The organism is Xanthomonas arboricola, assembly GCF_002940665.1.
GTDB lineage: Bacteria > Pseudomonadota > Gammaproteobacteria > Xanthomonadales > Xanthomonadaceae > Xanthomonas > Xanthomonas arboricola_B.
Map to the genome: position 1 here is coordinate 1087264 of NZ_MIGY01000001.1, position 55363 is coordinate 1142626.

At 66.0% G+C, this 55363-nt stretch carries 52 protein-coding genes (2 of these 52 running past the window's edge); 26 read left to right on the plus strand and 26 right to left on the minus strand.

The genetic code is table 11. The annotated features are described in order from the left end of the window. The 5 genes from msrB to XarjCFBP7645_RS04685 form a co-directional block, all read left to right on the plus strand. Positions 1-97: the end of a peptide-methionine (R)-S-oxide reductase MsrB gene (gene msrB / locus XarjCFBP7645_RS04665; RefSeq protein WP_104536393.1), read on the plus strand. The gene continues 368 nt to the left of window position 1, outside the view; only the last 97 of its 465 coding nucleotides appear in the window; its start codon lies beyond the left edge, outside the window; the stop codon is at positions 95-97. A 409-nt stretch (positions 98-506) separates the two neighbouring features. Next, the gene (motA, locus tag XarjCFBP7645_RS04670; RefSeq protein ID WP_104536394.1) at positions 507-1361 is read left to right on the plus strand and encodes a flagellar motor stator protein MotA; all 855 of its coding nucleotides are present in this window, start codon (positions 507-509) and stop codon (positions 1359-1361) included. A gap of 10 nt (positions 1362-1371) precedes the next feature. Next, positions 1372-2574, plus strand: coding sequence for a flagellar motor protein MotB (motB, locus tag XarjCFBP7645_RS04675; RefSeq protein WP_104536395.1), 1203 nt, complete (start codon positions 1372-1374; stop codon positions 2572-2574). A gap of 333 nt (positions 2575-2907) precedes the next feature. Further along, the gene (locus XarjCFBP7645_RS04680) at positions 2908-3600 is read left to right on the plus strand and encodes a hypothetical protein (RefSeq protein ID WP_308686153.1); all 693 of its coding nucleotides are present in this window, start codon (positions 2908-2910) and stop codon (positions 3598-3600) included. Between the two features lie 10 nt (positions 3601-3610). Beyond that, positions 3611-3895 (plus strand): DUF4031 domain-containing protein, encoded by a 285-nt coding sequence (locus XarjCFBP7645_RS04685; RefSeq protein ID WP_104536397.1) that lies wholly within the window; start codon positions 3611-3613, stop codon positions 3893-3895. 478 nt (positions 3896-4373) lie between these two features. Here XarjCFBP7645_RS04685 and XarjCFBP7645_RS04690 read toward each other — a convergent pair whose 3' ends face one another. Then, positions 4374-4925: a DUF6630 family protein gene (locus XarjCFBP7645_RS04690; RefSeq protein ID WP_104536398.1), complete on the minus strand. Its 552-nt coding sequence runs from the start codon at positions 4923-4925 to the stop codon at positions 4374-4376. A 162-nt stretch (positions 4926-5087) separates the two neighbouring features. Between XarjCFBP7645_RS04690 and XarjCFBP7645_RS04695 the strand changes: the two genes are divergently transcribed. After that, the gene (locus XarjCFBP7645_RS04695; RefSeq protein ID WP_104536399.1) at positions 5088-5354 is read left to right on the plus strand and encodes a DUF3297 family protein; all 267 of its coding nucleotides are present in this window, start codon (positions 5088-5090) and stop codon (positions 5352-5354) included. Positions 5355-5766: 412 nt separating this feature from the next. Here XarjCFBP7645_RS04695 and XarjCFBP7645_RS04705 read toward each other — a convergent pair whose 3' ends face one another. The 3 genes from XarjCFBP7645_RS04705 to XarjCFBP7645_RS04715 all read right to left on the minus strand — a co-directional run bounded on the left by XarjCFBP7645_RS04705 (position 5767) and on the right by XarjCFBP7645_RS04715 (position 9391). Continuing rightward, positions 5767-6528: an ABC transporter permease gene (locus XarjCFBP7645_RS04705; protein WP_104536401.1), complete on the minus strand. Its 762-nt coding sequence runs from the start codon at positions 6526-6528 to the stop codon at positions 5767-5769. Further along, positions 6525-7469, minus strand: a complete 945-nt coding sequence (locus XarjCFBP7645_RS04710) for an ABC transporter ATP-binding protein (protein WP_104536402.1) — start codon at positions 7467-7469, stop codon at positions 6525-6527. Before XarjCFBP7645_RS04710 ends, XarjCFBP7645_RS04705 begins: the two co-directional genes overlap by 4 nt. A gap of 284 nt (positions 7470-7753) precedes the next feature. Further along, positions 7754-9391: a Na+/H+ antiporter gene (locus tag XarjCFBP7645_RS04715; protein ID WP_104536403.1), complete on the minus strand. Its 1638-nt coding sequence runs from the start codon at positions 9389-9391 to the stop codon at positions 7754-7756. A gap of 602 nt (positions 9392-9993) precedes the next feature. On the opposite strand from XarjCFBP7645_RS04715, the gene XarjCFBP7645_RS04720 reads away from it, so the two are divergent. Next, positions 9994-10551 (plus strand): fasciclin domain-containing protein, encoded by a 558-nt coding sequence (locus tag XarjCFBP7645_RS04720; protein WP_166773983.1) that lies wholly within the window; start codon positions 9994-9996, stop codon positions 10549-10551. A gap of 235 nt (positions 10552-10786) precedes the next feature. Here XarjCFBP7645_RS04720 and XarjCFBP7645_RS04725 read toward each other — a convergent pair whose 3' ends face one another. The 4 genes from XarjCFBP7645_RS04725 to XarjCFBP7645_RS04740 form a co-directional block, all read right to left on the minus strand. Further along, positions 10787-12229, minus strand: a complete 1443-nt coding sequence (locus XarjCFBP7645_RS04725; protein ID WP_104536404.1) for a UdgX family uracil-DNA binding protein — start codon at positions 12227-12229, stop codon at positions 10787-10789. A 202-nt stretch (positions 12230-12431) separates the two neighbouring features. Beyond that, positions 12432-13676: a putative DNA modification/repair radical SAM protein gene (locus tag XarjCFBP7645_RS04730; protein WP_104536405.1), complete on the minus strand. Its 1245-nt coding sequence runs from the start codon at positions 13674-13676 to the stop codon at positions 12432-12434. Between the two features lie 317 nt (positions 13677-13993). Next, positions 13994-14824 carry a dioxygenase family protein gene (locus XarjCFBP7645_RS04735; protein ID WP_104536406.1) on the minus strand — a complete coding sequence of 277 codons (831 nt, stop codon included), beginning with the start codon at positions 14822-14824 and terminating at the stop codon, positions 13994-13996. Between the two features lie 31 nt (positions 14825-14855). Next, entirely contained in the window at positions 14856-15266 is a 411-nt protein-coding gene (locus tag XarjCFBP7645_RS04740; RefSeq protein WP_046344517.1) for a DoxX family protein, read from the minus strand. A gap of 105 nt (positions 15267-15371) precedes the next feature. Here XarjCFBP7645_RS04740 and XarjCFBP7645_RS04745 point away from each other — a divergent pair, with 105 nt between their 5' ends. The 5 genes from XarjCFBP7645_RS04745 (at position 15372) to XarjCFBP7645_RS04765 (ending at position 21252) form a co-directional block, all read left to right on the plus strand. Beyond that, entirely contained in the window at positions 15372-16265 is an 894-nt protein-coding gene (locus tag XarjCFBP7645_RS04745) for a LysR family transcriptional regulator (protein ID WP_047124887.1), read from the plus strand. A 93-nt stretch (positions 16266-16358) separates the two neighbouring features. Beyond that, positions 16359-16928 (plus strand): flavodoxin family protein, encoded by a 570-nt coding sequence (locus XarjCFBP7645_RS04750; protein ID WP_104536407.1) that lies wholly within the window; start codon positions 16359-16361, stop codon positions 16926-16928. 300 nt (positions 16929-17228) lie between these two features. Beyond that, on the plus strand, positions 17229-18224 hold the full coding sequence (locus XarjCFBP7645_RS04755) for an aldo/keto reductase (RefSeq protein WP_104536408.1): 996 nt from the start codon (positions 17229-17231) through the stop codon (positions 18222-18224). A gap of 116 nt (positions 18225-18340) precedes the next feature. Beyond that, entirely contained in the window at positions 18341-19036 is a 696-nt protein-coding gene (locus XarjCFBP7645_RS04760) for a glycosyltransferase (protein ID WP_104536409.1), read from the plus strand. A 152-nt stretch (positions 19037-19188) separates the two neighbouring features. After that, positions 19189-21252: a M13 family metallopeptidase gene (locus XarjCFBP7645_RS04765; protein WP_104536749.1), complete on the plus strand. Its 2064-nt coding sequence runs from the start codon at positions 19189-19191 to the stop codon at positions 21250-21252. A 50-nt stretch (positions 21253-21302) separates the two neighbouring features. Here XarjCFBP7645_RS04765 and XarjCFBP7645_RS04770 read toward each other — a convergent pair whose 3' ends face one another. Continuing rightward, positions 21303-22229 carry an oxygenase MpaB family protein gene (locus XarjCFBP7645_RS04770; protein ID WP_104536410.1) on the minus strand — a complete coding sequence of 309 codons (927 nt, stop codon included), beginning with the start codon at positions 22227-22229 and terminating at the stop codon, positions 21303-21305. Positions 22230-22413: 184 nt separating this feature from the next. After that, positions 22414-22584, minus strand: a complete 171-nt coding sequence (locus XarjCFBP7645_RS21615; protein WP_155407455.1) for a hypothetical protein — start codon at positions 22582-22584, stop codon at positions 22414-22416. Positions 22585-22758: 174 nt separating this feature from the next. Between XarjCFBP7645_RS21615 and XarjCFBP7645_RS04775 the strand changes: the two genes are divergently transcribed. Beyond that, entirely contained in the window at positions 22759-23388 is a 630-nt protein-coding gene (locus tag XarjCFBP7645_RS04775) for a hypothetical protein (RefSeq protein ID WP_047127400.1), read from the plus strand. Positions 23389-23629: 241 nt separating this feature from the next. Here the strand turns inward: XarjCFBP7645_RS04775 and XarjCFBP7645_RS04780 are convergent, their stop codons facing one another. From XarjCFBP7645_RS04780 to XarjCFBP7645_RS04795, 4 genes are all read right to left on the minus strand, one after another. Beyond that, complete coding sequence (locus tag XarjCFBP7645_RS04780; RefSeq protein ID WP_026064004.1) at positions 23630-25225, minus strand: APC family permease; 1596 nt, start codon at positions 25223-25225, stop codon at positions 23630-23632. Between the two features lie 150 nt (positions 25226-25375). Further along, positions 25376-25747 (minus strand): hypothetical protein, encoded by a 372-nt coding sequence (locus XarjCFBP7645_RS04785; protein WP_104536411.1) that lies wholly within the window; start codon positions 25745-25747, stop codon positions 25376-25378. Between the two features lie 35 nt (positions 25748-25782). Beyond that, positions 25783-26559: a LytR/AlgR family response regulator transcription factor gene (locus XarjCFBP7645_RS04790; protein ID WP_104536412.1), complete on the minus strand. Its 777-nt coding sequence runs from the start codon at positions 26557-26559 to the stop codon at positions 25783-25785. Then, positions 26556-27851 (minus strand): sensor histidine kinase, encoded by a 1296-nt coding sequence (locus XarjCFBP7645_RS04795; RefSeq protein ID WP_181126173.1) that lies wholly within the window; start codon positions 27849-27851, stop codon positions 26556-26558. Before XarjCFBP7645_RS04795 ends, XarjCFBP7645_RS04790 begins: the two co-directional genes overlap by 4 nt. 306 nt (positions 27852-28157) lie before the next feature. Between XarjCFBP7645_RS04795 and XarjCFBP7645_RS04800 the strand changes: the two genes are divergently transcribed. Further along, entirely contained in the window at positions 28158-29372 is a 1215-nt protein-coding gene (locus tag XarjCFBP7645_RS04800; protein ID WP_104536414.1) for an FAD-dependent oxidoreductase, read from the plus strand. Between the two features lie 23 nt (positions 29373-29395). Here XarjCFBP7645_RS04800 and XarjCFBP7645_RS04805 read toward each other — a convergent pair whose 3' ends face one another. Beyond that, positions 29396-29590: a hypothetical protein gene (locus XarjCFBP7645_RS04805; protein ID WP_104536415.1), complete on the minus strand. Its 195-nt coding sequence runs from the start codon at positions 29588-29590 to the stop codon at positions 29396-29398. Positions 29591-30128: 538 nt separating this feature from the next. Here XarjCFBP7645_RS04805 and XarjCFBP7645_RS04810 point away from each other — a divergent pair. After that, positions 30129-30635, plus strand: a complete 507-nt coding sequence (locus XarjCFBP7645_RS04810) for a ferritin-like domain-containing protein (RefSeq protein WP_104536416.1) — start codon at positions 30129-30131, stop codon at positions 30633-30635. Between the two features lie 133 nt (positions 30636-30768). Then, the gene (locus XarjCFBP7645_RS04815; RefSeq protein WP_104536750.1) at positions 30769-31668 is read left to right on the plus strand and encodes a manganese catalase family protein; all 900 of its coding nucleotides are present in this window, start codon (positions 30769-30771) and stop codon (positions 31666-31668) included. A gap of 260 nt (positions 31669-31928) precedes the next feature. Here the strand turns inward: XarjCFBP7645_RS04815 and XarjCFBP7645_RS04820 are convergent, their stop codons facing one another. After that, a complete protein-coding gene (locus XarjCFBP7645_RS04820; protein WP_104536751.1) occupies positions 31929-32501 on the minus strand; it encodes a hypothetical protein in 573 nt (190 codons plus the stop codon). 263 nt (positions 32502-32764) lie between these two features. Beyond that, a complete protein-coding gene (locus XarjCFBP7645_RS04825; protein WP_181126174.1) occupies positions 32765-36319 on the minus strand; it encodes a CheR family methyltransferase in 3555 nt (1184 codons plus the stop codon). A 207-nt stretch (positions 36320-36526) separates the two neighbouring features. Between XarjCFBP7645_RS04825 and XarjCFBP7645_RS04830 the strand changes: the two genes are divergently transcribed. Continuing rightward, positions 36527-36910, plus strand: coding sequence for a hypothetical protein (locus XarjCFBP7645_RS04830; protein ID WP_104536417.1), 384 nt, complete (start codon positions 36527-36529; stop codon positions 36908-36910). Here XarjCFBP7645_RS04830 and XarjCFBP7645_RS04835 read toward each other — a convergent pair. The 3 genes from XarjCFBP7645_RS04835 to XarjCFBP7645_RS04845 all read right to left on the minus strand — a co-directional run bounded on the left by XarjCFBP7645_RS04835 (position 36904) and on the right by XarjCFBP7645_RS04845 (position 39155). Beyond that, the gene (locus XarjCFBP7645_RS04835) at positions 36904-37131 is read right to left on the minus strand and encodes a hypothetical protein (protein ID WP_181126175.1); all 228 of its coding nucleotides are present in this window, start codon (positions 37129-37131) and stop codon (positions 36904-36906) included. The two genes, XarjCFBP7645_RS04830 and XarjCFBP7645_RS04835, sit on opposite strands and share 7 nt — an antisense overlap. Further along, the gene (locus XarjCFBP7645_RS04840) at positions 37131-38411 is read right to left on the minus strand and encodes a sigma-54-dependent transcriptional regulator (RefSeq protein ID WP_181126176.1); all 1281 of its coding nucleotides are present in this window, start codon (positions 38409-38411) and stop codon (positions 37131-37133) included. Before XarjCFBP7645_RS04840 ends, XarjCFBP7645_RS04835 begins: the two co-directional genes overlap by 1 nt. A gap of 558 nt (positions 38412-38969) precedes the next feature. Continuing rightward, entirely contained in the window at positions 38970-39155 is a 186-nt protein-coding gene (locus XarjCFBP7645_RS04845) for a hypothetical protein (protein ID WP_104536419.1), read from the minus strand. Between the two features lie 213 nt (positions 39156-39368). Between XarjCFBP7645_RS04845 and XarjCFBP7645_RS04850 the strand changes: the two genes are divergently transcribed. Further along, positions 39369-40235, plus strand: coding sequence for an SDR family oxidoreductase (locus XarjCFBP7645_RS04850; protein WP_104536420.1), 867 nt, complete (start codon positions 39369-39371; stop codon positions 40233-40235). 466 nt (positions 40236-40701) lie between these two features. Here XarjCFBP7645_RS04850 and XarjCFBP7645_RS04855 read toward each other — a convergent pair whose 3' ends face one another. Continuing rightward, on the minus strand, positions 40702-41346 hold the full coding sequence (locus XarjCFBP7645_RS04855) for a DUF4142 domain-containing protein (RefSeq protein WP_104536421.1): 645 nt from the start codon (positions 41344-41346) through the stop codon (positions 40702-40704). 260 nt (positions 41347-41606) lie between these two features. On the opposite strand from XarjCFBP7645_RS04855, the gene XarjCFBP7645_RS04860 reads away from it, so the two are divergent. Beyond that, positions 41607-42788, plus strand: a complete 1182-nt coding sequence (locus tag XarjCFBP7645_RS04860) for a zinc-dependent alcohol dehydrogenase (RefSeq protein WP_104536422.1) — start codon at positions 41607-41609, stop codon at positions 42786-42788. Between the two features lie 75 nt (positions 42789-42863). Here XarjCFBP7645_RS04860 and XarjCFBP7645_RS21620 read toward each other — a convergent pair whose 3' ends face one another. After that, entirely contained in the window at positions 42864-43031 is a 168-nt protein-coding gene (locus XarjCFBP7645_RS21620) for a hypothetical protein (RefSeq protein ID WP_181126177.1), read from the minus strand. 305 nt (positions 43032-43336) lie between these two features. Here XarjCFBP7645_RS21620 and XarjCFBP7645_RS04865 point away from each other — a divergent pair, with 305 nt between their 5' ends. Further along, on the plus strand, positions 43337-43669 hold the full coding sequence (locus XarjCFBP7645_RS04865) for a YkgJ family cysteine cluster protein (RefSeq protein ID WP_104536423.1): 333 nt from the start codon (positions 43337-43339) through the stop codon (positions 43667-43669). A gap of 10 nt (positions 43670-43679) precedes the next feature. Beyond that, positions 43680-43943, plus strand: coding sequence for a hypothetical protein (locus XarjCFBP7645_RS04870; RefSeq protein ID WP_104536424.1), 264 nt, complete (start codon positions 43680-43682; stop codon positions 43941-43943). A 181-nt stretch (positions 43944-44124) separates the two neighbouring features. Here XarjCFBP7645_RS04870 and XarjCFBP7645_RS04875 read toward each other — a convergent pair whose 3' ends face one another. Together XarjCFBP7645_RS04875 and XarjCFBP7645_RS04880 are read right to left on the minus strand one after the other, a co-directional pair. After that, positions 44125-44337, minus strand: a complete 213-nt coding sequence (locus XarjCFBP7645_RS04875) for a hypothetical protein (protein WP_024938481.1) — start codon at positions 44335-44337, stop codon at positions 44125-44127. A gap of 265 nt (positions 44338-44602) precedes the next feature. Beyond that, positions 44603-45514 carry a LysR family transcriptional regulator gene (locus tag XarjCFBP7645_RS04880; protein WP_104536425.1) on the minus strand — a complete coding sequence of 304 codons (912 nt, stop codon included), beginning with the start codon at positions 45512-45514 and terminating at the stop codon, positions 44603-44605. A gap of 103 nt (positions 45515-45617) precedes the next feature. On the opposite strand from XarjCFBP7645_RS04880, the gene XarjCFBP7645_RS04885 reads away from it, so the two are divergent. The 5 genes from XarjCFBP7645_RS04885 (at position 45618) to XarjCFBP7645_RS04905 (ending at position 51857) form a co-directional block, all read left to right on the plus strand. Further along, on the plus strand, positions 45618-46823 hold the full coding sequence (locus XarjCFBP7645_RS04885) for an MFS transporter (RefSeq protein ID WP_219842084.1): 1206 nt from the start codon (positions 45618-45620) through the stop codon (positions 46821-46823). Positions 46824-47106: 283 nt separating this feature from the next. Then, the gene (locus tag XarjCFBP7645_RS04890; protein ID WP_181126178.1) at positions 47107-47856 is read left to right on the plus strand and encodes a DUF3348 domain-containing protein; all 750 of its coding nucleotides are present in this window, start codon (positions 47107-47109) and stop codon (positions 47854-47856) included. Positions 47857-47866: 10 nt separating this feature from the next. After that, positions 47867-50539: a DUF802 domain-containing protein gene (locus tag XarjCFBP7645_RS04895; protein WP_104536428.1), complete on the plus strand. Its 2673-nt coding sequence runs from the start codon at positions 47867-47869 to the stop codon at positions 50537-50539. Continuing rightward, on the plus strand, positions 50536-51210 hold the full coding sequence (locus XarjCFBP7645_RS04900; RefSeq protein ID WP_104536429.1) for an OmpA family protein: 675 nt from the start codon (positions 50536-50538) through the stop codon (positions 51208-51210). The genes XarjCFBP7645_RS04895 and XarjCFBP7645_RS04900 overlap by 4 nt, the downstream gene beginning before the upstream one ends. Then, the gene (locus XarjCFBP7645_RS04905; RefSeq protein ID WP_104536430.1) at positions 51207-51857 is read left to right on the plus strand and encodes a DUF2894 domain-containing protein; all 651 of its coding nucleotides are present in this window, start codon (positions 51207-51209) and stop codon (positions 51855-51857) included. Before XarjCFBP7645_RS04900 ends, XarjCFBP7645_RS04905 begins: the two co-directional genes overlap by 4 nt. A 193-nt stretch (positions 51858-52050) precedes the next feature. On the opposite strand, the gene XarjCFBP7645_RS04910 is transcribed toward XarjCFBP7645_RS04905, so the two are convergent. Both XarjCFBP7645_RS04910 and XarjCFBP7645_RS04915 read right to left on the minus strand, forming a co-directional pair. Beyond that, positions 52051-54195 (minus strand): TonB-dependent siderophore receptor, encoded by a 2145-nt coding sequence (locus XarjCFBP7645_RS04910; RefSeq protein WP_104536431.1) that lies wholly within the window; start codon positions 54193-54195, stop codon positions 52051-52053. A gap of 85 nt (positions 54196-54280) precedes the next feature. Next, positions 54281-55363, minus strand: the 3' portion of a protein-coding gene (locus XarjCFBP7645_RS04915) for a DUF3526 domain-containing protein (RefSeq protein ID WP_104536432.1). The gene runs 186 nt beyond the window's last position; the window shows 1083 of its 1269 coding nt (coding positions 187-1269); its start codon lies beyond the right edge, outside the window; its stop codon occupies positions 54281-54283.

Here is a 55363-nt window from a genome sequence, read left to right on the forward strand (position 1 = left end):
CCACTGCCTGAACTCGGTCTCGCTGGGTTTTACCGAACACGGTCAGGCGCTGCCGAACCCATTGCAACGCGAAGGCGCCGACGCACAATCGGCCTGAGCCGAAACGGGTATTCCGGCTCGGAGTGATTCCGTGCCGGAGCCGTCTCGCCATATTTGCGCGGGCGCTCGCAGGCGCCGCCTTGCTGCCGACGCAACGCGGCCGCGACGACCAGGCGTCAAATCACCATTGCAACCCGGCGCGATTCACCTGAGCCGAACTGCATCATGACGCGCACTACAGAGACTGCTTGCGGCAGACGCAGCCGGGCTGCGAAATCCGTTGGTCAAGGGTGCAACGGTTCAGACGCGACCTGGCACGACCAGCGGCATTGCGGCGGACCTCCCGCGTAAAGATCTGCTGCCTGAGCCGGTCGTTCAGTTACACCGCACACCTTCACGCCGTGTGCTTCAAGAATCCGCCGCGCAAGCCGAAACAACAGCAACCTAAGTTTGCTTCTGGCTGCGCCATGCTCATCATCATCGGCTTCATCGTCGTCATCGTCAGCGTCCTCGGCGGCTATGTGCTGTCGCATGGCAAGCTGGGCGCGCTCTGGCAGCCGTACGAGCTGATGATCATCGGTGGCGCGGCGTTCGGTGCGTTTCTGGTCAGCACGCCAGGCAAGATCGTCAAGGAGACCTTCGCCAGCATCCTGGGTGTGTTCAAGGGCCCGCAGTACAAGTCCGACGACTACCAGGCCACCCTGAGCCTGATCTACGAGCTGCTCAACAAGGCGCGCCGCGACGGTTTCATGGCGCTGGAAGATCACGTCGAAAAACCGCAGGACAGCACCATCTTCGGCAACTACCCCAAGGTGGTCGCCGACCATCACCTGCTGGACTTCATCACCGACTGCCTGCGCCTGATGATCGGCAGCAACATCGAGCCGCACGAGCTGGAGCCGCTGCTCGAGCTGGAGCTGGAAAAGCATCACCACGAAGCGCTGGCGCCCTCGCATGCGTTGAGCAAGGTGTCCGACGGCCTGCCCGGCTTCGGCATCGTGGCGGCCGTGCTCGGCATCGTGATCACCATGGGCGCGATCGGCGGGCCGATCGAGGAGATCGGCCACCATGTCGGCGCCGCCCTGGTCGGCACCTTCCTGGGCATCCTGCTGGCCTATGGCTTCGTCGCGCCGCTGGCGGCAGCGATGGAAGCGCGTGCCGATCAGGACGGGCGCATGTACGAGGCGGTCAAGACCGCGCTGCTGGCCTGCCTGCGTGGCTACAACCCGAAGATTGCGCTGGAGTTCGCGCGCAAGACGCTGCCCTCCAACGTGCGTCCGAGCTTTGCGGATTTCGAAACGCACCTGAAGACGATCAAGTAGGACCGCGGTCATGGCCGAGGGCAAATCCACCGTCGTCATCCGACGGGTCAAGAAGGTGCAGGGCGGCGGCCATCATGGCGGCGCCTGGAAGGTGGCGTTTGCCGACTTCGTGACCGCGATGATGGCGTTCTTCCTGGTGCTGTGGCTGATGGCCGCCACCACCAAGGAGCAGCGTGCGGCGATCTCGGAATACTTCCGCAATCCCAGCCCGTTGTCGGGCAAATCGCCGGCGCCCTCGCCGGGCATGAACGGCCCCGGCGGCGCCAGCACCTCGATGATCAAGCTCGGCGGCACCGCCGACATGGCCAAGGGGCAGAAGGACGAGATGGGCCGCAAGCGCGACAACGCCGCCGACACCAGCGAAGACAGCCGCGCCAAGGACAAGAAGCGCCTGGAAGCGCTGATGCAGGACCTGAAGGAGGCCATCGACAAGAGCCAGGCGCTGGAGCCGTTCAAGGACCAGCTGCTGCTCGACCTCACCCCGGACGGCCTGCGCATCCAGATCGTGGACAAGCAGAACCGGCCGATGTTCGACATGGGCCGCGACCAGCTCAAGCCGTACACCGTGGCGATCCTGCGCGAGCTGTCCAGCTTCATCAACCAGGTGCCCAACCACATCAGCATCACCGGCCACACCGACACCACCGCCTATAGCAACGATACCGGTTACACCAACTGGGAACTCAGCGCCGACCGCGCCAATGCCGCGCGCCGTGCGCTGGTGGGCGGCGGTATGGACGATGCCAAGGTCACCCGCGTGGTGGGGCTGTCCTCGTCGGTGCTGTTCGACAAGACCGACCCGCAGAACCCGATCAACCGCCGCATCAGCATCGTGGTGATGACCCAGGATGCCGAACAGGCCGCGCTGGCCGGCGCCGGCCAGGGCATTGCGCTGGGCAAGCCCACCCACGATGCCGACACCCATGTGCCGGATCTGAGTGCCGCAGCGACCACCGCCACCACCACGGCAGTGGGAACACCGGCCGCGCAGCCTGCGGCAGGACCCGCTGCAGCTGCGTCGGCGGGCGGACCTGACACTGCGGCCAGCGTCAAACCGACCGCTGCAGCGACCCCGGCCCCCAGCGCCGTGCCGGCGGCACCGCGCGTCTCCACGCGCACCCAGGTGGCTTCGGCCACAGCGCTGGCCAAGGCCGCCGAAGCTGCCGTGGCCGCACCGCGCACTGCCGTCGGCGAAGCACCCGCGCGGCGCTGACGGCGGCTGCGGGCACCTGGCAAGACGTTGCCTGGCGGTTGTTGGGGTTGTTGGGGTTGTTGGGGTTGCGGGCTGCGGGCTGCGGGCTGCGGCTACCGCTACCGCTGCGGCAGACGGTAGACGTTATCGTGCATCTCGAATCTGACGTGCATGCCGAACTTGATGTACATGTCGGATCTGGCCACCCTGCGGGCTGCTTGTCGTCCCGAATGCCGATTCTGACCAGCATTCGCACTGGCGCTCCGGCAGACGCGCGGTGCTAGCCGCTGCAGCCTGTCCGAAATATCGCGTCAGCGGCCTTCGGAACGCCGGAAGAGCCGACAGCAGCATCGCCTGCGCGGCTGGCGTTTACCGGCCTGGCGGCGGCACCCGAGCCGGGTCGCGCGCAAGCGCCTAGAATGGTCGGCCATTCCCAGCGTCGAGAACACCGTGTCCCGCAATTCCAAGGCCAAGCGCGACAAGCGCAAGAAGTCCCAACCCAAGCGTCCGATCTTCCGTCTGGGCCAGGCGCCGCAGATCGCCAACCATGCCGTACTGCAGGATGCCGACGGCCGCGTGGTCGCTGCGATCGGCTTGCAGAACGGCAGCGAATGGCTGCTGTCGATCGGCGGCCAGACCATGGGCAGTGCCGACAACCCGGTGCCGATGCTGGCCATGCTCAAGCACCTGGCCAATCTGCAGGAGAAGGAAGGCAAGACCATCTCGCTGGAATACTCCACCCAGCTGCAGCAGATGATCGACGACCTGGCCGCCGAAGACGGCAAGACCGCCGAGGAATACCTGACCACGCTGGTGTCCGAGTTCGAGAACAGCGACGCTGAGGGCGACGACGGCGAGGCCGGAGATGCAGAGGCAGAGGCCGACGCAGACGCCGAGGCGAGCGATGCCCAGGCAGCTGCCGATGCGGACATCGGTGCCGACGCCACCGCCGAAGACGCCGCTGCCGCGACTGCAGGCGACGCATCGCAGGACGACGCCGGCGACGCAACCGACGACAGCAAGAAAAAGAAGAGCAAAAAGGCCTGAAGGCCGGCAGGTGGCCGTCTACGTCGACGATGCGGTGCATCTGTGGCGCGAGCAGCGCTGGGCGCACCTGCTCGGCGATACGCTGGACGAGCTGCATGCGATGGCGGCGCGGCTGGGCATTCCCCGCCGCGCCTTCCAGAACAAGCTCAGTGGCGCGCACTACGACGTGCCCGCTCCGCTACGCGCCGAAGCGATCGCGCTCGGTGCCATCGCAATCTCCCGTCATACCGACCGTGTCTTGCTCAAGGCCTTGATCGCCAATGCACGTGCACAGGCGCGCGGCGCGGTGCCTTGAGGCGGGGATTGGGGGAGTCGGCATCGGGGAGTTGTAACAGCGGTGGCCGCGCCCTGATTGGCGGCACGCCGTTGTAGGAGCGCGCCTGAGCGCGAGGAGCCGTCCCGGTAACGCCCGTCGCGCGCAGGCACGCTCCTACGTGGCAATCCGTGGTACGTGGTTGGCCTGGAGGCCTGCGATTCCAGCAGCCGCGATGACGGCATGCCTCTGCACCATGACGGCATGCCCTTGTAGGAGCGCGCCTGAGCGCGAGGAGCTCTCCCGGTAACGCCTGTCGCGCGCAGGCACGCTCCTACGTGGCAATCGCTGGGCCGCGGACAACGCCGGCTTCCCAGATCTAACGGCCTCCACGCGCTGGGCGCCCCGCCGTGGAAGCGCACGCCACCACGGCCTGTCCCGCCCCCCACACACACTCAGAGCCAGCTCTTGCGGCCCCCCTAATCCCGATTCCCCAATCCCGATTCCCCAATCCCACCCCTCAGAACGCCTCATTCCCCAGCCGCACTTCCACCCCCAGCAGCGAGGTCAGCGCCAGCATGGCATCGTCGTCGCGGCTGAGCGCGATCCAGCCGGCATAGGCATCGCCGCCGGTGTTCCAGTTCCACAGCGAGTAGCCGTGCTCGCGCAGACGATCGAAGGCCACCGCCATCAGGTCGGGCACACTGAGATCGTGGGAAAATTCCTCGTCGTCCAGGTCGCCGCCCCAGTCGATGCGCAGGTTCCAGCGCGCGCTGAGTTCGTCGATGGCGGCAATGAACGCGCCGGTGTCCTTCCAGTCCACGAAGAAGCCCGAGCGCCAGTCGATCGCATCCTTCAAGGCCCACAACCAGGCATCGTCGCCCTCGTCGTCGTCCAGGTCGGCCTGCGCCTCGCGCCAGGTATCGAACTGGCCCAATGCGGTGTCTTCATCGCCAGGGTTGATCAGCACCAGCAGATTCCACACCCGCGCCGGGTGGTCGTCGACATCGTCTTCGTCGCCCTCGGGCTGCAGGCCTTCGTCGTCTTCGTAGTCGGCGCTGTTATCGGGCATGGCGGTCTGGTTCCAGGAGTGCAGGCGTGAGTGTGAGGCCTGGCGACGCGCAAGCAAACCGGTCGGGGCGTGCGCACACATCGCCGGGGCTGATCTTCGCGGCGCGGGCCCGTATCCTGTGCGGCCGAAGACGGCCATCCCGGCCGCCATGACGCCTTTCCCATGAGCGATACCCCTCCCGATCATCTGGCCATCGATGCACGCAGCCCGTTCCACAATGCCGATGCGCTCGGCCGCGGCGTCGGCGTGCGCTTCAACGGTGTCGAACGCGACAACGTCGAGGAGTATTCGGTCAGCGAAGGCTGGATCAAGGTGCAGGTCGGCAAGGCCCGCGACCGTCGCGGCAACCCGATGACGATGAAGATCAAGGGCGAAGTGGCAGCGTATTACCTGGACACCAAGCACGACGCCAAGCCGGCTGCCGAGTAAGCGCGGCCGGCAACACGACTTGACGTCAGGCTACGGCAGGCCGGCTGCTCTGTGCCCTGGCTGCAGGGCGCCCGCCCACCCTCGCGCGCGACACGCTGCAGGTACGTCCTCGTAAGCTCTTGCGCGGCATCCATGCCGCGTCAGGCCCCGCGACGGTGGGCGGGCAAGGACCCGTCGGGAATATCGGTATGCATGGTTTTCAACATGACAACCGACCAACTCTCTAGCGTGGTGCCCTCGCCGATTGCGGGACCGTGTGGCGGCACGGATGCCGCCACCGAGCCCCCAGGGCCGGGTTCACGACGTGTCCCGCGAGCGGCGAGGGTGTCGCGCCCTCGACCCACTCGGCGTTGACCTGGACTTCCGACGGCAGCCACCAGGATGCGGCCGGCAAAACCACTGCATTCACCACTCAGGCCTTGAGCCGGTAACCGCTGCGGAAGATCGCCGCCACCATGCCCAGGCACACCAGCAGGAACAGGAACGTCATGCCGGTGCTTACCGCGATGTGCACGTCGGCCTTGCCGTAGAAACTCCAGCGGAATCCGCTGATCAGGTACACCACCGGATTGAACAGGGTGACCTTCTGCCACAGCGGCGGCAGCATGTTGATCGAGTAGAAACTGCCGCCCAGGAACGTCAGCGGCGTCACCACCATCAGCGGGATCACCTGCAGTTTTTCGAAGCCGTCGGCCCAGATGCCGATGATGAAACCGAACAGGCTGAAGGTCAGCGCAGTGAGCACCAGAAAGCCCAGCATCCACAGCGGATGCGCGATCTCGTAAGGCACGAACAGCCGTGCGGTGAGCAGGATCAGCAACCCCAGCAATACCGACTTGGTCGCCGCCGCGCCCACATAGCCGATCACGATCTCCCACCATGCCACCGGCGCCGACAGCACCTCGTAGATGGTGCCGGCCCAGCGCGGCATGTAGATGCCGAACGAGGCATTGGAAATGCTCTCGTTGAGCAAGGACAGCATCACCAGCCCCGGTATGATGAAGGCGCCATAGCTGATGCCGTCGATGTCGCCCATGCGCGAGCCGATCGCCGCACCGAACACCACGAAATACAGCGAGGTCGACAACACCGGCGAGGCGATCGACTGGGTCAGCGTGCGGAAGGCACGTGCCATCTCGAAGCGGTAGATCGCCGCGATCGCATGCCGGTTCATGCGCGCACCTCCACGTTGCGGGCGCCATGCACCAGGCTGACGAAGATCTCCTCCAGCGAGCTCTCGCTGGAATGCAGGTCCTTGAAGTCGATACCCTGCTCGTTGAGCCGGCGCAGCAACGCACCGATGCCGGTCTGCTCGGCCTGGGTGTCGAAGGTATAGATCAGGCTGTTGCCGTCGGCCGACAGTTCCAGCGGCAGATCGCCCAGCGCGGCCGGGATGGCCTGCAGCGGCGCCTGCAGGCTCAGCGTGAGCTGCTTCTTGCCGAGCTTGCGCATCAGCGTGTGCTTGTCTTCCACCAGCACCAGCTCGCCGCGATTGATCACCCCGACCCGGTCGGCCATGTCTTCGGCTTCCTCGATGTAATGGGTGGTCAGGATCACCGTGGTGCCCTGCTCGCGCAGCCTGCGCACCATCTGCCACATGTCGTGACGCAGCTCCACGTCCACGCCGGCAGTGGGTTCGTCCAGAAACAGGATGCGCGGCTCGTGCGCCAGCGCCTTGGCGATCAGCACGCGCCGCTTCATGCCGCCGGACAGCGTGGAAATCTTGCTGTGGCGCTTGTCCCACAGCGAGAGTTCGCGCAGCACCGTTTCCAGATACGCCGCATTGGCCGGCTTGCCGAACAGGCCGCGACTGAAACGCACGGTGGCCCACACGGTTTCGAACGCGTCGGTGGCCAGCTCCTGCGGCACCAGGCCGATGCTGGCACGCGCGGCACGGTAGTCGTGCACGATGTCGTGACCATCGGCCAGCACGGTGCCGGTGCTGGGGTTGATCAGCCCGCAGACGATGCTGATCAGCGTGGTCTTGCCGGCGCCATTGGGACCGAGCAGCGCGAAGATCTCGCCGCGTCGGATCTGAAGGTCCACCTGCTTGAGCGCCTGAAAACCGCCAGCGTAGGTCTTGCTCAATCCCTGGATCGAAACGATTGGAGTCATGTCTTGTGCACTGGAACCATCAGCCGCACAGGGTAGGCCGTGCGCCATGAAGATGGGAGAAGTGCGGATGGAATGGTGTCTTCCGGCGCGCGCCGGGGAGCCTCAGCGAACTGGACCGCGCACGCCTGCTGCCGTTTGCTGGCGCATCTCCCTGTAGGAACGCGCCTGCGCGCGATGGCGCTTTCCCGCCAATGCCCCATCGCGCCCAGGTGCGCTCCTACCCAGACACGGCAACCGCTGCTGCTCTTGCGATTCCCCAATCCCCAATCCCGATTCCCGCGCGCTCACGCGCGCTTGCGCGACTCGATCAGATCCAGATTGCGCACCAGCCGGCGCGACAGGTCATCGGAAATCTCGCGGCGCCTGGCCAGCTTGAACAACTCGTTGCGCTCGGCCACCAAGGCTGCATGGCGGAACTGGCGCAGCGCCTGTTCGTAGGCGCCGGCCTCTTCCGGATCGGTCTCGGCCATGTCCACCGCACCGAGCTTGCGCTGATAGCGCTGGCTGACCTGGTTGGCGGCGGCGTTGTAGCGCTCGGCATGCTTGCTGCCGTCCACCAGCCGCTGACGCAGCTTTTCCACCGCTTCCAGCGCCGCCTGCGATGCGGCCTTCACCGCCAGATCTTCCTTGAGCTGCTCATCTTCTTCCTCGGGCAATTCCAGCCCGCGCAGCAGCCGCGGCAAGGCCACACTGGCCACCAGCAACGATACCAGGATCACCGACGCGGCCAGGAAGATCGCCAGCTGGCGGGCCGGAAACGGCGAGCCGTCCTCCAGCATCAGCGGCAGCGTGAGCACGCCGGCCAGGGTGATCGCACCGCGCACGCCGGCCAGCGACACCGCCACCACGATCCGCCACGGCGGGCTGACATGCTGCTCGCCGCGCCACTGCGCCTTGAAGATGTTCCAGCGCAGCGACAGGAACACCCATACGAAACGCAACGCCATCAGGCTGGCGCTGATGGTGGCCACGTACACCGCCAGCCACCACGGATTGAGGTGCCCAGCCTCCTGCACGCTGCGCACCGCCCCGTCCAGGATGCCCGGCAACTGTTCGCCCAGCAGCACGAAGATGATGCCGTTGAAGGTGAACTGCACCGTGTCCCACACCGCCGAGCGCTGCAGGCGCATATTGCCCGGCGCGTTGCCGGCCATTTCCACGTAGCTCATGGTGACGCCGGCGGCCACTGCGGCCAGGATGCCGGAAGCATGGAAGGCCTCGGCCAGCAGATAGGCCGCGAACGGTGTCAGCAGATTGACCAGGATCGCCGAACCCGGCTCCTCGCCGAAATGGCGCCAGATCCAGGCCTGGATGCGGCTCAGGCCGAACGTGGTGGCCACGCCCAGCGCCAGCCCGGCCAATGCCACCCACAGGAAGGTCAGCGAGGCGGTGGCGATCGAGAAGCTCCCGGTCAGCACCGCGGCCACCGCGAACTGGAAGCACACCAGTCCGGAGGCATCGTTGAGCAGGGACTCGCCTTCCAGGATGTGCATCAGCCGCTTGGGGATCGGCACCTTGGAGGCGATCGAGGACACCGCCACCGGATCGGTCGGCGAGATGATCGCTGCCAGCGCGAAGGCCACCGCCAGCGGCATCGCCGGGATCAGCCAATGGATCAGCAGGCCCGCACCGATCACGGTGAACACCACCAGACCCAGCGCCAGCTCGAGGATGGCCGCCTTGTCGCGGAACAGGCCTTGTTTGGGAATGCGCCAGCCATCCAGAAACAGCAACGGCGGCAGGAACAACAGGAAGAACAGCTCCGGTTCCAGCTCGTGCCCGGCATCGAACACACCCGAGACCACCGCGCCAAGCGCGATCTGCACCAACGGCAGGGGCAACGAGAACGGCAGGATGCGGATCAGATAACCGCTGGCCGCGACCGCCAGCAACATGGCGAGGACGACATCGATCGAATGCATGGAAAACCCGGAAGAAGAAGCGGCGCGCGCGTACGGCATCGCATCGTGCAACGCACCATCACGCGCCTACGGGAACATACCGGTTTGCACGCGACGATGAAACCTTTGCGCCACCTCGCCCGGCTTGCCGTGTGGCAGGGCAGATCTGCATTCAGGGCCTGGCAATGCCGCGCGGTCGCCGATCGGCATCGACCCGGCGCTGTTGGATACGCCAGCGGACGGACGCGCGGACCCGACGTTGCCAATCCCCTCCGACCAACCACCGTGGCACTTGCCGGTAGCTGTCGTTCGCCATGCATCGCGCACACCTGCGCCGGCTCGGCACTGACTGGACAGCGGCAGGTCGATCGCGTCCTGCCGGCAATCGCACCTGGACCTGCATCACCTGAGTTCCAACCACCGACAGATCATGGCGTTGCAGCTGCCGCATGAGCGCGGCGACCGCAACAAGCGGCATCGATGCCTCCTGCATCTCGCGCTCGCCCAGCGCAGCGCCGGTCAGCCGGTGTAAAAACCGCGTGATGCATCCGCGCTGCATCCACCCGCGTATCCAGGACGACGATTGCCATCCAGGCAGTTGCTTACCCAAGGATCGATGCCTCATGAAGACCTCATTCCAGTCGCTTGCCGTCGCCACTGCCATTGCCCTGACCAGCGCCATGGCCCCTGCCTACGCCGCATCGAACCCGACCGTGGGCGGTGCGCCGATGCTGGTGACCAAGGACATCGTCGACAACGCCGTCAACTCCAAGGACCACACCACCCTGGTGGCGGCGGTCAAGGCCGCCGGCCTGGTCGACACGCTGAAGGGGCCCGGCCCGTTCACCGTGTTCGCACCCACCAATGCCGCATTTGCCGCACTGCCGGCCGGCACGGTGGACACGTTGCTCAAGCCCGAATCCAAGCCCATGCTGACCAAGGTGCTGACCTATCACGTGGTACCGGGCAAGGTCGACGCTGCATCGCTGATCGCCAAGATCAAGGCCGGCGGCGGCAGCGCCACGCTGACCACCGTGCAGGGCGAGGCACTGACCGCAAAGCTCAACGGCAAGAAGGTCACCATCACCGATGCCAAGGGCAACACCGCCAACGTCACCATTGCCGATGTCATGCAGAGCAATGGCGTGATCCATGTGGTCGACAAGGTGTTGATGCCGTAAGCGCAGCCTCTACCTGAAGCAGGCAGCTGCATGTGCGTGACCTCCATCGGCGGAACCGAGCCGGGTGACGCGCTGCAGACACTGTCGAATCGTTGCATCCGCGCGTGTCTGGAAACTGGGTCCAGGCAGCGCCACCGCACCGCAAAGCGGCGGTGAGGGGTCACTGGCCCGCCAGTGATCTCACTTGGTGTCATCGTTCTCCGACACCGTGCGCGTGCACTTGCACGCGCATTTTTTATCTACTCGCCATGCGCTGATCTGCAGCGATCGGTGCATCCAGCAACTGGCGCAGGTCCTCGACAAATCCGCGGTAGCCTTCCTCGCGCGCGGCCTCCGAGCCTTGCCGCAACACCCAGGAGGGATGCACGGTGGCCAGCACCGGCGTGCCGTCGTCCAGCCGCTGCCACTGGCCGCGCTGCTGCATCAAGCGGAAGCCGTTTCCCAACACCGCCTGTGCGGCGGTTGCGCCCAGGCACACGATCTGCGCCGGACGCAGCTGCGCGCGTTCGGCATGCAACCAGCCACTGCAGGCTTGCACATGCGACCGTTCCGGATTGCGATGCAGCCGCCGCTTGCCGCGCTGCTCGAAACGGAAATGCTTGACCGCATTGGTCACGTAGACCGTGGCGCGGTCGACGCCGATCTCGCCCAGCGCCATGTTGAACAAACGCCCGGCCGGCCCGACGAACGGACGCCCGCTCAGATCCTCTTCGTCGCCGGGCTGCTCGCCGATCACCATCACCGACGCGTCGCTCGGTCCTTCGCCGAATACCGTCTGCGTTGCCGGTTGCCATAACGCGCAGCGCCGGCAATCGCGCGCGGCCACGCGCAACTGCGCCAGGTTTTGCGTGACCACTTCCGGGGTCGGCGGCGGCGCCGCCGGCACTCGCCGCCTCACCGGTTCGGGCGCACGCTCGGCCATCTCGCGCACGCGCACACCCGCCTCGCGGATCAGCTCCGGCAACAGGCTCGCCTCGGGCAGGTTCTTCCAGTATTTCTGCGGCATTTCCTGCCGCATCATGGTCGGGTTGAGTCGCGCCGGATTGAAGATATGCGCGTAATAGGTACGCCAGAGCATCTCCTGCGCATCGTCGGCCGGCACCTGAGTGCGCACGGCGCCTTCGCCGAACGTCAACGCCTCGCCGTCCCAGCGCACGCTGCGATATGGGGTGAGGATCGCCCAGCGCATGCCGGCGAAGCGGCGCGCGAAAAACGGCGCCACCCGATCCACGATCCAATGTTCGGGCTCGAACCACGCCACGAAGTCTTCCTCTTGCACCGGCAAACGCCGAAAGCGTACGAACGCCTTCATCTTGTGGGTGTCGCGCTGCACCGCCTTTTGCCACTGCGTCACCCGATGCACGTCGACATCGGTGGCCCGCTCCAGCAGCGCGCGTTCCCCGCACGCCACCCGCCACAACAACCGGTACAGCACCGCGTAGCGCTGCGGATCGCGGTGACACAACACCGCCCCCGCCATCTGCAGGAACTGCGCCGATACCCGCGGCGGCGCAGCCACGGCCGGCAAATCCGGCAGCCCCTGCCCCATCAACAAGCCGCCCTGCGCTCCGCCATTCCACGCGATGGCGTCGGGCTCCACCTGCGCGCACCAGCCCGCCCGCGCCAGCGCACGCCATGCTTCAAGGCTCCAACCCGGCTCGACGTCAGCGTTGTACATCGCGGTGGTCAGGATTGCAGAGGTGGGAGTGGGGATTGGGAATTGGGGATTCGCAAGGCGTCGTGTTCCTGTGTCAGCACTGGTGTTCGGTGGCAGCTTCGCGCCTGATGCGCCCCTTATCCGCGCTTCGGGCAGCTTGCCCGGCAACAGGGAGAGGCCAGCGGAAGCGGTGGGGCGCCGATGCCGGCGGCCAGCTGCGGTTTCAATCGAACAGACTCGCCTGCCTGGGCGCCGGCGCCAATTGCGCGCGCAACCGCACCGGATCGTCCAGGCGCTGGCGCGGATGATGATCCAGCACGCTCACAAACGGCAGCAGCTTCTTCATCGGCACCCGCAACCGCGCCAGGTCCCCCACCCGCAACCGCGCATGCCGGCGCGACAACAACAGGCGCTCCACATTGCGCGTGCCCAGGCCTGGCACCCGCAGCAGCATCTCGCGCGGCGCCGCGTTCAGATCCACCGGAAAACGCTCCGGATTGCGTAGCGCCCATGCCAGCTTCGGATCCACGTCCAGATCGAGCATGCCGCTGGACTGCGCCGGTGCGATCTCCTCCACGCTGAACGCGTAGAAGCGCAGTAACCAGTCGGCCTGATACAGCCGGTGCTCACGCTGCAACGGCGGTGCCTGCAGCGGCAATTTGGACGAGGCATCCGGGATCGGGCTGAAGGCCGAGTAGTACACCCGGCGCATCCGGTAATTGCCATAGAGATTGTGGCTGGTGTCCAGGATGCTGCGGTCGTTGGCATCGTCGGCGCCGACAATCATCTGCGTGCTCTGGCCAGCCGGCGCAAAGCGCGGCGGCTTGGCGCGGCGCAGCTTTTCGGCCTTGCGCTCCAGCTGGTTTTCTTCGATGCGCCAACGCAACTCGCCCATTGCCGAACGGATGCCGCCGACACTTTTCTCCGGCGCCAGCAACGTCAATCCCTGCTCGGTCGGCAGCTCCACGTTGATGCTCAACCGGTCGGCATAGCGGCCGGCGGCGGCCAACAATTCCGGCGATGCATCGGGGATGGTCTTGAGGTGGATGTAGCCGGCGAAGTGATGCACCTCGCGCAGCTGCCGCGCCACCTCCACCAGCTGCTCCATCGTGTAATCGGAGTTGCGGATGATGCCGCTGGACAGGAACAGGCCTTCAATGTAATTGCGCTTGTAGAAGTCCAGCGTCAGCGTGACCACTTCTTCCGGCGTGAAGCGCGCACGGCGCACGTTGCTGGATACGCGGTTGACGCAATACGCGCAATCGAACACGCAGAAATTGGTGAGCAGGATCTTCAACAGCGACACGCAGCGGCCGTCGGGCGTGTACGAGTGGCAGATGCCCATGCCCTCGGTGCTACCGATCCCACCGGTGCCGAGCGAATTGCGCTTGTTCGCGCCGCTGGAGGCGCAGGACGCGTCGTATTTGGCCGCATCGGCCAGCACTGCGAGTTTGTCGAGGATTTTCACGCAAGCAGCATGTCGCGAAGGCGTCTCAGCCTGTGAGACTGCACGGCACTTCATCGTGAATGCTTCAGAGCGCTGCGCTGCCGGCCCTTGCGGGCAGCATGCCTTGTCGCTGCGGGTCGGTGTGCCGTAGGTACCAGGCCGTATCGCCATGGGTCTTGCCTGGTGTAGCCATTGCACCACAGCGGTTTGCAGCGGCAGTAACTGGCCACATGCCATGGCTTGCAGGCGGCTGGGCAGTGCCTCGGGATTGCGGGGCCGGCATGCCGCCTGCACCGTCGATGACAGCGACGGTGCAGGCGTGCTGCGATCGCCTGGACTCAGGCGGCGGCCGGGCCCGCAAGCGCGCGATCATCACCGGGATCGCCGTCGAACCGGTAGATATCCATCGCCAGAAACCCCGCGTCGATGCCGGCATCGATGCGTTGCGCGCCGAGCCGGTCGGCGCCGGCGGCGCCCATCGCCACATACAGCGGCAACAGGTGCTCGTCGGTGGGATGCGCCCGTGCGGCATGCGGTGCCTGCCGGCGATAGTCCAGCAACGCGGCGATGTCGTCCTCCACCAGTTTGCGCTCGGTCCACTCGATGAAGGGCCGCACATAGGGCGCCTCGCGCTCGGCGCTGTAGCCGTGGCGGAAGTCGTGCAGGTTATGGGTGATGCTGCCCGAGCCGATCACCAGCACCCCGTCCTCGCGCAGCGGCGCCAGCGCGCGACCGACCGCAAACTGGTGCGCCGGTCCCAGCTCGGGCTGGATCGACACCGACACCACCGGGATGTCGGCGGTCGGATACAGCAGGCGCAGCGGCACCCACACGCCATGATCGAAGCCGCGCTGCGGATCCAGATGCGGATGCAGGCCGGCCTGCTCCAGCCGGCGCAGGATCTGCTGCGCCAGCGCCGGCTCGCCGGGCGCGGGATATTCCAGCTCGTACAGCGGCGCCGGGAAGCCGCCGAAGTCATGAATGGTGGGCGGCCGCGCCGCGCCGCTGACCAGTGGGCGGCGGCCCAGCCAGTGCGCGGACGCAACGACGATCGCGCGCGGCCGCGGCAAGGCCTGCGCGAGCTCGGCCAGGCGCTCGCCGACCTGCCCCGGCTGCAATGCAGTCATTGGCGATCCGTGCGAGATGTACAGGGAAGGCAAACGGGTCATGGCGCACTCCTCGAAAGAACGACAGGCAGCCTCAACGCGCCGGCTTCAGCGCCCACGCGCCTTCGCCGAGCAGCGCTTGCACGATCAGCAACACCGCCCACAGCGCCGGGTATTCCCAGCCGCCGCCCGGATTGGAGAAACCGAAGCCGTTGCCGCCGTGCACGCTGACGATGGTGCCCAGCAGCAGCGGCACGCCCAGCAACCCGATCCAGCGCGCATAGATGCCCAGCAGCAGGGACAGGCCCAGGCCCAGTTCCAGCGCGATGGTGAGGTAGGCCAGCGCGCCCGGCAGGCCCAGCGAGTGGAAATAGGCCACGGTGCCGGCCGGGGTGAACACCAGCAACTTGGTCAGGCCATGGGCCAGAAACAGCGCGCCCAGGCTGATGCGCAACAAGCCGGCGCCATAGGCAGCGGTACGCGGGGAAGCAAGCGAGGTGGACATTGGGCGGACTCCAGTGAGGACCTGCACAGCCTATTGCTTACAGATTTCTGATAAATAGTTTTAGTTCGGATAATTTATTGCGATCGAAGCAACAATCGGACATCCATGGATACCCTCGATGCGATGCGCGTGTTCGCAGCAGTGGCCGAACGCAGCGGCTTCAGTGCGGCCGCCGATGCGCTGGACCGCTCCACCGCCAGCGTGACCCGGCAGGTCGCCGCGCTCGAGCAACGGCTGGGCACCCGCCTGCTCAACCGCACCACCCGGCGGGTCAGCCTGACCAGCGCCGGCACCGCGTATTACCAGCGCTGCCTGCAACTGCTGGCCGACCTGGACGATCTGGAGGCCACGGTCGGCGCGCAGGCGCTGGAGCCGGCCGGGGTACTGCGCGTCAATGCGCCGGTGAGCTATGGCATCGAGCGCCTGGCCGCGCTGCTGCCGGGCTTTTGCGCGCGCTACCCGCAGGTGGAACTGGACCTGTCGCTGTCGGACCGGCTGGTGGACATGGTCGAAGAAGGCTTCGATGTCGCCATCCGCATCACCCGGCAGCCGGCGCCGACGTTGATCGCCCGGCGCCTGGGCACGGTCCGCCTGGTGCCCTGCGCGGCGCCGGCCTACCTGGCCCGTGCCGGCACCCCGATGCACCCGTCCGACCTGGCCGGCCACGACTGCCTGCTGTACCACTACTCGCCCAACGGCGACGAAGTGCGCTTCCATGGGCCCGATGGCGATAGCGATGTGCGCATCCACGGCAGCCTGCGCGCCAACAACGGGCATGTGTTGAGCGCGGCGGCGGTGGCCGGCCTGGGCATCGCGATGCAGCCGGACTTCCTGGCCGACGAACATCTGGCCGCTGGCCGGCTGGTACGCATCCTTCCGCAGTACGCACTGGGGGAGATCGGCATCTTTGCCGTCTATACCAGCCGCAGCCACCTGGCCCCGAAGGTGCGCAGCTTCATCGACTACCTGGTCGACAGCCTGGGCGATGCCGGGCGCTGATGAGCCCGGCAACAGTACGTCCCGTCGATGGTCATTAACCTGACGCCGCATGTGTGGTCACAATCAAGATCCCCTCGAGCCACAGGATTGCGCATGAGCAAGATCGCCATCATCTATTTCAGCGGCTACGGCCACACCGTCAAACTGGCCGAAGCCGTGCACGCCGGCGCCGCCAGTGTCGGCGAGGCCACGCTGTACCGCATCGATCAGGACGGCAACCTGCCCGACGACGCCTGGGAGGCAATCGCCGCCGCCGACGCCATCATCTACGGCAGCCCCACTTACATGGGCGGGCCGGCGTGGCAGTTCAAGAAGTTTGCCGACGCCAGCTCCAAGCCATGGTTTGCGCAGGCCTGGAAGGACAAGATCGCAGCCGGCTTCACCAACTCGGCCTCGGTGAACGGCGACAAGTACGCCACCATCCAGTATTTCTGGACGCTGTCGCAGCAGCACGGCCAGGTCTGGGTGGGTACCGGCCTGCTGCCGTCCAACACCAAGGCGCACGGTCCGCAGGACATCAACTGGACCGCCGGCTCGGCAGGCGCGCTGGCGATCTCGCCTTCCGATGCCTCGCCGGAAGAAGCACCACGCAGCGGCGACCTGGAGACCGCCAAGCTGCTCGGCAAGCGCGTGGCCGAATTCGCCGGCAAGCTCAAGGGCTAAGCCGCATGTAGCGGCGCCCGCGTAACAGCACCCGTGCATGGCGGTGGGCCTAGGTCTGCTGGCATGCGCGGACTTTTGCGTGGAGTCGCAGCGCGCGTTCGGGTTTGCGCGCTGTAACGCCGGATGCACGATACCGCAGCGATCCGGCATTGGGCGCAGTCGTCAGCCCCACCCCGTCGCCACGCGCCGCAACCGCGGCATGCAAGCCCCCCACAGCGCGTCATCGTACGGGCCACATCGTGCTCACGCGCGCCGCCGCATCCTTCCCCTGCCTTCTTTGACGCACGGAGTTTCCTCACCATGCAAACCCGCACGCTTGGCCGTTCCGGCCCCACCGTCTCTGCGCTCGGTCTCGGCTGTATGGGCATGAGCGCGTTCTACGGCAATCGCAGCGACGAGGCCGGCTCGATCGCGGTGATCCACCGCGCCCTCGATCACGGCGTCAGCCTGCTCGACACCGCCGACATGTACGGCCCGCACACCAATGAAATCCTGGTCGGCAAGGCCATCGCCGCGCGCCGGCACGAAGTGTTTCTGGCCACCAAGTTCGGCATCAAGCTCGATCCCAACGACCCGTCGGTGCGCGGCATCGATGGAAGCCCGGACTATGTGCAATCGGCGTGCGAAGCCAGCCTGCGCCGCCTGGGCGTGGAGCACATCGATCTGTATTACCAGCACCGCGTGGACCCCAACGTGCCGATCGAAGACACCGTCGGTGCGATGGCGCGGTTGGTCGAGCAAGGCAAGGTGCGTTTCCTGGGGCTGTCGGAGGCCGCTGCAGCCACCATCCGCCGCGCGCATGCGGTGCATCCCATCACCGCGGTGCAGACCGAGTATTCGCTGTGGTCGCGCGAGCCCCAGGACAACGGCGTCTTCGCCACCGTACGCGAACTCGGGATCGGGTTCGTGCCGTATTCGCCGCTAGGTCGCGGGTTTCTGACCGGCGCATTCGCGTCCCCGGATGACTTCGAGACCGACGATTACCGTCGCCATTCGCCACGTTTCCAGGGCGAGAACTTCACCCGCAACCTGGAACTGGTGCAGCAGGTCAAGGCGATCGCCGCCGACAAGGGCATCACGCCGGGGCAGCTGGCGCTGGCCTGGGTATTGGCGCAGGGCCAGGACCTGGTGCCGATCCCGGGTACCAAGCGGCTGGCTTACCTGGAAGAAAACCTTGGCGCGCTCGATGTCGCGCTGATGCCGGACGAGCTCGCACGCATCGATGCGATCTTCCCGCTGCAGGCCGCGTCCGGTACGCGTTATCCGGAAGCGATGATGGGCGCGCTCAGCCGCTGAGCGCGCCGCGTGGGAGCACATGCAGTCGCGGCCGTCTGACTGTGTGCGCTCACGCCATCGCACCGGTGTGGCTCGCACACTTGCCAGCACCGCCATCCGAGTGACACGCCCTGCCCATGCTGTCTTTCGTGATCCCCGCCCATGACGAGGCCGCGCTGATCGGCCAGACGCTGCACTGCCTGCACGCCTGTGCGCAGGCCATGCAGCTGGACTACGAGGTCATCGTGGTGGCCGATGCCTGCGAAGACGACACCGCCGCCATTGCATGCGCGGCCGGTGCGCGGGTGCTGGACGTGCAATTGCGTCATATCGCCGCCACCCGCAATGCCGGCGCGCAGCAGGCGCAAGGCGACCGCCTGCTGTTTCTGGACGCCGATACGCTGATCGACCCGCAGGTGGTCGGCGCGGCGCTGGCGGCGCTGGATGCCGGCGCGGTCGGCGGTGGCGCACAGGTGCATCTGCAAGGCAGGCGCGCGTGGTTCGAGCGCATGGCGCAGGCGACGTTCGGCTGGCTGTTCCGTCTCGGCGGCATTGCCCCGGGCTGCTTCCTGTTCTGCACGCGCGCCGCATTCGTCAGCGCCGGTGGTTTCGATACGCGTTACTACGCCGGCGAAGATGTGGCATTGAGCCGCGCGCTGGCACGCTGCGGGCGGTTCGTGATCCTGCGCCAGACCGTGCATACCTCCGACCGCAAGCTGCGCAGCTTTTCCAAGCGCGAACACCTGAGCCTGCTGCTGCGCTTTCTGTGGCGTGGGCGAAGCATGCTGCAGACCCGCGATGCACTGGGCTTCTGGTACCAGCGCCGGCGCTGAACCGCGCGTGTCCGCAGGGCTGCTGCACCGGGTGCGCGCTGCCATCGCGCCGGGACGTGGCGTCGGCGGCAATTTACACTGGCAAGTCTGTTTTTCGTTTTCCGAGTTGCGCTCGCATGGCTCTTTTGCACCGTCCTGTCCTGATCGCTGCGCTGTCGGCTGCCCTGCTGAGCACCGCCGCGTGCCACCGCGATGACACCTCACCGGCGACGCACGCCAAGCCCACGCCCACCACGCCGAAGCTGGGCGATTTCGGTTTCGATGCGGCAGGCATGGACCGCAGCGTGTCGGCAGGCGACGACTTCTTCAGCTACGCCAGCGGCAACTGGGTCAAAACCACCCAGATCCCGGACGACCGCTCCAGCTTCAACAGCTTTGTCAGCATCGCGATCGCGACCGAGCAACATAGCCGCGACATCATCGAAGGCGCCGCCGCCAACGACCGTGTCACCGGGGAAGACAAGCAGATTGGCGATTACTTCGCGGCCTACATGGACGAAGCCGGGATCGAGGCCAAGGGCGCAGGCCCGGTGCAACCGGAACTGGACGCGATTGCGCGGCTAGATGACAAACAGGCGCTGGCGCGCACCCTGGGCGGGCAGCTGCGCGCCGATGTGGACCTGCTCAACTCCACCAATTTCCATACCGACCGGCTGTTCGGCCTGTGGATCTCGCAGGATCTGCATCACCCGGAGCGCTATGCGCCGTATCTGGTGCAAGGCGGTCTGGGCATGCCGGACCGCAGCTTCTATCTGGACGAGGGACGCATGACGCAGATGCGCGACGCCTACCGCGCGCACATCGTCAAGCTGCTGGACCTGGCCGACATCGATGACGCGGCGGCCAGGGCCGAGCGCATCCTGGCCCTGGAAACCGCGATGGCGCGCGTGCACGCCACCGCCGAACAGACCAACAACGTGCAGGCCGGCGCCAACGCCTGGAAACAGGCCGATTTTGCGCGTAACGCACCTGGCCTGGAATGGGCGCCGTTCTTCGACGCGGCCGGCCTGAAGGCGCAGCAGGACTTCATCGTCTGGCAGCCCGGGGCGGTGACCGGGTTGTCGGCGCTGGTGCGTTCCGAATCGCTGCAGACCTGGAAGGATTACTTGAGCTTTCGCGCCCTGGACCGCGCCTCGCCGTATCTGTCCAAGGCCTTCGCCGATGAGCGGTTTGCGTTCTACGGCACCACGCTGGAAGGCACGCCGCAACAACGGCAGCGCTGGAAGCGAGGCATCGATGCCACCAACGCGGCCTTGGGCGAAGCGGTGGGCGAGCGCTATGTGCAGAAGTACGTCAGCGCCCAGACCAAGACGCGTGCCGAGGAGATGGTCAAGAACATCGTCACTGCCTTCGGCAAACGCATCGACGCGCTGGAGTGGATGAGTCCGCAAACCAAACAGCATGCCAAGGCCAAGATTTCCGGGCTGACGGTGGCGGTGGGGTATCCGGACACCTGGCGCGACTACAGCGGGCTGGAGGTGCGCCGCGACGATGCGCTGGGCAATGTGCAGCGTGCCGAACTGTTCGAGTACCGGCGCAATCTGGCCAAGCTGGGCAAGGCCGTGGATCACCGCGAGTGGTACATGCTGCCACAGGAGGTCAACGCGCTGAACGTGCCGTTGGAAAACCGCCTGTTGTTTCCGGCAGCGATCCTGCAGCCGCCGTTCTTCGACCCGGCGGCCGACGATGCGGTGAACTACGGCGCCATCGGCGCGGTGATCGGCCACGAGATCAGCCACAGCTTCGACAACATGGGCGCGCAATTCGACGAACATGGCGAGCTGCACAACTGGTGGACGCCGCAGGATCTGAAAAAATTCGAGGCCGCCGGCAATGCGCTCGCCGCGCAGTTCAGTGCGTACAAGCCGTTCGACGACCTGAGCGTCAACGGCAAGCTGACGCTGGGCGAGAACATCGCCGACGTGGCCGGCCTGGCGACTGCCTACGATGCCTATCAGCTATCGTTGCAGGGCAAGCAACCGCAGACCATCGACGGTTTCAGCCCGGATCAACGCTTCTTCCTGGGCTTTGCGCAGGCCTGGCGCGGCAAGTATCGCGACGCGGCGCTACGCAATGCCGTACTCACCGACGTGCACGCACCCGGACGCTTCCGTGCACAGACCGTGCGCAATCTCGATGCCTGGTATCCGGCGTTCGATGTGCAGCAGGGCGAGCAGTTGTACCTGCCGCCCGAGCAGCGGGTGCGGATCTGGTAGCCAGCCCCCGCGTCACACCACCGCCCTGCACACCAGGCAAGTACCCGCACTCACCGCTCCCCGGGCCACTCCAGCAGCATGGTCTGCGGTAGCTGCATGCGACGGCACGCGCGTGCGGACAGCCCGTCGCGTAGCGCGGTGCGGAACAGTGGCGACAGACTGCGCAGCAGCCGCGCCGACGCATGTGCCTGTGCGCGCTGCGTGGTGGTGCGGCCGAGCATGTCGCTGGCCCAACCCGGCAACAAAGCGGTGCCGGCACCGAGGAACACGCCGCGCGACAGACCGGCCGCCGGCACCGGCAGCTGGATGCTAGTGAGGATGTCGAGCACTTCGCGCGAGCGCGTATCCATGCGCAACTGCCCGCGCACGGTGGCGAAATACGCATCGACCTGCGCCTCGCTGGCGGGCACATCGGTGGCGCCCAGCGCTTCGGCGACGCGGCGCGCTTCGTCGTAGTAACGATCGGCGATGCGCGCCGGCACATCACGGCAGTAACGTCGGCAGCCCTGCAGAAAACCGTAGGCTTCGGTGACGTGCACCCAGGTCAGCAACTGCGGATCGTTGGCGTCGTAAGGCACGCCGTCGGCGGTGTGGCCGTGGATATGCGAATGGATGCTGCGCACGCGGGCGATCAATTGCTCGGCTTCGGCGCGCGGGGCGTAGGTGGTGCCGGCGACGAAATTGGTGGTGCGCCGCAGCCGCCCGATCAAATCGGCGCGGAAGTTGGAATGGTCGTAGACCCCGGCCAGCGCGCGCGGATGCAGCAGTTGCAGCATCAATGCGCACAGTCCGCCGGACAACATGCCGGGGAATTCGGAATGCACGCGCCAGGTGACACTGTCGGGCCCGAAGATGCCGGTATCTCCGAGGGGCTGGTCGTAGTCGATAGTGCTCTGACCACGCGGAAATGCGCCCAGCACCCAGCGCTGGATCTGCCTGGCGGCGGGGGCAGTGAGGGTACGCAGGACGGCTGACATGCACACAAGGATACGTAGGCGGCTGCAAGACCGCGTCGTGGCGCTGAGGGGCTGGGATTTGGGATTTGGGATTGGTGAAAGGCGGCGCCGTGTGCGCTGTTCGTATCCATGCGCGCCGACCGTCTCGACGGGGGCTTGCCCGCCTGTCGCGGGATTTTGCGCGGCATGCATGCTTGCGCGGCGCTCACGCGATCTGTACGCCGGACTGGGTCGCACCGGTCGCAACCGCCACGGATGCAATCACGCAGGCGCGGGTGTGCAGTGCAGCAAGAATGGCGGCGCATCGCAGCTGCAGCCGCCCGGCAAATGCTGCAAAGCGCCTGAATACCGCGATCTGTGCGCCGGTGCGCAGCATTGGGCCGCCGTCGGCTCGCAGCAGGCATTGCCAAGCACAGCGAAAGTGCTAGAACTAGGGCCGTCCGCGCACCGGCCTGCATCACTGCCAGCCGTCTGCCCGGTCGCTCCAGGGCACCGGCGCGTTGCCGGGTGCAGCAAGTCGTTCGTACCAGCCATCCGTCAGGAGCTTGTCATGATCGTTTTGTTCCAGGGTTTGGGCCTGCTATTGCAGGACAACGCACTCCATCGGCTCTCCTTCGACGAGCAGGTCGCGCACTGGCGCGAAAAGAGCGACGAACAGCTCGACCAGGAGCTCAATCTGCTCAAGGTGGCCAAGAAACAGTGGGTGATCGCCTCGATCATCGGCTGGCAGGCGATCTCGCTGGTACTGCTGGGCGTGATCACCCACCAGCTCTGGCAGAACGACTACCACCTCACCTTCAGCCGCGTGGTGATCATCTTTACCTCGTGGGCCTCGATCCTGTTCGTCATGTGGTACATCGCCGATCTGTTCGATCACAGCGCCGGTTTCGAACGCTGGCTGCGCGCCTTCAACAGCCGCGCGCGGGTCACCCCGGATGCCGACTCGGTCGAATGCGTGGCCGATGCGCTGGACATGACGCGCCGCTACCCGGAAGTGCTGCGCTACAAGCAGGAGGTGACCTCTAGGCGCGAGCTACGCCACGAGGACATCGTCAACATGCGCGAGATGGGGCGGCTGCGCCGCTACACCGAACTGTTGCGCGATCTGGACCGCTTCGATGGTGCGCCGCGCCTGGTGACCAATTCCACTACCCATAGCGCGGCAGGGACGCTGGCGTAGCGGTTGCGCGATGGACGCAGGTTGCCGGGAGACGCCGACAACCCCGCGTGTCTGGTGGAACGTGCTGATTGATCCGCCCGCGACACCGGGTGCGCTGCCGGGCAGCGCCAATTGCCGCACCCGATGGCGTGTGCGGCGGCCAACAAGAAAACGGCCGGTGCAGTGCACCGGCCGTTCCTGTTTGCGGCGCCCGAAGACTGGCGCCTGCTCGATCCGTCGTCAGCAATCAGCGATCAGACGCTTACGCCCGCGCGACGGCCTTCTCCACCGACGGCGTACGCCAACCGCTGCGCACACCCCAGATGTAGAACACCGCGCCGACTGCAGCCACTACCGCAAGATCGGTGCCGTAGCTGAGGTAGCCGTGCCCGCCGAAGTCGCTGCTGCCGGCCCAGGACAGCAGCGCGATCGTCGGCAGGTAGCAGATCATCCAGGCCGCGCCCTTGAGGTTGCGCCCAAGATCCGGCCAGCCCTGCTTGGCCTGGTAGTAGCAGTACACCGGCAGCGCCACGACCATCAGCAGGATGATCTCGCCGGTCAGCGGCCAGCGTGCCCAGTACAGCAGTTCGGTCGCCATCACGAAGGCCACGCCGGCCAGCACCGGCAGCGCGGCGATGCGCAGCGGGCGATGCAGTTCCGGGGCATGACGGCGCAGCGCCATCGCGCTGATCGGGCCGGTGAGGTAGGAAATGATGGTCGCCACCGAGATCACCGCCGCCAGCGTGCCCCAGCCGCGGAAGAAGAACAGGAACACGAACGACACCGCCAGGTTGAAGAACATCGCCATGCGCGGCACGCCCCAGACCGGGTGCAGCTTGCCCAGCACCGACGGCATGGTGCCGTTCTTTTCCATGCCGTAGACCATGCGCGCGGTGGTGGCGGTATAGGTGATGCCGGTGCCGCTGGGGCTGACGAACGCATCGATGTACAGCAGCATGGCCAGCCAGTGCAGGTTGACGATGATGGCCAGCTCGGCGAACGGCGAGCGGAAATCGATGCCGTGCCAGCCAGCCTTGGCCAGCAGGTCCGGCGGCACCGCGCCGATGTAGGCTACCTGCAGGATCACGTAGACCACCGTGGCCAGCGCGATCGAGCCGAGCACCGCGAACGGAATGCTGCGGCCCGGGTTGCGTGCTTCACCGGCCAGGTTCACCGGGCTCTGGAAGCCGTTGAAGCTGAAGACGATGCCGGCGGTAGCCACCGCGGTGAGCACCGCGGCCAGGTCGATCACGTGCGCGTCGCCGTGGATGCCGACGCTGAAGTTTTCGCTGTGGAAGCCGCTGGCGATCAAGGCCACGCCGGTCGCCGCCGGCACCACCAGCTTGAACACGGTGATCAGCGTATTAGAGCGCGCGAACAGCTTGACGCTCCAGAAATTGAGGAAGAAATACACCAGCACCAGCACCGCCGAGATCAGCAGGCCGGGCACCGACAACTCCCCCGCCCCGCCGGGTGCCTGCACATACAGGCCCTGCGCCCAGGCCCATGGCCAGGAGGCCATGTACTGCACCGAGGCCTCGGCCTCGACCGGGATCACCGACACGATCGCGATCCAGTTGGCCCAGCCGGCGATGAAGCCCACCAGCGAGCCGTGCGAGTAATGGCTGTAGCGCACCATGCCGCCGGACTCGGGGAACATCGCGCCCAGTTCCGCGTAGGACAGCGCGATGGTGGTGATGATCGCTGCACCCAGGATCCAGGCCCAGATCGCACCGGGGCCGGCCAGGCCGGCAGCGCGCCAGGCACCGAACAGCCAGCCGGAACCGATGATCGAGCCCAGGCCGGTGAGCATGAGGGCGAAGGGGCCAACGTCGCGGCGTAGCGATTGTTCGGACATGAGAAGCCTGGCAGTGAGGACGCCGTGAACCGGCAACAAGCCGGCAATGATCGCAGAAGCGGCCGCTGATCGTCAGTGCGTATTCAGGCTTGCATGCGGCTGCATCCGTGCCTTACCACACGGACGGAAGTGTTTTAGCAGGCCGCTCGCTCAACCATGGCAATCGGCGCTGGGCGCGCTGGCATCCACACAGGTATGCGCCTGACGCGGGATGCCGCGCAATTCGCGCACTTGCCCGGGGGTCAGCGCAAAGCTGTCCAGGGTTGTGCGTGCGCAGGCCGGCGTGCCCGAGGTCTGGCCCGCGGCGGGCGCGGCGCAGTGCTCTTCGTAGACCAGGTAATGGCAGCGACCGCTGCTACTGGCCAGGCAGTGCACGTTGAGGTCGGTGGCGGTGGCCAGGGTCTTGCTGAAGATCACGTCCCGGCCATTGCTGGTGGCGCGGGTGATGGAGGTGGTGCCGTTGCGGTCGTGGCAACCGGCCAAGGCAAGCAGGCAATACACGAGGGAGGCGATCAGGCGCATATCAGCAATCCTTTCAGTCGAGGCGATCGGGGGACTTACATGCCGCGGAACAGGCTCATGAAGGGCTGGCTGACGGTGAGCGTTTCGCTGCGCCCGCGCAGTGCCAGCCGGCCCTTGCCGGTGTCCTCGCGCACCACCGAGGCAACCGCCTTCATGTTGACGATGGTGGAGCGGTGGATCTGCTTGAACACCTGCGGATCCAGCACGTCGAGCAATTCGCGCAGCGGCGTGCGCACGATCGCCTCGCCGGCGGCGGTCATCACCGTGGTGTATTTCTGGTCGGCCTGGAAATACGCCACCTCGTCCAGCGCGATCAGGCGCGTCTCGCGGCCGCTGCTGGCGGTGAGCCAGGCCAACGGCGGCGCGGCGCTGGCGGCAGCAGGGCGTGCGGACAGGCGCTGCAGCAAGGCCTCCAGCAGCTGAGCATCCGGCTGGCCGGAGGTGGCGCGCTGTTGCACGCGCTGCCAGGTGGCCTGCAGGCGCTCGCGGCTGATCGGCTTGAGCAGATAGTCCACCGCGCCGTGTTCGAACGCATCGATGGCGTACTGATCGTAGGCAGTGACGAACACCACCTGGGTACGCGGGCTGACCTCGCGCAGGGCACGCGCCACCTCGATACCGGTGAGCCCGGGCATGCGGATATCCAGAAACACCACATCGGGCTGTTGCGCGGCGATGGTCTCCAACGCGCCGGCGCCGTCTTCGCATTCGCCCACGATCTGCAGTTGCGGGCACACCTGCGCGAGTAGGGTCAGCAGCGATTGCCGCAGCAGCGCCTCGTCTTCGGCGATCACCGCACGCAACGCGCTCATGCCTGCACCTGCGCGGCATGGGTGTGCGCGTCGGGCAGCGGCGGCGGCATGCGTGTGGCCAGCACCTGTGCCGGCAGCGGCAGACTGATCGTGGCTGCCACACCGCTGGGGAAATTGGACACGATGGCAAAGCTGGCTTGGCCGGCATAGATCAGCTGCAAGCGCTCGCGCAGGTTCTTCAGGCCGATGCCGGTGCCTTGGGTGTGGGTGCCGAAGCCCTGGCCATCGTCGGCCACGGTCAGCGTGGCGTGGTCGTCGACGCGACGCGCCAGGATCCATATCGTGCCGCCGCCGGGCTTGGGTTCCAGCCCGTGCTTGATCGCGTTCTCCACCAGGGTCTGCAACATCATCGAGGGCAGTTGCAGTGCGCGCAGCTCGTACGGCACTTCCACCTGCAGGGCCAGCCGCGTGCCCATGCGGATGCGCAGGATTTCCAGATAGGCCTGGGTGCGTTCGAGTTCTTCGCCCAGGGTGGAGATGGCCCCGTCGGCGCTGGGCAGCGAGCTACGCAGGTACTGGATCAGGTGCCCGATCATGATCTCCGCGCGCGGCGGGTCGGTGCGTGCCAGCACCTGTGCGCTGGCCAGCGTGTTGTAGAGAAAGTGCGGCTCGACCTGGGCATGCAGCAGGTTCAGGCGGGCCACGGCCAATTCCTTTTCCATCACCGATTGCTCGGCCGCGGCCTGCTCGTCGCGACGCTGCTCGCCGACCCGGCGCACCACCGCGCGGTTGATCGCCTCGGCATTCTCGAAATTGCTGCCTTCGTCCACCGCGAACAGGTCCACCCAGGCGCTGGCGTCGGGCTCGCACAACACGGTGACGCTGCTGGTGCCCTGCCCTGGCGCGATCGTCACCAGCACCTGGTTGCGCTTGATCGCAAAACGCGCGAACAGGTTCCAGCGCGAAGGTTGACGTCCTTCATACGGGTCGATGCGGCGCACCTTGGCGCGGATCAGCAGGCTGCCGGGCGCGCATTCGATGTCCTGCACGCGCGGCAGCGCGCGCACCGCCTCTTCGACCACGGCGAAGCTGGCCTGCACCTCCAGCGGCACCTCGATCTGGCGGCGCTGGCGGGTCGACAGGGTGTCGTGATCCAGCCGCCCGGCGATCAGGCGCACCCGTCGCACATGGGTGATCGCACTCATCAAGGCCAGCGTCAGCAGCACCACGCAGATCAGCACGAAGAACGCGCCGGTGGAGCCGAACAGCTGCGCCCACATGATCCCGGCCACCACCAATGCCGCAGCCCAGGCGAACACGATACGTACGATCAGGAAGACGCTGGCAGACACGGGTGGGAGCTCGTTGGATCGGGACGCGGCGAGCATAGCCGGCAAGCGATCGGACGAAAGCCCCGGGCGACGAATGGCTGCCAGCGCGGCCCCAATTGCCCGGATCGCGGTGCGAAACCCGGCCTGGTCGGCCGTGGCAGGTGCAGATGCGCGCGGTATGCTCGGCGTCGGTGACCTTGCGGCATCTGTCGCTGGCGCGCAGCGCGGGGCCTGGCCTGTACGGATCCTGCGCGCCGCGCGCCGCGCGTGGCCGATAGCGCAGCCGCCGTTACCCCGATCACCTTGTCCACCTCGCTCAGGAGTCGCATGCACCGTCGTCATTTCCTGCACAGCGCCGGTCTTGCGCTCGCGGCCGCTTCGACCGGGAGCTGGGCCGCCACCGGCAAGCCTGCCGCTGCGCCGTCTTCGCCACTGCCCGCCGCGCCACTGGGCGCCTTGTCCGACCAGTTCGCCGCAGCGCCGACGCTGGCGCCGATCCGTGCGGCGGTCGATCGCATCATCGCGATCAACGGCTGCACCCGTCCGTTCCGTGCGCAGGGGCCACGGATCGAGGCCGAGCGCATCGGTCGCAAGACGGTGGTGCACAACTACGGACACGGCGGCAGCGGGTGGTCGTTGTCGTGGGGCGCGGCCGAGCACGCACTGCGGCTGGTGCGTGCCGCCGATGCGGATGCGCGCGAGCTGGCGGTGATCGGCTGCGGCGCGATCGGGCTGACCACCGCGCTGGTGGCGCAACGTGCGGGCCTGCGCGTGCGCATCTATGCGCGCGAGCGCCTGCCGGACGTGCGCTCGTTCTACGCCACCGGCGTGTGGTCGCCGGATTCGCGCGTGTGCACCAGCGAACACGCTACCGCGGATTTCAGGACCCGCTGGGAAGAGATGGCGCGCATCGCGTTTCGCCGCTACCAGACCCTGCTGGGCCTGCCGGGCGATCCGATCGAGTGGCGCGATGGGTATGCGTTGTCGGATGTGCCGTTCGATCAACCGAGCGCATCGGCCGAAGCGCACGAGCCGGACTACCCGCCGCTGGAGCGCGAACTGCTCGATGATCTCGGCCCGCGCTCGCAACCGGTCGCGCCCGGCGGCCATCCGTTTCCGGTACCGTTCGTGCGTCGCTACAGCCAGCTGACCTTCAACCTCAGTGCGTATGCGCGGCTGTTGATGGACGACTATCTCCAGGGCGGCGGCGAGCTGTATACGCGCAGCTTCGAGCATCCGCGCCAGTTCGACCAGTTGCGCGAAAAGATCCTGGTCAATGCCACCGGCTATGGTGCGCGGGCATTGCTTGGCGACCACAGCGTCATCCCGGTGCGCGGGCAGACAGCGCGCCTGATTCCGCAGCCGGAGGTGACCTACGGGTTGGTCTGGCGCGGCCACAATCTCAATGTTGTGCCACGCCGCGATGGTTTGCTGGTGCAGTCGCAAGGTGCCAACGATTTCAACAACCCCGATGCCACGCCGGATCACGCAGCGTCCGCAGCAGCGATCCGCGAACTGGCACGGTTGTTTCCTTCAGCCTGAGTCAGTTTGCCCGCGCGCTGCGATCAGGACTCGCCAAGCGAGGCCTGCAGCGCGCGGGCCAGTGCGGCATCGCCGCTGACGAGCTCGTCCCACCGCAACACCACGCCTTTGCGTCGGCCTTTCTCGACCAGCTTCAGACCCCGCGGGTCGACGATCAAGGTATAGGCCTGTTCGCCGATCTGCAGCTCGCGGCGTAGCGGTTTGTCCAACGGCGTCATGGCGATTCCCCGGGCAAGGACGAGCCTTCAGTTGTAGCGCATCTGTCTGCAACGACGTGCATGCCCCGTCGTGCATGCCGCACATTGCCGGTGTAATCGCTGAGCCAGCATCGACATCCGCGCAGCTGGGATCAACGTCAGCACACGCGCTTGGGTAGTGCGGGATGCGCGGCCGTGGACATGCGCACTGCACGTACGCGCCTCGGCAAGCCAGCATCGGCCTGGGTCAATGCAATGCGACGGCCACGGTTGGGCACTACCGCATCGATCGCCCGCCAATCGCCAGCGCGCAGCTTGCGGCACAGGTCGTCATCGCATCGGGATCACCGCATCCACCGATTGCGCTAACACGCCGACGACTAGCTTAGCGACACGCCACACAGCCTGAGCGAGCACGACAACAACGCTGCCTTGCGGCATCGCCTGACCAAGCGATGCCATGCCGGGGTGATGACGCAGCTGGCTCGCAATCGAAGGCAAAGACGCACACACAGTGCATCGCACTGTTTTAACCACTCATCCATCCAAGGAGCCGCCCATGGCGATCAAGACAATTGAAGAGCTTTTCGTCCACGAACTGTCGGACATCTACAGTGCAGAAAAGCAGTTGACCAAATCGCTGCCGCGTCTGGCACGTGCGGCGACCGAACCCAAGCTGGTAGAAGCGTTCAAGCTGCATCTGGAAGAAACCCAAGGCCAGATCGAACGCATCGACCAGATCGTCGAACTGCTCGGCATCAAGCTCAAGCGCATCAAGTGTGCCGCGATGGAGGGTCTGGTCGAGGAAAGCCGCGAGGTGATCGACGAGATCGAAGAAGGCCCCGTGCGCGATGCGGCGCTGATCGGCGGCGCACAGAAGGTGGAGCATTACGAGATCGCCTCGTACGGCACCATCGCTGCGATTGCAAAGCAGCTGGGCTATACCGATGCGGTCAGCTTGCTGCTTTCGACCCTGGAAGAAGAAAAAGCTACCGATGAAAAGCTGACGTTGCTCGCCGAGCAGGGCGGCAATCAGAAAGCAGCCAAGGCCAGCAAAGCGGCCTGACACATCGCGCAGGCGGCGCTGCCGCCTGCGTTCGCCCGCATCGCGCGGGCAACCTCCACCGTAGCCAGCCTCAGGGCTCTGCCCGCATGCCGCGTTGCAGTTGTCGCCGGGCGCCAGCCAGGAAGTACGATCCATGTTTATGCATAACAAGCGTCTGATGTACACCGTGCGCGTTGCCGAACCCAATCCGGATCTGGCCACGTTGATGCTCGAGCAGTTCGGCGGACCGCAGGGCGAACTTGCTGCAGCAATGCAGTATTTTACGCAGGCATTGGGCGAAGACGATCCGGGCCGCAAGGATCTGCTGTTCGATATCGCCACCGAAGAACTGAGCCACCTGGAAATCATCGGCTCCATCATCGCCATGCTCAACAAAGGCCCGAAGGCCGTGTTATCCGAAGGCATGGAAGAGGCCATGGAGATGCGCTCCATGACCCAGAACAGCACCAGCCACACCCAGCAGATCCTATACGGTAGTGGCCCGGCACTGGTCAATTCCAGCGGGGTGCCGTGGACCTCGGCCTATGTTGATTCGATCGGTTGCCCAACTTCGGATATGCGCTCCAACATCGCTGCCGAAGCACGTGCCAAGTTGGTCTACGAGCGTCTGATCACCGTCACCGACGACCCGGGCATCGTGGATGCGCTGCGCTTCTTGATGACGCGCGAAGTGGCGCATCAGAAGTCGTTCGAGAAGGCGCTGTACTCAATCGAGCCGAACTTCCCGCCTGGCAAGCTGCCGGGGGACCCGCGCTTTACCGATATCTACTACAACATGTCGCAGGGCGAAGGCGACACGGTCGGCCCTTGGAATACCGGCGAGCAGTGGGACGTGGTTGCGGACCGTGCGCTGCAGTCCGCGGTCGATGGCGGCGATGGTTCGGCCACGGTTGCGCTGGATGCGACCCAGACCGAAGCATTGGATGCCATGTCGCTACGCCTGCTGTCCAATCCGGAACTGGATCGGGTCACCGGCGCAGACCTGGGCGCAGGCCCGGGCGCCGGCTCCACCACCGGCGACATCCAACGCTGATCTTCATCGACAGCGGTTGCTGGCACTGGCCCGGGTCGTTCGCGACCGGGGCTTTTTTATGCGCAACATGATGTGGACAGCAGGCGACAGACAGGTTGTCTCGCGGATGACCATCGCAGCGATGGCGGCGCCCGACCTGCAAAGACCACGCAGTACAGGTGGCTGGATACACGATGCCTGCGCGCGTGCGACGTATTACCGAACGCCCGAAAACACGCCGGGCCGACAGGCCTGCTGTTGCCACAGCGTGCCGACGCGCCTCACATCGGTGCGGCGTGCTTGGGGCGCGCTTCGCTGGCCCACTCGGGCCGCACGCCTGCTGCGGTGGTGCAACGCTCCAGCCGCCATGGCATGAGACGACACATCGCCTCCTCGCCGCTGGTCTTCAGCCATTGCGTGGCATCGCCTTGGATGCATAACGGACGCTGGGTCGGCAGGCTGGTCGACGACGCGACCAATAGCGAAAACCCCATCTGCAGGCGGCCGCCGATATCCATGACATTGCGCAGACCCGCCGCGTACGACGCGCCACCGTCCTGACTCAACCAGGTTGCCGAGGTGGCGCCGTCTGCCGATGCACTGCAGGCAAATCCACACAGCGGGATCAGGCAGCGTTGGGTTTCCCAGATGGCCAGGTCGACGCGCCCCAGCCACTCCGGCTCCTGCGTCGTGATCGAACGCTGCTGCCCCGGAGCACGTCGGCCGAAGGTTGCGCGCTCCTCGCGTTTGCCGCCACGGTCGGCAACCAGAATGTCGGCATCGGCACCGACACCGATTTCGACCCAGGCATTGCTGGCAACGCGACCCGGCAACTGAAGAATGCGCGCAATCATGTTCACTCCGCCGTACATCTTGATGACAGCAGGAGTTACGCATAATACGCGCCAAGTTTTTGGCTCTTGCGCAGCGGCGCACTGCAACGCTCTTGCATGAGGGCAGTGGCATCAACGGCGCTACGAGGTACCAATCCGTCGCAACATCTGCACGCACGCGCAGGATTTTCCGTGAAGGGCGCATCCGGATGCCCGGCATGTCGCACATCGACACAGCAGCGCCTGCCTGAGTGCGCACAGACTGCAGGTGAGCGTGCAGTGCGCTACTGGTCGTACAGCGAGGTCAACGGCAACTGGATCTCGCATTCCAGACGTGTATCGCTGAGCTCGTAACGCGTCTGTGCGCCGTGGCTGTACGGCAAGGCTTTTTCGATCAGGCGGCGGCCGAAACCGCCCGCCTGGTCGCGATCGTTGCGTCGTTGCCGGCTGGCGCCTTCTTCGATCCACGACAGTACCAGATGCGCCGAGGCATCGTTGTTGGACACCACGTCCCAGCGAACCGACAAGGTACCGGTCTCTACCGCCAGTGCCCCATGCTTGAGCGCATTGGTGGCCAGTTCGTGCAAGGCCAGCGCCAACGTCTGCACAGTGGACTTGCGCAGCGCCACATCCGGGCCATCCACCACGATGCGCTGTTGATCGGGCTCGGCGCCGAGTGCATCCAGCTCCATGCGCAGCAGTGCGCCGATGGTGGTGGGCACGTTGTCCGACTGCGACAACAGCCCTTGCACACGCGACAATGCAGAGAGCCGGTCATCGAACCTGCCGGCGAATTCCGGCATGCTGTGGCTGGTCTGGACGGTCTGCTTGGCGACCGACTGCACCACGGTGATCAGATTGCGGGTGCGGTGCTGCAATTCGCTGACCAGCACGCGCTGCTCGTCCTGCAGACGGCGCAGATTGTCCGATTCGGTCGAGGTTCCCAGCCACTCCAGCACCTGGCCGCGCTCGTCCAGCACCGGCGCGCTGCGCGTATGGAACCAGCGGTAGCGGTCCTCGGCTGCATTGAACAGGCGGTGCTCCACATCCAGCCCGCCGGTGCGCACGCTGTCGTGCCAGGCATTCAAGGTCAGTTCGCGCTCGTCCGGATGCACCGCCTGCAGCCAGCCCAGCTCCAGGCTCTGGCCATCGCGTTGCCCGGTATACCTGGACCATTGCGGGCTGGACCAGGTCCAGCGGCCGCCGTCGAGCGAGCGCCACACCAATTGGGGGATGCCTTCCATCAAGGTGCGCAGGCGCTGCTCGCTGCTGCGCAACGCGCGCTCGGCGCGCGTCAGCGGGGTGACATCCATGAAGGTCAACACCGCCCCGCCGATGAAGTTGTTGACCGTGCGGTACGGCAGCACGCGCACCATGTAGCGCGCGCGGGTAGCGGGGTTTTCCACTTCGCGGTCCAGTACCGCCAGCGTACGGATCACCCGACGTAAATCGTCCTGCAGCTCGTCGTAGCTCACGTGCAGCTTGATGTTGCTGATCGGCCGGTGGATATCGCTTTCCACCAACGGCAGGATATCGGTGACGGCGGGGGTGAAGTTGGTGACGCACAAGTCGTTATCCAGAAACACGGTGGCGATCTGGGTGCTTTCCAGCAGGTTCTTCAGATCGCTGTTGGCATGCGCAAGTTCCTGCACGCGGTGGGCCAGCTCGCCGTTGACCGTGGTGACTTCCTCGTTGACCGACTGCAGTTCTTCCTTGGAGGTTTCCAGTTCCTCGTTGGCGCTCTGCAGTTCTTCGTTGAGCGACTGATACTCCTCGTTGGAAGACTTGAGCTCCTCGTTGGTGCTTTCCAGCTCCTCGATCATCGACTGCAGCCGCTCGCGCGTCATGCGCAGCTCGTTCTCCAATGCCCGCACGTGCGCGTTGTCGGACACCCTATCTTTCGGCGGTGCCAGCTCGGCCAGTTCGCGCGCTTCCACTTCCTGGAACAACACCACATAGCCGCGCGGCACCTCCGAATCCGAAGTCGGCTCCACGAACAGATCCACTGCCAAGGTCGCCGCATCCTCGTGCATCTGGATGCCCTTGGCCTGCACCGGCGCCATGTCCGCTTCGGCACGGCTGAGCGCGCTGCGCAACTCCAGCCGCAGGTCGCGGTGAACGAGGTTGAGCAGGTTGAGACTGGGCGCACCGCCGCCGGGACGGATGAAACGCCCGGCCTGCGAAGAGAAGTGCAGCACATCGAAATGTTCGTCCAGCACCGCATAGGCCGGTGCATAGCGATCGGCGATGCGCTCGCCGGCACGCACCAGTGCATTGCTGGCACTGCGCTGCTGGCGGGTGGCCGCCGGCGCATGGCCGTCGGGTCCGAGCGAAGACGACGGGAAGGTCGCATGCATGCGGCTGTCGGCATCGATCTTCTGGAACACGCGGAAGCTGCGCTCCACCGGTGCGAACAACTTGGCATGCCGCGAGACGTTCTCGGCGTTGCCCAGGAACAGATAGCCGCCCGGCTTGAGTGCGAAGTGAAACACCGGGATCACCCGATTCTGCAGCTCGGCATCCAGGTAGATCAGCAGATTGCGGCACGACACCAGATCCAGCCGCGAGAACGGCGGGTCCTTGACGATGCTGTGCTGCGAGAACACGCACAGCTCGCGCAGCTGCTTGCTCACCACATAGGTATCGCCTTCCTTGACGAACCAGCGCTGCAGGCGCTCCGGTCCCACATCGGCAACGATGCTGGACGCATAACGCCCTACCCGTGCGATGGCCAGGGCCCGCCCGTCGATGTCACTGGCAAAGATCTGGATGCGCGGTGCCACGTCCAGCGTCTGCGCATGCTCGCGCAACAGCATCGCCAGCGAATACGCCTCTTCGCCAGTGGAACAGCCCAGTACCCACACCCGCAGGTGGTCGCCTGGCTGCTTGCCCTGGAACAGGCGCGGAATCACCTGCTGCTCCAGAAACTCGAACTCGCGACGGTCGCGGAAGAACTGGGTCACGCCGATCAGCAGATCGTTGAACAGCAGCAGCGGCTCGTCGAAGCGGCCGCGCAGCTGCTCCAGATACTGTTCCAGCGTGTCCACCTGGACTACCTGCATGCGTCGCTGTACGCGGCGCAGAAACGTGGCGCGCTTGTACCCGTGGAAATCGTGGCCGGTGGCGTTGCGCAGGATGCTGGCGACCTGGCCGAGCTGGTCGTTTTCGCTGCCCTTGCGCACACCTACCGGCGCCGGATGACCGAAGCGGTGGTAGCGCCGCATATGCGCGGCGATGCGTGCGGCCACGCGCGGCAGCGGCAGGATGTCGTCGCTGATGGCGGCCGGGTTGCCGGCACTGCGCAGATCCATGCCGTGCAACGACGGGTCGTCTACCGCCAGTGCCAGACCGCCGCATTCCTTGATGGCGGCGGTGCCCAGGGTGCCGTCGCCATCGAAGCGGCCCATGATCAGGCCGACCACGTTGCCGTCCTGGTCGTGCGCCATCGAAACGAAGAAGCTGTCGATCAGGCCGTGATCGCGGGCTTGCTCCAACGGACGCAGCCGCAGCTGGCCTTCTTCCAGGGTCACCAGCGTCTGGCTGGGCGGCAGGTAAATGCGTCCGGGATGCAGCGTATCGCCATCCTCCGGTGCCAGCAGCAGGCTGGATTGCGGCCCGAGCAACTCGCGCAGGCGCGGCTCGTCCAGCAAATGGCGATCGCGCAGCAACAGCATGACCACCAGATTGGGCGCGCCGGCGACCGCGTCCAAAAGTTCGGCCAGGCGCGTGGCATCCAGGCCGTCGGCACCGACACCGAGAATGAACAACGGCGGTGGCGCCACGGCGTCGTGGGCAGGGGTCGCTGCCGTGTCGTCGCAGGAGGTGTCGTCGTCGGTCATTGCAGCCATCGCATCAACGGCGCCGGGCGTGAGGCGCAATCGTCAATGATGGCGCAAACCTGCCTCTACTGCTACGCGGCGTCTGCGTGATACAGCTGCCTTGCGCGGACCGGTTCTGGAAGCGCCTGCTTACGCGCGGCGTTAACCGACGCAGCGCGCACTATGGCTTGCGCGTCGCCAGACAGCGCTACCGCTCTAGGAGTCCCCATGCTGGACAACCCACTCAACGGCCGTCGCATCCTCGTGGTGGAGGACGACTATCTGCTGGCCGAATCGCTCAACGATCTGTTGGTGGAGGCCGGCGTCTGTGTGCTCGGGCCGGTGGGCAACGTGCCGGAGGCGCTGTCGCTGGTGACCTCCGGCCAGAGCATCGACGGTGCATTGCTCGACGTCAATGTGCGCGGCCAACCGGTGTTTCCGGTCGCCGATGCGCTGCTGGAACGCGGCGTGCCGTTCTCGTTCTGCTCGGGCTACGACCGCTACACGCTACCGCCGCGGTTTGCGCACCTGTCCTACTGCATGAAGCCGTACAACCCGCGCATGATCACCGCGCTGCTGAGCAACCAGGCCCAGCCTGCCGAGCACTACTGATCGGTGCTATCGGTTGACACCGCATCGTCCTGGCGCAGGGCGCGCTCGTCTTCGCCGAGTTGATTGAGCAACTCCACGGCCGACTGATGGGTGGTGCGCAAGGTGTCCATGGGTTTGGAGGTTTCATTGCGCAAGGCGTACAACGCAAAGCCCATCACGTTGAGACGATTGCGCAACTGATGCAGCAGCTCGCGCCGCCGCCCCTGGGATGCATCGCTCATTACGCGTCCTTGTCACTGAGCCGGTTGTGCAAGGTGCGTACGCTGATCCCCAACTCGCGCGCCGCCGCCTTCTTGTTGAAACGCGTGCGCGCCAATGCCGCTTCGATCATGGCGTCCTCGGCCTGGCGCATGGTCCACCCTGCCGGAATCAGCAAGCCGTCTTCGTCGGCCTGCGGCACGGTGTGCACCACCTCCGGCGCGCTCAACAGATCGCCGTCCGAGCGCAGGTACAGATAGCGGATGAACGAGCGCAGTTCGCGCACGTTGCCCGGCCAGGTGTGGTACGCCAGATAGCGCAACAACGATTTGGTCGGCAGCTTGCGGGTGCCGTACTTGACGTTGAGCTCATCGATCACGCGTAAACCCAGCAGACGCGCATCGCCACGACGCTCGCGCAGCGGCGGTACCTGGATCGGGTACTCGTTGAGCCGGTAGAACAGATCCTCGCGCAGCACGCCGTGCTCACGCTGCACACGCTGATGCGTTGCCGCAATCACGCGCGCATCCAACGGAATTTCCTCGCTGCCACCCACGCGCATGAAGCTGCGCGACTCGATCGCGCGCAGCAGATAGACCTGCAGCCGGGGCGGCATCTCGCCGATTTCATCCAGGAACAGCGTGCCGTCGGCCGCCTGCTCCAGAAATCCGGCATACCGGCGATCGGCACCGGTGAAGCTGCCGCGCTCGTGGCCGAACAACTGACTGGCCAGCAGCTCTTCGGGAATGGCACCGCAGTTGACCGGCACAAAACGACCATGCCGGCCGGAGACCCGGTGGATCGCGCGCGCAACCAGGTCCTTGCCGGTGCCGGTTTCGCCGGTCACCAGCACATTCAGATCGGTCGGTGCCACGCGGACGATGTCCTTGCGCAACAGTACGATGCTGTCGCTGTTGCCGCTGATGCCCAGATTGCCTTGCTGGGCCTCACGAAGGCCGCCGAGCACGCGTTCCAGTCGTTCGGGCGCGAACGGCTTGGTGAGGAATTCGCTGACGCCGAACTGCTGCGCGCGGCCCTGGGTTTCATAGGCGTAATCGCCCGACACCACAACGATCTGCGGCGTGTGATCCGGGTCGAGCCGTTCGATGAGATCGAAGCCACTGCCGTCGGGCAGGCCAACGTCCACCACCAACAGGTCGGGGAAGTTGCTGTCCAGCCAATGGCTGGCTTCGCCAAGGGTATAGATCCCCTTGGCACGGAAGCCGCTATCGGTGGCTAACTCAACCACCTGATCGCAGAACTCCACGTCGTCGTCGATGATGGCGCAGGAAAGACGGTCCATGAGCGCTTCTGTCCGCAATGGCTAGTACATGTTCAGTTGAGAATTGTGACGGCGACGCGAAAAACGCGCCCACACATCACCACGAGATGGCATATCGCGTTCACCGCTATGCGGCCGTATGGTGCTCGCTCCCCCAAGTCGAGCTCGCCGTAAAATTCTGGCAGAAGTACGCATCTCGGCGTTGGTTTCCGCCAGTGCCAAGCGTCATGGTCGGGGCCGGTAAGCGCTTCAAGTGTGACCACATGCCAAGAAGTGCAGGGTATGTGAGGGACGGTGGGCAGCCCGGGCATGGGGTGCCGTCGGACTGCGCTGGACGTATCAGCTCACTTCCGATAGGAAGCGACAGCTTGGCCGCCCACTTGAGGTGACTTCGGTCAACCGCTTGACGCGTTGCGCAAGCCCAGCTGAAAGGCCACCGAATGCGTGGTGCCCACCCCCACACGCCAGCCATGAAACACATGTGCGTGGCGTTGGCCGGCCATCACCGTGGCAGCAAGGCGGGGTCTGTATGTGCTAGGCGCGCATCGCGAATGCCGCAATTGCAGCGCCAAACGCGACTCAGCGCTTCTCGGAGCCGTCTGGCCGTTCGTAATCGTGTTCGGGATCGGCCTTGTTCACATTGCTGTCCTCGTCAGGCATGTCGTGGGCTTTCCGCCCCGCCTCCTCGTTGCGCCGCTCCTGCGGCGTAAACGGCTTTTGCTGATCGTCGTCCGGGCCCCATGGCTTTTTCGGTTCGCTGCCCATTAGTCGTTCTCCTGCCTGTGGTCATGACCCACGCTAGGCCGGCATGCATTGCAGAGCAGTGAACGAAGCTGTGCGATGGCGTGAAGCACCCCTCGAATGCGCACGCAGCGCGTCGTCAACACACGCGCTGCCGACATCACCTAGCCCGCACGTTGACGTTTGCGGACGCACACTGCCACTCATTGTGATGCGTCACACCGTCAGGAGAGCAACATGCCCGTACCCAACTACCCACGCCCGCCGTTCAAACCGCAGCAGCAGAGCTTTCCGGGGCGTACCGAAAAAATGGATCCGCGCCCGGACCACGGCGAAGACAGTTACGTCGGCCATGGGCAGCTTGCCGGCAAACGTGCGTTGATCACCGGTGGAGACAGCGGCATCGGCGCGGCGGTGGCGATCGCGTACGCCCGCGAGGGCGCCGACGTGGCGATTGCCTATCTCCCCGAGGAGCAGGAAGACGCCGCCAGGATCGGCGCATTGATCGAAAAGGCAGGCGTCAAGGCATTGCTGGTGGGCTGCGATATCAGCGACCCTGCCCAGGCTGCAGCATTGATCGAAGAGGTCGACCGCAACTTCGGCGGCCTGGATATCCTGGTCAACAATGCCGCCTATCAGAAGTATTTTCAGCGCTTCGAAGACATCACCCTGGACGAATGGCGCAAGACGTTCGATACCAACGTGCACGCCGTGTTCCACCTGGTGCAGTTGTCGGTGCCGCTGATGAGCGACGGCGGCTCCATCATCAATACTGCCTCGGTGCAATCCAAGAAACCGACGCCGAACATCCTGCCGTATGCCGCCACCAAGGGCGCGCTGGCCAATCTGACGATCGGCCTGGCAGGCGTGTTGGCCGACAGGCACATCCGCGTCAACGCGGTGCTGCCAGGCCCGATCTGGACGCCGTTCATTCCTGCCGGCATGGATGAGGAGTCGGTGGAAAACTTCGGCGGTCAGACGCCGATGGGGCGCCCCGGGCAGCCGGTGGAACTGGCATCGGCGTATGTGATGCTGGCAGCCGACAATGCCAGCTACACCTCGGGCACGTTGCTGACCATTGCCGGCGGCGCGGCCACGCTGTAACGCCACCCTACGCTGCGCTTGTGCGCAAAACCCGCCTCGATCCAGCGCCGTGCCGATGTGCAAACCGGATGCGTGCTGGTCGATGGCAACTGTATCCGCAGCGTCGGCCAGAACAGCCTGCGCGAAGAGATTGCGGTGGTCCCGCAGGAGACCGCATCGCATCGGTAACGCAGAAAGGCCGCGTGGTCGAAGACGGCACCTGGCACAGCTACGTGGACTCACGTGGTGTATCTGAAGGCCTGTGGCAGCGCCAGGCTGCCCGATTCGAATCGCTTACACCTGGCGCGCTGTGGCAACCGCCTGGCGATAGGATTGCCTGGCATCAGTCGATGCAGACGATGCGCGGCATACAGCACGTAGAGCGCACACGCCAATCATACCCATGACGGCAACAGGCAGCCGAAGCTGCCTGTCTGTCTGCTCGCACCACACCTCATCCAGCGTTCAATTGGCAGATTTCTGCCGATCAATGCGACTTGGTCGACTTGGCACGCAGGGACTTGGCATGCTCCAAATGCTGGGCGATGGTTTCGTGGGCACGCTGCAATTCCTTGCCCAGATCGGTCGATCCCGGCTCGCTGGCCAGCTGTGCGTCCAGCAGCGCCAGCGCCTGCTCGTGGCTGGTTATGCTGGCCTGCAGGTACTGGGTTTCGAATTCCTTCCCGTTCAGGCCTTCCAGACGCTTGCGGGTGCCGTCAGCGCGGGTGGATGCAGCCCGCGCCAGGGTGCCGCTACGGTCCGGCGCAAAACGGCTGAGATCGGTCAGGGCCGCACTGTGCGCCTCGTCCATCTTGCGGGCAAACTGTAGCGTCTCGCCCTCAAGTTCCTTCACGACCGCCAGTTGTGCAAGCGTGCGCTCCTGCTCGTTGAACACGGCCAAGGCACCAAGTGCCTGCTTGCGATCGCCGGAGATTGCCGCAACGTTACCGAGCGGATCGCCATGCGGTGGCGTGCTGCCCGCATTTCCCGGCGCGCTCAGTGTCTGCTGCTGAATGTCGCGGTCGTTGCTCTTCGGGCTGGCTGCCTCACCGGCGTCGCTCTGACGACGCTGCCACGCCCGGTAAGCCACGTAGCCCACCGCACCGGCGGTTACCATCTTCAAAATTCCCATTGCTGTCTCCTGGTTGATCGCATCACGCACGATCGTTGATTGTCGGGTCGCATGGTCGCCATAGGCATGACCTGCGAGCGATTCAGCGCGTCATCCGAGAGTGCGAGTGCGTTGGTTATCCAGACGTGACACGCGCATCAACGCCGCGTCGCCAATCGAACGCGTCCACACGGTGCGCACGTGCCGTGCTGATCGATTTAACGGCGCTCCACCAACACTACGCAGCGTTGCCGCGTACCGACGGCTTTCCGGAGACACCTATGCTTGCCCTCAACTACCACGGCTCACGCGATGTCCGGGTCGAAACCGTGTCGGACCCGATCCTGGTCGAACGCGACGATCTCATCCTGCGCGTGACGGCCACTGCCATCTGCGGCTCGGATCTGCATCTGTACCGCGGCAAGATTCCCGATCTGCGGCACGGCGATATTCTCGGCCATGAGTTCATGGGCATTGTCGAAGACGTCGGCCCCGACGTGACTGCGGTCAAGCCGGGCGACCGTGTCGTGATCCCGTTCGTGGTGGCCTGCGGGCGCTGCTTCCATTGCATGCTGCAGGAGTTCTCCGCCTGCGAGACGACCAATACCGGCAAGGGTGCAGCCCTCAATCACAAGGACATGCGACCGCCGGCGGCGCTGTTCGGCTTCAGTCATCTATACGGCGGTTTGTCCGGCGGTCAGGCCGAATACGTGCGCGTACCCGAATACGTGCGCGTACCCAAGGCCAATGTCGGGCCGTTGGTGGTTCCTGACGCACTGCACGACGAGCAGGTGCTGTTCCTGTCCGACATTCTCCCGACCGGCTATCAGGCCGTCATCGATGCCGGAGTCAAGCAGGGCTCGACAGTGGCGATCTTCGGTGCCGGCCCAGTAGGCCTGATGGCGGCGGCATGCTGTCGCATGCTGGGCGCCGAGCGCATCTTCATGGTCGACCGGCACGCGTATCGGCTGGACTTCGCTTCCAGGGCCTACGGCGTCATTCCGATCAACTTCGATGAGGTCGACGACCCCGCCGATGTCATCGTGTCGCAAACCGATGGCCGCGGCGTGGACGCCAGCATCGAAGCAGTGGGTTTCGAGGCCGAAGGCAGCACCATCGAAACCGCACTGACCAACTTGAAGCTGGAGGGCAGCAGCGGTGTCGCAATCCGCCAGTGCATTGCGGCAACGCGTCGCTGCGGTGTGGTCAGCGTGCCGGGCGTGTATGCCGGCTTCATCCACGCGTTCATGTTCGGCGATGCCTTCGACAAGGGATTGAGCTTCAAGATGGGACAGACCCATGTGCAGAAGCACATGCCGCATCTGCTGGAATGCATCGGCAATGGCGACCTCAAGCCCAGCGCGATCATCTCGCATCGCATGCCGCTGGCCGATGCGGCGCGCGGCTATGAGCTGTTCGACAAGAAGCAGGACGATTGCCGCAAGGTGGTGTTGACGCCGTAACAGCCGGCAACGCTGCAAATGCAAACGGCGCGGTCGATGACCGCGCCGTTTGCGTTGCTGGCTCGTATGGCCTGGTCAGTCCAGCGGCTTGGCCGGCACGAACGGCGACACCGGATCGCTGGCCGGAAAGGTTTCTTCCAGCGCACCGTCCTGCAAGGCGTCCTGCTTTTCCTTCTCGCTGCGTTGGTCGGCGTGATCGTCGGCCAGATCGGGCGCGGTTGCGTGTTGATGGGCAGTGTTCATGGGATCTCCTGTCGCGTTGATGCGTACCACCCAACGCTAAGGCGGGCTGCCGACGGCACAGGTGAAAGACGTCTTCGCATCGGCACGACAAAGGCAACCGTTTATGGAAACGTCTAATGCATCCGCACGATGCGGCGAGTTGCGCGCGATGTCGCATACGATCAGTTGACGCACCGCACGGCAACGGCCACCACGCGGTGGTCGGGAGTTCTGCGCGCCGCGATCCAGCCTGTTGCAGCCACGGCGGGGACCGGTTCACACCCCGGCATGCCCAAGGTGTATGGTGCAAGGGCGGCCGGACTCCGGTGTCGCCTTCACTCTATCTGGCCTTCTCCATCAAGAATCTCTGCGAACGCTGCGACGCCGTCTGTTGCCGGCTCACCGTCATGGTCGATCCATCCGACCGCATCCCCAACCACTTGACCAGCGTGACACCGCAAGGTTGGCACGTGATGGCGCGTGACGAGGAAGGCTGGTGCGTGGCCATCGACGCCGCGCGCATGTGTTGTTCGATCTACGACACGCGCCCGGCGATCTGCCGGCGTTTCGTCATGTCCGGGCCGTATTGCCGCGACGTGCGTGCCACCTACGACGACCAACGCCGGCGGGGCATTCCCTTGACGCTGTACAACGCATGAGGATTTCGCCATGAACAACTCCCGCCGTCAGTCGATGACCGTCAGCAATCAGCCGGGCAAGCCGCGTTTGTCCGAGCAGCGTCTGGCTGCCGATCTGGAGGCGTTCCAGCAATCCGGCGGCGCGATCGAGCGTCTGGGCGACACCCCGCTGCGTCGCGACAAGAAGCGCGGCGAGCCCGAGGCCGCCCCTGCCAAGGCAGTCAAACCTGCCGCCAAGACAACCGACGCGTCCGAAGCAGAGACAGCGACACCCGCAACGACCGACGTCGAATAAGCCGCGCATCGCAGTGGCAGCACGCCTGCGGTGTGGCTGTCGCGACTGAAGTTGGTTGATCGGTTGCGCGCTGCGTGCAGACACCGCCGCCGGCTAAAAGCACGGCGCCGGCCATCATCACCTTCGACAATGGCGGCGCACGGTGCGTAGACCGCGTTGCCAGTCATCAGGCAGTGGTGAGTTACAGCAGCTGCGCGTGCTTGGTCGCGCCAAGTCCCTGCGCCAGGGAAGCCATTTCGTTGGCCAGTGTGATCAGGTCGCCGCCGGCTTGCGCGGCGAGGGTCATGATGCGTTGATACGCGTCCCAGAAGTCCGGCCCACTGCCATAGGCATCGTGGAACCCTTGCAACTCCAGGACCATGAGATCGGACACCTGCATATCGCAGCGATCCATTGCGGTCACCTCGTTGGGGGAGTCGTCCCCGGACGGCAGACTACACGCGTTCACCTTACAAAACAGGGTCGGCCGTAAGACAGTGCAGTCGTAGCTGAATTGGTCAGAGAGAACGCGCAGACCGGCGTGATGGCGCTGGATCGCGCCCGCTATTGCGTGCTGGCGTGTGCGCCAACCCGAACCTGGCGCTGCATCGCGCCAAGTCGATGCACGCCGTGCGCAACCGCTGCCGCGATCACGCACGGCACCGCGCCAGGCGCCGCACTCACGCCGCATCCTGCAAGCCCTGCTGCAGGCATTCCAGCAACCGGCTCAGCTTGGGCAGCAACTGGCGCGCGCGCATCCACACCAGATGCAGCGGCAGGCCTTCGGTGTCGCACTGCGGCAGTACCGCGACCAGGCTGCCGCGTTGCAGATGCCGATCGATCAGCCAGGTCGGCAGCTGTGCGATGCCCAGCCCGGCCACCACCGCATCCACCTGCGCCTCGGCATTGCCGAACACCACCCGCGCGTCCACCGCACGCTGTTCCACCGGCCCTGCGCCATGCCGCAGCAGCCACGGGCTACTGCTGCCATCGGCCTTGCCATAGAGCACTGCATCGTGCGCCAGCAATGCAGCGATGCTGTCGGGCGTGCCGCGCTGCGCCAGGTACTGCGGAGCGGCGCAGAACACGCGTTTTTCATGGCCCAGATAGCGATGCCCCAGGCTGCCATGCCAGTGATCGGGCCCGCCGATGCGCACCGCGATATCGATGCCTTCTTCGGCCATGTCGACGAAGCGATCGGTAAACGAAATGACCGGTTGCAGGCCGGGATAACGCTGGAAGAACGGCAGCAGCACCGGCAACACCTTGTGCCGGCCAAAGCTCACCGGCAGGTCTAGCCGCAGCCGGCCGGTGGGCGCCTGGCCTTCGGCACGCAGCACGTGTTCGGCCTCCTCCAGCTCGTCGAGCACCTTGACGCAGACCCGGTAGAACGCCGCGCCGGCGTCGGTGAGCGCCAGCCGCCGGGTGGTGCGTGCGAACAGGCGCACGCCCAGGCGCGTCTCCAGGCGCGCAATGGCCTTGCCCACTGCCGAGCTGGTCAGGTTGAGCCGCTCGGCGGCAGCCGTAAAGCTGCCGGCATCGGCAGCGCTGACGAAGATATCGATGCCTTTGACGCGTTCGGATGGATGCATGGCGGCGTATTCAGGAAATGAAGTCCGCAATATACGGAAAATACTCCCGATATACGATCTGATTTCTTTCCTATGATGGCCAGCCCACACTGCGGCGCATGCCATGTCTGCTGTTGGCTCCACCCCCTCCCCCTCCCCCGCTTCCGCCACTGCGGCGCCTGCCGCTGCGCGCAGCGGCTTGGCGATCTTCATCCTGGCGTTTGCCGCGTTCGTGATCGTCACCACCGAGTACCTGATCGTCGGGCTGCTGCCCGGCCTTGCACGCGACATGGACATTTCCATCTCCGCCGCTGGCCAGCTGGTGACGTTGTTCGCCTTCACCGTGATGCTGTTCGGCCCGCCGCTGACCGCGTGGCTGTCGCATCTGGATCGCAAGCGCCTGTTTGTCGTGATCCTGCTGGTGTTTGCGGTCTCCAACGCGGTGGCCGCGCTGGCGCCCAATATCTGGGTGCTGGCCTTTGCCCGCTTCGTGCCGGCGCTGGCGCTGCCGGTGTTCTGGGGAACCGCCAGCGAAACCGCCGGGCAACTGGCCGGGCCGCAGCACGCCGGGCGCGCGGTGTCGCGGGTGTATCTGGGCATTTCGGCGGCGCTGTTGTTCGGCATTCCGCTGGGCACGGTGGCGGCCAACAGCATCGGCTGGCGTGGCGCGTTCTGGATCCTGGCTGCCCTGTCGCTGGCGATGGCCGCGGCGCTGGCGCTCTGGATGCCGACGGTGGCCCGCAGCGAACGGGTGAATCTGCGTCAGCAGGCCGGCATCTTCGGCGAGCGCTTCTTCCTGGCCAATGTGACCTTGTCGGTGGTGGTCTTCACCGCCATGTTCACCGCCTACACCTATCTGGCCGACCTGCTGGAACGCAGCGTGGGCGTGCCGGCGGCGAACGTAGGCTGGTGGCTGATGGGCTTCGGCGCGATCGGCCTGATCGGCAACTGGCTGGGCGGGCGGGTGGTGGATCGCTCGCCGCTGCGTGCCACGGCGGTGTTCCTGCTGCTGCTCGCGCTGGGCATGGCCTTGTGCGTGCCGGTGGCCAAGACCGGCGTGCCGCTCTATCTGACCCTGGCGGTCTGGGGCATCGCCTACACCGCGCTGTTTCCGATCAGCCAGGTGCGGGTGATGAACTCGGTGCCCCACTCGCAGGCGCTGGCCGGCACCACCAATGTGTCGGCGGCCAATGCCGGCATCGGCATCGGCGCCATCATCGGCGGGCTGGTGATTCCGGCCTGGGGGCTGGGCAGCATCGGCTATGTGGCCGCTGCGGTGGCACTGCTGGGTGTGGTGCTGATCCCGTTGGTACATCGCGCCCGAGGTTGAGATATCGCGTAGCGGGCCAGGCACATCTGGCCGGCAGCGTTGGTCGCGCTCGCTGCGCATGACCACAGGAGCGCGCTAGCCAGATACCGCTACGGATGGACGTGCTCTTTGGGCGCTGCGCCCGCTGGATCGCAGCGCTGCACGCTGCAATCGCGCGCACGCCCCCACACCAGGCCGGCTGAATGCCGCCAGGGCCGGCCTGCTTCGCAGGCCCGCAGCTGCCCGTGCAAAGCGCCGAACGGCGCAGCTTCCCGTGTAAAATGCGCGGTCTTTGACCGGAACAATGGCGAAAGCTTCTCCACGGGCGCCCCTGTCGGGCCCGGCGTTCATTCGCCTGCTTGCTCGCCTCACCGATGCCCACGTTGCCCAGTCAAACCATGCGCTCGCCGACCGGCTCAGCCAATGGATCGACTGGACGCGCGCGGTCGCCGTGTCCAAGGCGCTGGATGGCAAGCTGCCGGAGATCGACGCGCTGCCCGAGACGCGCAGACTCGACACCGAGGCTTGCGCCCGCGTGCGCACCGGGCTGGCGACCAGCAGCGTGGTCGAGCTGGAGGCCGTGCTCGCGCGCGCGCGTCGCGATGCGTGCAGCGCCACCGCTGCCGACAGCGACGCAGCGGCAGCGATGCCTGCGCTCGACTATGCCCCGTTCCGCCAGCACTACCTGGCAATGCAACGCGCGATGCGCACCGCCACCGGCGACCTGCGTGGCCGCCTGCGCGACATGCTGGCCCTGGAGTCCGGCGAAATGGCGCGGCTGGCCGAGGTGGATGCGGTGATGGAGCTGACCTTGAGCCCGCGCGAGCAGACCCTGCTGAATCATTTGCCGAACCTGCTCGGCGCGCATTTCGAGCGGCTGCGCGATGCCGCGCAGGCGCAAAACCCGGCATCCGACGGCGAGGCCGCGCCACGCGCGGTTTCCGACGGCTGGCTGGATGTGTTTCGCAAAGACATGCAGAGCGTGTTGCTCGCCGAACTGGATGTCCGTTTTCACCCGATCGAAGGCCTGCTCGCAGCGCTTCGTACCCGCTAACTGGGACCCCATGTTCAGAACTCTCGTCCACCTGTGTGTGTTTGTCGTCGGCCTGTTGGCGGTTTGCTGGGTCGGCATCGGTTATCTGGGCTCCAATCCGCTCGGCGCCTGCGTCGCGGCGGTAATCGGCGCCTGTTATGTGGCCGGCGCGCTGGAGCTGTATCGCTATCGCCAGGCCAGCGCGACGCTGGACGATGCCGTTGCCGCGTTGACCACCGCGCCATCGGCGTTGGGCGAATGGCTGGAGCGCCTGCATCCGAGCCTGCGCAATGCGGTGCGACTGCGCATCAAGGGCGAGCGCGTGGCGTTGCCGGCACCGGTGCTGACGCCGTATCTGGTCGGCCTGCTGGTGCTGCTGGGCATGCTCGGCACCCTGCTCGGCATGATGGCCACGCTCAAGGGCACCGGCGTCGCATTGCAGAGCGCCACCGACCTGCAGGCCATTCGCGGCTCGCTGGCCGCGCCGGTGGAAGGCCTGGCGTTTGCGTTCGGCACCTCGATCGCCGGCGTTGCGACCTCCGCGATGCTGGGACTGTTGTCGGCGCTGTGCCGGCGCGAGCGGCTGCAGGCGGTGCAGCGGCTGGACCTGAAGATCGCCTCCGAGCTGCATCCGCACTCGGACGCGCATCAGCGTGGCGAAGTGTTCAAGTTGCAGCAGCAGCAAAGCGCGCTGATGCCGACGCTGATCGATCGCCTGCAGACGCTGATGCGCAGCATCGAGCAGCAGAGCATCGCCGCCGATGAACGCCTGGCCGCACAGCAGGCCGAGTTCCACGCCAGAAGCGAAGCGGCCTATGCGCGCCTGGCCACGGCGATGGAGCAATCGCTGCAGAGCGGCGTGGCAGAAAGCGCACGCGCGGTGGGCGCGGCCTTGCAGCCGGCGATGGAAGCGACCATGACCAGCATCGCGCGCGACACTGCCGCCCTGCACGAGCGCCTCACCCACGCTGTCCAGCAGCAATTGGACGGCATCACCAGCGGCTTCCAGCACAGCGCCAGCGCCGCGGCCGCGCACTGGAGCAGCGCGCTCGCCGCGCAGGAACGCGCGCAGCAAGCGCTCGATACACGGCTGCAGACCACGCTGGAGCAGATCGCACAGCAGACCACTGCCGTGCAGGACGGTGTCGGCACCGCCGTGCAGCAGCAGTTGCACGCGCTCAACGATGGCTTCCAGCACAGTGCACAGACGGCCGCCGAGCACTGGCAGGCCGTGTTGGCCGCGCAGGAACGTGCGCAGCACGCGTTGACCGAGCAGTTGCAGGCCACGCTCACGCAGATCGATCAGCGCAGCATCGCGGTGCAGGACGGCGTGACCCACGCGGTGCAGCAGCAGTTGACCGCGCTCAATGACGGGTTCGAGCGCAGCAACGTCGCCACGGGCGAGCACTGGGCGGCAGTGCTCGCCGAGCAGCAGCGCGCAGGCGCGGCGTTGAACGCGCAGTTGCAGGCCACGCTTGCACAGCTCGCCCAGCAGAGCAGCGCGCTGCAGGATGGCGTGCACCAGGCCGTGCAGCAGCAACTCGACGGACTGAGCAGCGGCTTCGAAAGCAGCACCGCCGCTGCCGCCGCCACCTGGACCGCGGCGGTGGCCGAACAGCAACGCGCAAACCACGCGCTGACCCAGGACTTGCAGGGCACGCTGACCCAGTTCGCCAGCACCTTCGACGCACGCTCCAGCGCCCTGGTCGATGCGGTGTCCAGGCGCATGGATCAATCCAGCAGCGAGACCGCCAGCGCCTGGAGCGCCGCACTGGCGCAGCAACAGGACGCCAGCGCCGCATTGGCCGCCCAGCACCAGGGCGCACTGGCTGCCGCCACCGCCAGCTTCGACGCGCATGCCGCTGCCCTGGTGGGCACCCTGCAGCAATCGCACGCCGAGCTGCAGGCCGCACTGGAAGCCCGCGACACCCAGCGCCTGGCGCTGTGGAGCGAGCGCTTCAGCGCGATGAGCGCAGACCTGAGCACGCAGTGGGAACGCACCGGCGAGCGCGTCACCCAGCAGCAGCAGGCGATCTGCGACACCCTGGCCAGCACTGCCAGCGAGCTGTCCACGCAGGCGCAGGCACAGGCCAGCGCCACCATCAGCGAAGTGGCGCGCCTGATGCAGGTCGCCTCCGAAGCGCCCAAGGCGGCCGCCGATGTGGTGGCCGAGCTGCGCCAGAACCTGTCCGAGAGCATGGTGCGCGACACCGCCATGCTGGAAGAACGCAGCAGGCTGCTCGCCACCCTGGACACCTTGCTCAACGCGGTCAACCACGCCTCCACCGAACAACGCGCAGCGGTCGATGCGCTGGTCACCACCTCGGCCGACCTGCTGCAACGCGTGGGCACCCAGCTCACCGAGCAGATCGGCAGCGAGACCGGCAAGCTCGGCGCGGTGGCCGCACATGTCAGCGGCAGCGCGGTGGAAGTGGCCAGCCTGGGCGAAGCCTTCGGCGTGGCGGTGCAGCTGTTCAGCGGCTCTACCAGCGAGCTCAACGAGCGCCTGCAGCATGTCGCCAGCGCACTGGATGCCTCGCTGGCCCGCAGCGACGACCAACTGGCGTACTACGTGGCGCAGGCGCGCGAGGTGGTCGACCTCAGCATGCTGTCGCAGAAGCAGATCATCGAAGAACTGCGCCAGCTCGATCGCGGCCGCGGCGATGCCGGTGAGGCCGCTGCCGGCGAGGCCAGCGCGGCATGAGCGACGAGATCGACATCGACGGCGAATCGGGCACACCGATCTGGGCCGCCTTCGGCGACCTGATGTCGGTGCTGCTGGGCGCGTTCGTGCTGATTCTGGTCGGTGTGATCGGTGTGCAGCTGCAGCTGTCCAGCCGCCTGGACGAAGAGGTCAAACAGCGTCAGGCCGAAGCGCAGCGCCGCAAGACGCTGGAGCAGGCACTGGCAGCGCCGCTGGCCGCCGGCCGCGTGACCCTGGTCGACGGGCGCATCGGCATCCGCGGCAATGTGTTGTTCGCCTTCAATTCCGACCAGCTGCAGCCGGAAGGCCGCGAGGTGCTGAAGACGCTGGCCGCGCCGCTGACCGAATACCTGGCGGCACGCGAGGAGATCCTGATGGTCAGCGGCTTCACCGACGACCGCCCGGTGCTGGGCGGCAACCGGCGCTACGCCGACAACTGGGAACTGTCGGCCCAACGCGCACTCACGGTGACGCGTGCATTGATCGCCGACGGCGTGCCGGCCGCATTGGTGTTCGCCGCAGCCTTCGGCTCGCAACAGCCGGTGGATTCCAATGCCGATGAAGCACGCCGCGCCAGGAACCGCCGTGTGGAGATCGCACCGATTGCGCGCCCCTCCACCTCGCGTGCCTCTTCTGCCTCCAATCCGACAGCGGCCGCAGGCACGCGATGAGCACACAGGCGCCATCCGCGCACACGCGTCTGCAGCGCTGGCGCAGCCAGGGGGCCGACCAGCTGGACCCGGTGCGTTTCCATCTGATGGAAACCCTGGCCGCGCGTGCCGGTACGCAGGCCGAGCCAGTGCGCGAGGTGCTGGAAGAAAAGCTGGGCAAGCTGGTCGATGCGTATGCGGCAACGGTGAAGCAAGCCGCACGCCGCCGTGTCGCCAGCGCCGCCACACAGCCGTCGCAACGCAGCGCGCTGGGCGCACTGGCCGAGCGGATGGCAGGCCATGCGGCGTTGATGGAAGTGGACAGCAGAAAGACCGCCAGCGCCGATGCCACGCAGTTCCCCGAGCTGCCGGCGCTGGAGGATTTCCGCCGCACCTGGACCACGGTGCGCACCGCCAGCCAGGTGCGGCAGTCGCTGCAGGATGCCCCCAAGGATGCCGGCCCGCTCAATTCCAGCGTGCTGGTGCATCGCTGCATCAGCCTGATGCGCGAGTGCTCACCGGGCTATCTGCAGCACTTCCTGGGCTATGTCGATGCGCTGTCGTGGCTGGAACAGCTGCACAGCGGTGGCGCGTTGGCCAGCGAGGATGCCGCGCCGGTGGCGCCGGGCAAGAAGCGCAGCAAGCGTCCGTCCACACGGCGCAGCTAGCGCGACCAGTCAGTCGCGCTGCACTGCACACACACGGCCGCTGGCTGAAACTGGTTTGACCCACGCGCTCCGCGAAATGGCGGCCAATCAGCTGTCCGGTCGGCGCTCGCATCCGCCGACCAGCGCTGGCGTGCTCCATCAAGCACGCATGGTCGGACATCGCCAGCCGGTATCGATCACATGCGGGCGCTGATCAAAAGCGCAGCCGCACGCCCACCGTCCAGCTGCGCGGCGCGCCCGGATACACCCACTGCTCGCTGTAGGAGAACGCGGCGTAGCGGCGGTCGGTGAGGTTCTCGACCTTGGCATACAGGCGCAGGCGCTCGCTCAGATCGTAATGCCCGACCAGGCGCCACACCGTGTACGCAGGCAGCACGAAGTCGGTATTGCTATCCACCGAGCCCAGCCGCTCGCCGGTATGCGACACGCCCACGCCCACTGCCGCACTGCGCTTGCCGGTCAACGGCTGCGCGTAGTTGACGAAGGCGTTGCCGCTGAAACGCGGCACGTTCGGAAAACGGCGACCCTCGGCCAGGCCGGTACCGGCGGCGGCTTCACTGCTGCGCGTGACCTGCGAGTCGGTATAGGCCAGGCCCACCGAAGCGGCCAGGCGCGGGGTCAGCCGCCCGAGCAGATCCAGCTCCAAACCCTGGCTGCGCATCTGGCCCACCGGCAGCGAAAAGCTGGTGTCGGCCGGATCCAAGCTCAGCACGTTCTTCTTGTCGATGCGGAACGCGGCCAGCGTCGCTTCCAGGCCATCGCCGGGCTGCACGTACTTCAAGCCGGTTTCCAGCGAGCGGCTCTTCTCCGGCGCAAAACTCTGCCCGTCCGCACCCACGCCGCTGTTGGGACGGAAGCCCGCCGCAGCGCTGGCATACAGCGACAGCGCAGCGTCGACATGGAAGATCACGCCCGCACGCGGGCTGACCACGCCATCGGAGGCGCGCTGCGTGGCGCCGCGCAGCCGGTTGTCGAGATCCTGCTGGTAGTGGTCGTAGCGCAGGCCGAGCAAGGCCTTCCAGCGCGCACCAAGATCGAGCTGATCCTGCGCATAGATGCCCCACACCTGCTGGCGTTCTTCGGTATCGGTGATGGTGGCCAGCCGCCCCGGCTGCGCAACGCCGTACTGCGGCGCGAGCACGTCGATGCTGTACGGCGTGGCCGCAGAGCGTGCGCGCTGCTGGAAACGGCTGTCGTCGAAGCGATTGCCATCCACGCCGAACAACACGTTGTGGGTGACGCTGCCGGCCTGCAAGCTGCCGAGCAGTTCCGCACGCGCGGCGATATCGCGGCCCTGGTAATCGCGGTAGCGGCGCTCGCGGCGCAGCGTGCGCGCGTCGGCCTGCAGTGTCCACGGCTCGGTGGAAAAACCGCGCATGCCGCTGTCGCGATAGGTCGCCCCACCCTGCAGCGACCAGGTCTGGTTCACGCCATGCACCACGAATACCTGGTGTCCGGTGGAATGCAGATCGATATCGCCATCGCGCGGCTCGCCCAGAAAACGCCCGGCCGGCAGCCGATTGGCATCGCCATCGATGGCGGTGACGCCGCGATCGAACGGCGCATGGATGCGCACGAATTCCAGCTCGTAGGACACCGTGGTATCGGGCGTGGGCATCCACAGCAGCGAGGGCGCCAGCAGCGTGTTGTCGCTGTCGACGGTGTCGCGGAAGCTGTGCTGATCCTTGTGCATGACATTCAGCCGATAGGCCAGGTTGTCGCCCAGCGGGCCGGTGCTGTCGACCGCAGCGCGATAACTGTCGAAGCGCCCCGCCGACAGATCCACGCTGTGCTGCGGCTGGAACAAGGGCTTCTTGGTGACGATATTGACCGCTCCGCCCGGCTCGCCGCGCCCGTACAACGCCGAGGCCGGGCCCTTGATCACTTCGATGCTCTGCGTATTGGCCGCATCGCGCAGGCCGTTGTAGCCGCGGCTGGCATTGAAGCCGTTGACCATGTAGTCCGAGCTGAAATTCGGGTCGCCGGTGAAGCCGCGCATCGAATAGCTGTCCCACAGCCCACCCAGGTTGTTGGCCTTGGTGATGCCGCTGGCCATCTCCAGCGCGCCGGCCAGATCGTTGACGCCGGCGTCCTCCAGCAGGGTCTGGTCCAGCACGCGCGCACTGATCGGCAGATCGCGCAGCGGCGCATCGGTCTTGGTGGCACCGGTCACGCTCAATGCGCGGTACGGCGTGTACTGGCTGCGCACCTGCACCGCATCCAGATCGCGCGCCTGCGGCTCGGCGGCCTCGGCAAGGGGGCTGACGCCTGCGCAGCTCAGTGCACCGAGCAAAGGCAGCGTGTTGGACAGACGGCGGCGCGGCGTGGACACAGACATCGGGCAGGACTCCTGAAACACCCGGGCGCGCTGGGCCCGGGTCGCAAGTGAGACAACGAAGGTGAGGGGTGACAGGCAGCTGCCGCTATGACGCAGGATCGGCGCTTGCATCGAAACGTGGCGCGCGCCCGAAGTCCGCGCGCGTAAATGGGCGGTCGCGGAACAGATAGCCGTAATAGAACGTCCGCAGCGCCTGGTGATAGGCGCGGATGCGGTCCTGGTACGCCAACTGCGCTTGCAGATCGGTACCCGCCAGGCGCGTCAACGCGGCCTGCAATGCAACCGGCGGCAACACGCCGGCAACACGCTGCGCCAGCGCTTCGCGTCGCTGCAGGCCGTGGCGATATGCCGCAACCTGCGGGGCCACCTGTTGATCGCCGTTTTCGTGGAAGGCGAAATACCATTTGTAATGGAACGCGCTGGTCAGCGGCGCCGAGTCCGCCCACTGCGGGTTCTGCGCGTAGAAGGCCCGCATGGTGTGCTGGCGCGGAATATCCCAGGCATGGTTGACCGCTTCGCGCTGCAGCCGCGCGATCTCGCTGCCTTGATTGACCGGCACCGCCTGATTGATCGCCACGTGCGCCAACGCCGGTGCGACCAGTGCCAGCACCACCCAACAGCTTGCCAGGGCGGTGGCATGCGCGGCCGGGCGCCAGTGGAGTCGCCCGACCAGTACCGCCAGCAGCACCCAGAACAGCAGATAGGCACAGGTCAGTGCCAGCACCGCGAGTTGTTGCAGCAGCGGCACCGCATTGAGGGTTGCGGCAATGACAAACGGCACCCCCAGGCACACCAGCACGGCAGCTGTACGCACCGCCACGCGCCGCACCAGCAACGCGGTACCCGCGCCCGGCAGCGCGGCCAGCATGCGCGCGCGCCCGGCCTCGCGCTCGCCCGAACGCAGATCGAACAGCAGCGCGATCACGAACAACGGCAACAGGAACACCAGCACGAAGGCGTAGTCGAAGCGCCCGGCCAGTGCCAGCTGCGGGTTGTAGCTGTCGCCATCGTGGATCTGCGCTTCCAGGCCCAGCGCGCGGACACGCAAAATGTACGGCGAGACATCGCGCATGCCCACCGCGGCAAATGCCAGTGGCGTGGGCAGGTCCCAGGTCGGATGGAAGCTGTAGTAGGCCGCGCTGCCGGCGTCGTTGGAGCGCGCCACATA

What these genes read in the sequence shown, in the direction of transcription:
- XarjCFBP7645_RS04810 (WP_104536416.1), top strand. Translation starts at nt 30,129, where the DNA reads ATGGCGATCAAGACAATTGAAGAGCTTTTCGTCCACGAACTGTCGGAC.
- XarjCFBP7645_RS04800 (WP_104536414.1), top strand. Translation starts at nt 28,158, where the DNA reads ATGCACCGTCGTCATTTCCTGCACAGCGCCGGTCTTGCGCTCGCGGCC.
- XarjCFBP7645_RS21620 (WP_181126177.1), bottom strand. Translation starts at nt 43,031, where the DNA reads ATGAACACTGCCCATCAACACGCAACCGCGCCCGATCTGGCCGACGAT.
- motB (WP_104536395.1), top strand. Translation starts at nt 1,372, where the DNA reads ATGGCCGAGGGCAAATCCACCGTCGTCATCCGACGGGTCAAGAAGGTG.
- XarjCFBP7645_RS04850 (WP_104536420.1), top strand. Translation starts at nt 39,369, where the DNA reads ATGCCCGTACCCAACTACCCACGCCCGCCGTTCAAACCGCAGCAGCAG.
- XarjCFBP7645_RS04790 (WP_104536412.1), bottom strand. Translation starts at nt 26,559, where the DNA reads ATGAGCGCGTTGCGTGCGGTGATCGCCGAAGACGAGGCGCTGCTGCGG.
- XarjCFBP7645_RS04895 (WP_104536428.1), top strand. Translation starts at nt 47,867, where the DNA reads ATGTTCAGAACTCTCGTCCACCTGTGTGTGTTTGTCGTCGGCCTGTTG.
- XarjCFBP7645_RS04910 (WP_104536431.1), bottom strand. Translation starts at nt 54,195, where the DNA reads ATGTCTGTGTCCACGCCGCGCCGCCGTCTGTCCAACACGCTGCCTTTG.
- XarjCFBP7645_RS04900 (WP_104536429.1), top strand. Translation starts at nt 50,536, where the DNA reads ATGAGCGACGAGATCGACATCGACGGCGAATCGGGCACACCGATCTGG.
- XarjCFBP7645_RS21615 (WP_155407455.1), bottom strand. Translation starts at nt 22,584, where the DNA reads ATGCTGCGCACCGGCGCACAGATCGCGGTATTCAGGCGCTTTGCAGCA.
- XarjCFBP7645_RS04775 (WP_047127400.1), top strand. Translation starts at nt 22,759, where the DNA reads ATGATCGTTTTGTTCCAGGGTTTGGGCCTGCTATTGCAGGACAACGCA.
- motA (WP_104536394.1), top strand. Translation starts at nt 507, where the DNA reads ATGCTCATCATCATCGGCTTCATCGTCGTCATCGTCAGCGTCCTCGGC.
- XarjCFBP7645_RS04755 (WP_104536408.1), top strand. Translation starts at nt 17,229, where the DNA reads ATGCAAACCCGCACGCTTGGCCGTTCCGGCCCCACCGTCTCTGCGCTC.
- XarjCFBP7645_RS04860 (WP_104536422.1), top strand. Translation starts at nt 41,607, where the DNA reads ATGCTTGCCCTCAACTACCACGGCTCACGCGATGTCCGGGTCGAAACC.
- XarjCFBP7645_RS04885 (WP_219842084.1), top strand. Translation starts at nt 45,618, where the DNA reads ATGTCTGCTGTTGGCTCCACCCCCTCCCCCTCCCCCGCTTCCGCCACT.
- XarjCFBP7645_RS04780 (WP_026064004.1), bottom strand. Translation starts at nt 25,225, where the DNA reads ATGTCCGAACAATCGCTACGCCGCGACGTTGGCCCCTTCGCCCTCATG.
- XarjCFBP7645_RS04855 (WP_104536421.1), bottom strand. Translation starts at nt 41,346, where the DNA reads ATGGGAATTTTGAAGATGGTAACCGCCGGTGCGGTGGGCTACGTGGCT.
- XarjCFBP7645_RS04695 (WP_104536399.1), top strand. Translation starts at nt 5,088, where the DNA reads ATGAGCGATACCCCTCCCGATCATCTGGCCATCGATGCACGCAGCCCG.
- XarjCFBP7645_RS04845 (WP_104536419.1), bottom strand. Translation starts at nt 39,155, where the DNA reads ATGGGCAGCGAACCGAAAAAGCCATGGGGCCCGGACGACGATCAGCAA.
- XarjCFBP7645_RS04815 (WP_104536750.1), top strand. Translation starts at nt 30,769, where the DNA reads ATGTTTATGCATAACAAGCGTCTGATGTACACCGTGCGCGTTGCCGAA.
- XarjCFBP7645_RS04710 (WP_104536402.1), bottom strand. Translation starts at nt 7,469, where the DNA reads ATGACTCCAATCGTTTCGATCCAGGGATTGAGCAAGACCTACGCTGGC.
- XarjCFBP7645_RS04690 (WP_104536398.1), bottom strand. Translation starts at nt 4,925, where the DNA reads ATGCCCGATAACAGCGCCGACTACGAAGACGACGAAGGCCTGCAGCCC.
- XarjCFBP7645_RS04830 (WP_104536417.1), top strand. Translation starts at nt 36,527, where the DNA reads ATGCTGGACAACCCACTCAACGGCCGTCGCATCCTCGTGGTGGAGGAC.
- XarjCFBP7645_RS04705 (WP_104536401.1), bottom strand. Translation starts at nt 6,528, where the DNA reads ATGAACCGGCATGCGATCGCGGCGATCTACCGCTTCGAGATGGCACGT.
- XarjCFBP7645_RS04835 (WP_181126175.1), bottom strand. Translation starts at nt 37,131, where the DNA reads ATGAGCGATGCATCCCAGGGGCGGCGGCGCGAGCTGCTGCATCAGTTG.
- XarjCFBP7645_RS04760 (WP_104536409.1), top strand. Translation starts at nt 18,341, where the DNA reads ATGCTGTCTTTCGTGATCCCCGCCCATGACGAGGCCGCGCTGATCGGC.
- XarjCFBP7645_RS04720 (WP_166773983.1), top strand. Translation starts at nt 9,994, where the DNA reads ATGAAGACCTCATTCCAGTCGCTTGCCGTCGCCACTGCCATTGCCCTG.
- XarjCFBP7645_RS04890 (WP_181126178.1), top strand. Translation starts at nt 47,107, where the DNA reads ATGGCGAAAGCTTCTCCACGGGCGCCCCTGTCGGGCCCGGCGTTCATT.
- XarjCFBP7645_RS04735 (WP_104536406.1), bottom strand. Translation starts at nt 14,824, where the DNA reads ATGACCCGTTTGCCTTCCCTGTACATCTCGCACGGATCGCCAATGACT.
- XarjCFBP7645_RS04750 (WP_104536407.1), top strand. Translation starts at nt 16,359, where the DNA reads ATGAGCAAGATCGCCATCATCTATTTCAGCGGCTACGGCCACACCGTC.
- XarjCFBP7645_RS04875 (WP_024938481.1), bottom strand. Translation starts at nt 44,337, where the DNA reads ATGGATCGCTGCGATATGCAGGTGTCCGATCTCATGGTCCTGGAGTTG.
- XarjCFBP7645_RS04805 (WP_104536415.1), bottom strand. Translation starts at nt 29,590, where the DNA reads ATGACGCCGTTGGACAAACCGCTACGCCGCGAGCTGCAGATCGGCGAA.
- XarjCFBP7645_RS04820 (WP_104536751.1), bottom strand. Translation starts at nt 32,501, where the DNA reads ATGATTGCGCGCATTCTTCAGTTGCCGGGTCGCGTTGCCAGCAATGCC.
- XarjCFBP7645_RS04740 (WP_046344517.1), bottom strand. Translation starts at nt 15,266, where the DNA reads ATGTCCACCTCGCTTGCTTCCCCGCGTACCGCTGCCTATGGCGCCGGC.
- XarjCFBP7645_RS04725 (WP_104536404.1), bottom strand. Translation starts at nt 12,229, where the DNA reads ATGTACAACGCTGACGTCGAGCCGGGTTGGAGCCTTGAAGCATGGCGT.
- XarjCFBP7645_RS04785 (WP_104536411.1), bottom strand. Translation starts at nt 25,747, where the DNA reads ATGCGCCTGATCGCCTCCCTCGTGTATTGCCTGCTTGCCTTGGCCGGT.
- XarjCFBP7645_RS04905 (WP_104536430.1), top strand. Translation starts at nt 51,207, where the DNA reads ATGAGCACACAGGCGCCATCCGCGCACACGCGTCTGCAGCGCTGGCGC.
- XarjCFBP7645_RS04770 (WP_104536410.1), bottom strand. Translation starts at nt 22,229, where the DNA reads ATGTCAGCCGTCCTGCGTACCCTCACTGCCCCCGCCGCCAGGCAGATC.
- XarjCFBP7645_RS04880 (WP_104536425.1), bottom strand. Translation starts at nt 45,514, where the DNA reads ATGCATCCATCCGAACGCGTCAAAGGCATCGATATCTTCGTCAGCGCT.
- XarjCFBP7645_RS04840 (WP_181126176.1), bottom strand. Translation starts at nt 38,411, where the DNA reads ATGGACCGTCTTTCCTGCGCCATCATCGACGACGACGTGGAGTTCTGC.
- XarjCFBP7645_RS04745 (WP_047124887.1), top strand. Translation starts at nt 15,372, where the DNA reads ATGGATACCCTCGATGCGATGCGCGTGTTCGCAGCAGTGGCCGAACGC.
- XarjCFBP7645_RS04715 (WP_104536403.1), bottom strand. Translation starts at nt 9,391, where the DNA reads ATGCATTCGATCGATGTCGTCCTCGCCATGTTGCTGGCGGTCGCGGCC.
- XarjCFBP7645_RS04825 (WP_181126174.1), bottom strand. Translation starts at nt 36,319, where the DNA reads ATGACCGACGACGACACCTCCTGCGACGACACGGCAGCGACCCCTGCC.
- XarjCFBP7645_RS04870 (WP_104536424.1), top strand. Translation starts at nt 43,680, where the DNA reads ATGAACAACTCCCGCCGTCAGTCGATGACCGTCAGCAATCAGCCGGGC.